This window comes from Kribbella jiaozuonensis, assembly GCF_005233875.1.
Taxonomy (GTDB): domain Bacteria; phylum Actinomycetota; class Actinomycetes; order Propionibacteriales; family Kribbellaceae; genus Kribbella; species Kribbella jiaozuonensis.
Window position 1 is genome coordinate 113,805 of record NZ_SZPZ01000003.1, and the last position, 54,178, is coordinate 167,982.

At 68.2% G+C, this 54,178-nt stretch carries 61 protein-coding genes and 2 tRNA genes (2 of these 63 only partly in view); 27 read left to right on the plus strand and 36 right to left on the minus strand.

Translation table 11 applies throughout. The annotated features are described in order from the left end of the window. A protein-coding gene (locus FDA38_RS20145; RefSeq protein WP_137255652.1) for a phosphoribosyltransferase crosses the window boundary here: on the minus strand, window positions 1-626 show its 5' portion. Its footprint begins 31 nt before the window's first position; 626 of the gene's 657 nt are visible here — the first part of the coding sequence; its start codon is at window positions 624-626; its stop codon lies off the left edge, out of view. A gap of 57 nt (window positions 627-683) precedes the next feature. Between FDA38_RS20145 and FDA38_RS20150 the strand changes: the two genes are divergently transcribed. Continuing rightward, window positions 684-1,559, plus strand: coding sequence for an LLM class flavin-dependent oxidoreductase (locus tag FDA38_RS20150; RefSeq protein ID WP_170989812.1), 876 nt, complete (start codon window positions 684-686; stop codon window positions 1,557-1,559). A 39-nt stretch (window positions 1,560-1,598) separates the two neighbouring features. Here the strand turns inward: FDA38_RS20150 and FDA38_RS20155 are convergent. Beyond that, window positions 1,599-1,688, minus strand: a tRNA-Ser gene (locus tag FDA38_RS20155). 278 nt (window positions 1,689-1,966) lie between these two features. Here FDA38_RS20155 and FDA38_RS20160 point away from each other — a divergent pair. The 4 genes from FDA38_RS20160 (at window position 1,967) to FDA38_RS20175 (ending at window position 6,049) form a co-directional block, all read left to right on the plus strand. Further along, window positions 1,967-3,556, plus strand: coding sequence for an LCP family glycopolymer transferase (locus FDA38_RS20160; protein ID WP_137255654.1), 1,590 nt, complete (start codon window positions 1,967-1,969; stop codon window positions 3,554-3,556). Between the two features lie 76 nt (window positions 3,557-3,632). Then, window positions 3,633-4,592, plus strand: a complete 960-nt coding sequence (locus tag FDA38_RS20165; protein ID WP_137255655.1) for a hypothetical protein — start codon at window positions 3,633-3,635, stop codon at window positions 4,590-4,592. Window positions 4,593-4,626: 34 nt separating this feature from the next. Then, a complete protein-coding gene (locus FDA38_RS20170; RefSeq protein ID WP_137255656.1) occupies window positions 4,627-5,085 on the plus strand; it encodes an intracellular growth attenuator family protein in 459 nt (152 codons plus the stop codon). A gap of 4 nt (window positions 5,086-5,089) precedes the next feature. Continuing rightward, complete coding sequence (locus FDA38_RS20175; RefSeq protein WP_137255657.1) at window positions 5,090-6,049, plus strand: acetylxylan esterase; 960 nt, start codon at window positions 5,090-5,092, stop codon at window positions 6,047-6,049. Here the strand turns inward: FDA38_RS20175 and FDA38_RS20180 are convergent. Together FDA38_RS20180 and FDA38_RS20185 are read right to left on the minus strand one after the other, a co-directional pair. After that, window positions 6,029-6,505, minus strand: coding sequence for a hypothetical protein (locus FDA38_RS20180; RefSeq protein ID WP_137255658.1), 477 nt, complete (start codon window positions 6,503-6,505; stop codon window positions 6,029-6,031). The genes FDA38_RS20175 and FDA38_RS20180 overlap by 21 nt on opposite strands. Before the next feature lie 39 nt (window positions 6,506-6,544). Beyond that, window positions 6,545-7,135 (minus strand): class I SAM-dependent methyltransferase, encoded by a 591-nt coding sequence (locus tag FDA38_RS20185; RefSeq protein ID WP_137255659.1) that lies wholly within the window; start codon window positions 7,133-7,135, stop codon window positions 6,545-6,547. A 52-nt stretch (window positions 7,136-7,187) separates the two neighbouring features. On the opposite strand from FDA38_RS20185, the gene FDA38_RS20190 reads away from it, so the two are divergent. Together FDA38_RS20190 and FDA38_RS20195 are read left to right on the plus strand one after the other, a co-directional pair. After that, window positions 7,188-10,349: a BTAD domain-containing putative transcriptional regulator gene (locus FDA38_RS20190; RefSeq protein ID WP_170989813.1), complete on the plus strand. Its 3,162-nt coding sequence runs from the start codon at window positions 7,188-7,190 to the stop codon at window positions 10,347-10,349. An 86-nt stretch (window positions 10,350-10,435) separates the two neighbouring features. Then, window positions 10,436-11,839, plus strand: a complete 1,404-nt coding sequence (locus tag FDA38_RS20195) for an FAD-binding oxidoreductase (RefSeq protein WP_137255661.1) — start codon at window positions 10,436-10,438, stop codon at window positions 11,837-11,839. Between the two features lie 3 nt (window positions 11,840-11,842). Here the strand turns inward: FDA38_RS20195 and FDA38_RS20200 are convergent, their stop codons facing one another. The 4 genes from FDA38_RS20200 to FDA38_RS20215 form a co-directional block, all read right to left on the minus strand. Continuing rightward, entirely contained in the window at window positions 11,843-12,439 is a 597-nt protein-coding gene (locus FDA38_RS20200) for an alpha/beta hydrolase (protein WP_137255662.1), read from the minus strand. After that, complete coding sequence (locus FDA38_RS20205) at window positions 12,385-13,017, minus strand: alpha/beta hydrolase family protein (RefSeq protein ID WP_137255663.1); 633 nt, start codon at window positions 13,015-13,017, stop codon at window positions 12,385-12,387. Before FDA38_RS20205 ends, FDA38_RS20200 begins: the two co-directional genes overlap by 55 nt. A 105-nt stretch (window positions 13,018-13,122) precedes the next feature. Next, entirely contained in the window at window positions 13,123-13,350 is a 228-nt protein-coding gene (locus tag FDA38_RS20210) for a hypothetical protein (protein WP_137255664.1), read from the minus strand. Between the two features lie 24 nt (window positions 13,351-13,374). After that, on the minus strand, window positions 13,375-13,797 hold the full coding sequence (locus FDA38_RS20215) for a MarR family winged helix-turn-helix transcriptional regulator (protein WP_137255665.1): 423 nt from the start codon (window positions 13,795-13,797) through the stop codon (window positions 13,375-13,377). Window positions 13,798-13,873: 76 nt separating this feature from the next. On the opposite strand from FDA38_RS20215, the gene FDA38_RS20220 reads away from it, so the two are divergent. Then, a complete protein-coding gene (locus FDA38_RS20220) occupies window positions 13,874-14,698 on the plus strand; it encodes an NAD(P)H-binding protein (protein ID WP_137255666.1) in 825 nt (274 codons plus the stop codon). Between the two features lie 47 nt (window positions 14,699-14,745). Here the strand turns inward: FDA38_RS20220 and FDA38_RS20225 are convergent, their stop codons facing one another. Further along, window positions 14,746-15,612 (minus strand): HIRAN domain-containing protein, encoded by an 867-nt coding sequence (locus tag FDA38_RS20225; protein ID WP_137255667.1) that lies wholly within the window; start codon window positions 15,610-15,612, stop codon window positions 14,746-14,748. A gap of 233 nt (window positions 15,613-15,845) precedes the next feature. Between FDA38_RS20225 and ilvA the strand changes: the two genes are divergently transcribed. Continuing rightward, the gene (gene ilvA / locus FDA38_RS20230) at window positions 15,846-17,120 is read left to right on the plus strand and encodes a threonine ammonia-lyase IlvA (protein ID WP_137255668.1); all 1,275 of its coding nucleotides are present in this window, start codon (window positions 15,846-15,848) and stop codon (window positions 17,118-17,120) included. Here the strand turns inward: ilvA and FDA38_RS20235 are convergent. The 6 genes from FDA38_RS20235 to FDA38_RS20260 all read right to left on the minus strand — a co-directional run bounded on the left by FDA38_RS20235 (window position 17,117) and on the right by FDA38_RS20260 (window position 22,624). Continuing rightward, entirely contained in the window at window positions 17,117-17,359 is a 243-nt protein-coding gene (locus FDA38_RS20235; protein WP_137255669.1) for a hypothetical protein, read from the minus strand. The two genes, ilvA and FDA38_RS20235, sit on opposite strands and share 4 nt — an antisense overlap. Before the next feature lie 66 nt (window positions 17,360-17,425). Further along, a complete protein-coding gene (locus FDA38_RS20240; protein ID WP_137255670.1) occupies window positions 17,426-17,662 on the minus strand; it encodes a helix-turn-helix domain-containing protein in 237 nt (78 codons plus the stop codon). A 5-nt stretch (window positions 17,663-17,667) separates the two neighbouring features. After that, window positions 17,668-19,089: a rhamnulokinase gene (locus FDA38_RS20245; RefSeq protein ID WP_137255671.1), complete on the minus strand. Its 1,422-nt coding sequence runs from the start codon at window positions 19,087-19,089 to the stop codon at window positions 17,668-17,670. A gap of 8 nt (window positions 19,090-19,097) precedes the next feature. Next, window positions 19,098-21,131: a bifunctional aldolase/short-chain dehydrogenase gene (locus FDA38_RS20250; RefSeq protein ID WP_137255672.1), complete on the minus strand. Its 2,034-nt coding sequence runs from the start codon at window positions 21,129-21,131 to the stop codon at window positions 19,098-19,100. Continuing rightward, entirely contained in the window at window positions 21,132-22,295 is a 1,164-nt protein-coding gene (gene rhaI, locus FDA38_RS20255) for an L-rhamnose isomerase (protein WP_137255673.1), read from the minus strand. Then, on the minus strand, window positions 22,292-22,624 hold the full coding sequence (locus FDA38_RS20260; protein WP_137255674.1) for an L-rhamnose mutarotase: 333 nt from the start codon (window positions 22,622-22,624) through the stop codon (window positions 22,292-22,294). Before FDA38_RS20260 ends, rhaI begins: the two co-directional genes overlap by 4 nt. Before the next feature lie 197 nt (window positions 22,625-22,821). On the opposite strand from FDA38_RS20260, the gene FDA38_RS20265 reads away from it, so the two are divergent. Next, complete coding sequence (locus tag FDA38_RS20265; protein WP_233714816.1) at window positions 22,822-23,898, plus strand: LacI family DNA-binding transcriptional regulator; 1,077 nt, start codon at window positions 22,822-22,824, stop codon at window positions 23,896-23,898. Between the two features lie 53 nt (window positions 23,899-23,951). After that, window positions 23,952-24,995 (plus strand): lysylphosphatidylglycerol synthase transmembrane domain-containing protein, encoded by a 1,044-nt coding sequence (locus FDA38_RS20270; protein ID WP_137255675.1) that lies wholly within the window; start codon window positions 23,952-23,954, stop codon window positions 24,993-24,995. On the opposite strand, the gene FDA38_RS20275 is transcribed toward FDA38_RS20270, so the two are convergent. Beyond that, window positions 24,992-25,627, minus strand: a complete 636-nt coding sequence (locus FDA38_RS20275) for a TetR/AcrR family transcriptional regulator (RefSeq protein WP_137255676.1) — start codon at window positions 25,625-25,627, stop codon at window positions 24,992-24,994. The genes FDA38_RS20270 and FDA38_RS20275 overlap by 4 nt on opposite strands. A gap of 77 nt (window positions 25,628-25,704) precedes the next feature. Here FDA38_RS20275 and FDA38_RS20280 point away from each other — a divergent pair, with 77 nt between their 5' ends. Beyond that, complete coding sequence (locus FDA38_RS20280) at window positions 25,705-26,508, plus strand: alpha/beta fold hydrolase (protein WP_137255677.1); 804 nt, start codon at window positions 25,705-25,707, stop codon at window positions 26,506-26,508. A 40-nt stretch (window positions 26,509-26,548) separates the two neighbouring features. Continuing rightward, the gene (locus FDA38_RS20285) at window positions 26,549-27,100 is read left to right on the plus strand and encodes a DUF4240 domain-containing protein (RefSeq protein WP_137255678.1); all 552 of its coding nucleotides are present in this window, start codon (window positions 26,549-26,551) and stop codon (window positions 27,098-27,100) included. On the opposite strand, the gene FDA38_RS20290 is transcribed toward FDA38_RS20285, so the two are convergent. Genes FDA38_RS20290 through FDA38_RS20300 form a run of 3 tightly spaced genes read right to left on the minus strand, consistent with a single transcriptional unit; the run spans window position 27,097 to window position 29,342 of the window. After that, complete coding sequence (locus FDA38_RS20290) at window positions 27,097-27,762, minus strand: hypothetical protein (RefSeq protein WP_137255679.1); 666 nt, start codon at window positions 27,760-27,762, stop codon at window positions 27,097-27,099. The genes FDA38_RS20285 and FDA38_RS20290 overlap by 4 nt on opposite strands. Before the next feature lie 3 nt (window positions 27,763-27,765). After that, entirely contained in the window at window positions 27,766-28,992 is a 1,227-nt protein-coding gene (locus tag FDA38_RS20295; RefSeq protein WP_137255680.1) for an RNA polymerase sigma factor, read from the minus strand. Beyond that, window positions 28,989-29,342, minus strand: a complete 354-nt coding sequence (locus tag FDA38_RS20300; RefSeq protein WP_233714929.1) for a YciI family protein — start codon at window positions 29,340-29,342, stop codon at window positions 28,989-28,991. Before FDA38_RS20300 ends, FDA38_RS20295 begins: the two co-directional genes overlap by 4 nt. A 180-nt stretch (window positions 29,343-29,522) precedes the next feature. Here FDA38_RS20300 and FDA38_RS20305 point away from each other — a divergent pair, with 180 nt between their 5' ends. The 3 genes from FDA38_RS20305 (at window position 29,523) to FDA38_RS20310 (ending at window position 31,614) form a co-directional block, all read left to right on the plus strand. Further along, window positions 29,523-30,917 carry an MFS transporter gene (locus FDA38_RS20305; protein ID WP_137255682.1) on the plus strand — a complete coding sequence of 465 codons (1,395 nt, stop codon included), beginning with the start codon at window positions 29,523-29,525 and terminating at the stop codon, window positions 30,915-30,917. A gap of 96 nt (window positions 30,918-31,013) precedes the next feature. Then, window positions 31,014-31,169, plus strand: coding sequence for a DUF6131 family protein (locus tag FDA38_RS42280; RefSeq protein WP_166679556.1), 156 nt, complete (start codon window positions 31,014-31,016; stop codon window positions 31,167-31,169). Between the two features lie 82 nt (window positions 31,170-31,251). Continuing rightward, window positions 31,252-31,614, plus strand: a complete 363-nt coding sequence (locus tag FDA38_RS20310; protein WP_137255683.1) for a YciI family protein — start codon at window positions 31,252-31,254, stop codon at window positions 31,612-31,614. Here FDA38_RS20310 and FDA38_RS20315 read toward each other — a convergent pair. Both FDA38_RS20315 and FDA38_RS20320 read right to left on the minus strand, forming a co-directional pair. Further along, a complete protein-coding gene (locus FDA38_RS20315) occupies window positions 31,585-32,352 on the minus strand; it encodes an enoyl-CoA hydratase/isomerase family protein (protein WP_202877769.1) in 768 nt (255 codons plus the stop codon). The genes FDA38_RS20310 and FDA38_RS20315 overlap by 30 nt on opposite strands. A 45-nt stretch (window positions 32,353-32,397) precedes the next feature. Beyond that, window positions 32,398-32,919, minus strand: coding sequence for an ester cyclase (locus FDA38_RS20320; RefSeq protein WP_137255685.1), 522 nt, complete (start codon window positions 32,917-32,919; stop codon window positions 32,398-32,400). A gap of 55 nt (window positions 32,920-32,974) precedes the next feature. On the opposite strand from FDA38_RS20320, the gene FDA38_RS20325 reads away from it, so the two are divergent. Together FDA38_RS20325 and FDA38_RS20330 are read left to right on the plus strand one after the other, a co-directional pair. Continuing rightward, entirely contained in the window at window positions 32,975-33,622 is a 648-nt protein-coding gene (locus tag FDA38_RS20325) for a TetR/AcrR family transcriptional regulator (protein ID WP_137255686.1), read from the plus strand. Window positions 33,623-33,837: 215 nt separating this feature from the next. Then, entirely contained in the window at window positions 33,838-34,761 is a 924-nt protein-coding gene (locus FDA38_RS20330; RefSeq protein WP_137255687.1) for an SH3 domain-containing protein, read from the plus strand. Window positions 34,762-34,821: 60 nt separating this feature from the next. Here FDA38_RS20330 and FDA38_RS43130 read toward each other — a convergent pair whose 3' ends face one another. Continuing rightward, window positions 34,822-34,953 carry a BBE domain-containing protein gene (locus tag FDA38_RS43130; RefSeq protein WP_233714817.1) on the minus strand — a complete coding sequence of 44 codons (132 nt, stop codon included), beginning with the start codon at window positions 34,951-34,953 and terminating at the stop codon, window positions 34,822-34,824. Window positions 34,954-35,000: 47 nt separating this feature from the next. Then, the gene (locus FDA38_RS20335; protein WP_233714818.1) at window positions 35,001-36,089 is read right to left on the minus strand and encodes an FAD-binding oxidoreductase; all 1,089 of its coding nucleotides are present in this window, start codon (window positions 36,087-36,089) and stop codon (window positions 35,001-35,003) included. Between the two features lie 155 nt (window positions 36,090-36,244). Between FDA38_RS20335 and FDA38_RS20340 the strand changes: the two genes are divergently transcribed. After that, complete coding sequence (locus FDA38_RS20340) at window positions 36,245-36,580, plus strand: phosphotransferase (protein WP_137255688.1); 336 nt, start codon at window positions 36,245-36,247, stop codon at window positions 36,578-36,580. Here FDA38_RS20340 and sigJ read toward each other — a convergent pair. Then, entirely contained in the window at window positions 36,561-37,439 is an 879-nt protein-coding gene (sigJ, locus tag FDA38_RS20345) for an RNA polymerase sigma factor SigJ (RefSeq protein ID WP_137255689.1), read from the minus strand. The genes FDA38_RS20340 and sigJ overlap by 20 nt on opposite strands. Window positions 37,440-37,524: 85 nt before the next feature. Between sigJ and FDA38_RS20350 the strand changes: the two genes are divergently transcribed. The 4 genes from FDA38_RS20350 (at window position 37,525) to FDA38_RS20365 (ending at window position 41,209) form a co-directional block, all read left to right on the plus strand. Next, on the plus strand, window positions 37,525-38,295 hold the full coding sequence (locus FDA38_RS20350; RefSeq protein ID WP_137255690.1) for a glycoside hydrolase family 16 protein: 771 nt from the start codon (window positions 37,525-37,527) through the stop codon (window positions 38,293-38,295). A gap of 148 nt (window positions 38,296-38,443) precedes the next feature. Then, the gene (gene trpD, locus FDA38_RS20355) at window positions 38,444-39,490 is read left to right on the plus strand and encodes an anthranilate phosphoribosyltransferase (protein WP_137255691.1); all 1,047 of its coding nucleotides are present in this window, start codon (window positions 38,444-38,446) and stop codon (window positions 39,488-39,490) included. Beyond that, complete coding sequence (locus FDA38_RS20360) at window positions 39,490-40,404, plus strand: sigma-70 family RNA polymerase sigma factor (RefSeq protein ID WP_137255692.1); 915 nt, start codon at window positions 39,490-39,492, stop codon at window positions 40,402-40,404. The genes trpD and FDA38_RS20360 overlap by 1 nt, the downstream gene beginning before the upstream one ends. Before the next feature lie 55 nt (window positions 40,405-40,459). Next, on the plus strand, window positions 40,460-41,209 hold the full coding sequence (locus tag FDA38_RS20365) for a YybH family protein (RefSeq protein ID WP_137255693.1): 750 nt from the start codon (window positions 40,460-40,462) through the stop codon (window positions 41,207-41,209). Here FDA38_RS20365 and FDA38_RS20370 read toward each other — a convergent pair. Both FDA38_RS20370 and FDA38_RS20375 read right to left on the minus strand, forming a co-directional pair. Next, window positions 41,194-41,955 carry an alpha/beta fold hydrolase gene (locus FDA38_RS20370; protein WP_137255694.1) on the minus strand — a complete coding sequence of 254 codons (762 nt, stop codon included), beginning with the start codon at window positions 41,953-41,955 and terminating at the stop codon, window positions 41,194-41,196. The two genes, FDA38_RS20365 and FDA38_RS20370, sit on opposite strands and share 16 nt — an antisense overlap. After that, entirely contained in the window at window positions 41,946-42,935 is a 990-nt protein-coding gene (locus FDA38_RS20375) for an acyltransferase domain-containing protein (protein ID WP_137255695.1), read from the minus strand. The genes FDA38_RS20370 and FDA38_RS20375 overlap by 10 nt, the downstream gene beginning before the upstream one ends. Window positions 42,936-43,059: 124 nt before the next feature. Here FDA38_RS20375 and FDA38_RS20380 point away from each other — a divergent pair, with 124 nt between their 5' ends. Continuing rightward, a complete protein-coding gene (locus tag FDA38_RS20380) occupies window positions 43,060-43,788 on the plus strand; it encodes a DinB family protein (protein WP_137255696.1) in 729 nt (242 codons plus the stop codon). Window positions 43,789-43,797: 9 nt separating this feature from the next. Here FDA38_RS20380 and FDA38_RS20385 read toward each other — a convergent pair whose 3' ends face one another. From FDA38_RS20385 to FDA38_RS20415, 7 genes are all read right to left on the minus strand, one after another. Next, on the minus strand, window positions 43,798-44,748 hold the full coding sequence (locus FDA38_RS20385) for a GNAT family N-acetyltransferase (protein WP_137255697.1): 951 nt from the start codon (window positions 44,746-44,748) through the stop codon (window positions 43,798-43,800). A 2-nt stretch (window positions 44,749-44,750) separates the two neighbouring features. Continuing rightward, a complete protein-coding gene (locus tag FDA38_RS20390) occupies window positions 44,751-45,416 on the minus strand; it encodes a dihydrofolate reductase family protein (RefSeq protein WP_137255698.1) in 666 nt (221 codons plus the stop codon). Continuing rightward, entirely contained in the window at window positions 45,416-45,922 is a 507-nt protein-coding gene (locus FDA38_RS20395) for an SRPBCC family protein (protein WP_137255699.1), read from the minus strand. Before FDA38_RS20395 ends, FDA38_RS20390 begins: the two co-directional genes overlap by 1 nt. 3 nt (window positions 45,923-45,925) lie before the next feature. Then, window positions 45,926-46,267 (minus strand): ArsR/SmtB family transcription factor, encoded by a 342-nt coding sequence (locus tag FDA38_RS20400; protein WP_137255700.1) that lies wholly within the window; start codon window positions 46,265-46,267, stop codon window positions 45,926-45,928. A gap of 69 nt (window positions 46,268-46,336) precedes the next feature. Beyond that, complete coding sequence (locus FDA38_RS20405) at window positions 46,337-47,098, minus strand: class I SAM-dependent methyltransferase (protein ID WP_137255701.1); 762 nt, start codon at window positions 47,096-47,098, stop codon at window positions 46,337-46,339. Window positions 47,099-47,147: 49 nt separating this feature from the next. Further along, window positions 47,148-47,711 carry a dihydrofolate reductase family protein gene (locus FDA38_RS20410; RefSeq protein ID WP_137255702.1) on the minus strand — a complete coding sequence of 188 codons (564 nt, stop codon included), beginning with the start codon at window positions 47,709-47,711 and terminating at the stop codon, window positions 47,148-47,150. Window positions 47,712-47,818: 107 nt separating this feature from the next. Further along, a tRNA-Ser gene (locus tag FDA38_RS20415) sits at window positions 47,819-47,907 on the minus strand. A gap of 249 nt (window positions 47,908-48,156) precedes the next feature. On the opposite strand from FDA38_RS20415, the gene FDA38_RS20420 reads away from it, so the two are divergent. The 3 genes from FDA38_RS20420 to FDA38_RS20430 all read left to right on the plus strand — a co-directional run bounded on the left by FDA38_RS20420 (window position 48,157) and on the right by FDA38_RS20430 (window position 51,534). Beyond that, window positions 48,157-49,395 (plus strand): MFS transporter, encoded by a 1,239-nt coding sequence (locus FDA38_RS20420; RefSeq protein ID WP_137255703.1) that lies wholly within the window; start codon window positions 48,157-48,159, stop codon window positions 49,393-49,395. 74 nt (window positions 49,396-49,469) lie between these two features. Next, entirely contained in the window at window positions 49,470-50,687 is a 1,218-nt protein-coding gene (locus FDA38_RS20425) for an MFS transporter (RefSeq protein ID WP_137255704.1), read from the plus strand. A gap of 247 nt (window positions 50,688-50,934) precedes the next feature. Then, window positions 50,935-51,534, plus strand: coding sequence for a gamma carbonic anhydrase family protein (locus FDA38_RS20430; protein WP_137255705.1), 600 nt, complete (start codon window positions 50,935-50,937; stop codon window positions 51,532-51,534). A 9-nt stretch (window positions 51,535-51,543) separates the two neighbouring features. Here the strand turns inward: FDA38_RS20430 and FDA38_RS20435 are convergent, their stop codons facing one another. From FDA38_RS20435 to FDA38_RS20445, 3 genes are all read right to left on the minus strand, one after another. Continuing rightward, the gene (locus tag FDA38_RS20435; protein WP_170989814.1) at window positions 51,544-52,227 is read right to left on the minus strand and encodes a sucrase ferredoxin; all 684 of its coding nucleotides are present in this window, start codon (window positions 52,225-52,227) and stop codon (window positions 51,544-51,546) included. Window positions 52,228-52,844: 617 nt separating this feature from the next. Continuing rightward, window positions 52,845-54,137, minus strand: coding sequence for a cupin domain-containing protein (locus FDA38_RS20440; RefSeq protein ID WP_137256680.1), 1,293 nt, complete (start codon window positions 54,135-54,137; stop codon window positions 52,845-52,847). Between the two features lie 5 nt (window positions 54,138-54,142). After that, window positions 54,143-54,178: the end of a BatC protein gene (locus tag FDA38_RS20445; RefSeq protein ID WP_137255707.1), read on the minus strand. Its footprint extends 552 nt past the window's final position; the window shows 36 of its 588 coding nt (coding positions 553-588); its start codon lies off the right edge, out of view — the gene reads right to left on this strand; the stop codon is at window positions 54,143-54,145.

Sequence of the window (54,178 nt, forward strand, 5' to 3'; positions counted from 1 at the left end):
GCCAGCACCCGCTGCACCTCGTCATCACTCACCGACGAGAAGTCCTGGTACGCCTGCCCGACCGCGTTGAAGTACCGCGGGATCCACACGCACACGACCTGATCCGCGATCCGCGCCAGCCGCCGGCAGCTCTCCACACCACCCACGGGTACGGCGACGATCACGCGCGCCGGCCGCTGACGCCGTACCGCTTCCACCGCTGCTCGCATCGTCGAACCGGTCGCCAGCCCGTCGTCGACCAGGATCACCACCCGATCCCGTACGTCGATCGGCGGCCGGTCCCCGCGGTACGCCGCCTCGCGCCGGCGCAACTCGCGGACCTCGCGCCGCCGTACCTCGTCCATCGCGGCCGCGTCGACCTCGCGCGCGATCTGCTCGTTGCGCACGACATGCAGTTCCTCGCCGACCCCGGCGATCGCACCCATCGCCAGCTCCGGCTGCCCCGGAAACCCCAGCTTCCGCACGATCAGCACATCGAGCTCCGCCCCCAGGGCCTCCGCGATCGGCCCGGCTACCGGGACGCCGCCGCGCGCCAGCCCGAGCACCAGGACTGAACCGGTGACCTGCCCGAGCTCCTCGGCAAGCACCTCACCGGCAGCCGCCCGATCAAAATACGGCCTCCTCATCCCGCCATGATCCAACTACGTTGACCCCATGCGAATCCCTGAGATCGGACCATGGGCATGAAGATCGGTGTGATGCTCCCGCTGGGTGCAGGAGACGGGCCCGGCGGCGGTATGCCGGGGTGGAAGGACGTGCGGGCGGTCGCAGAGGCGGCTGAGGCGGGTGGGCTGGATTCTGTCTGGATCGCGGACCATTTCCTGTACCGCGACCCGGAAGGGCAGATCTACGGTATGCACGAGTCGTGGACCCTGCTGACCGCGGTCGCGGCGGTCACCTCCCGGGTCGAACTCGGGAACATGGTCCTCTGCGCATCGTTCCGGGACCCAGGCCTGACGGCGAAGATGGCGGCGACGCTCGACGAGGTCTCCGGCGGCCGGCTCATCCTCGGCGTCGGCGCGGGTTGGCACGACCCGGAGTACGAAGCCTTCGGCCTGCCGACCGACCACCGGGTCGGCCGCTTCGAGGAATGGCTGGAGATCGTCGCCCGGATGGTCCGCGGCGAGACGGTCAGCTACGAAGGCACCTATTACAAGACGCAGGACGCGAACCTCGACCCGGCCCCGCCCCACCGCATCCCGATCCTGATCGCCGGCCACCGCCCCCGGATGATGCGGCTGACCGCGCAATGGGCCGACCTGTGGAACACCGCCTGGTACGGCGCCGCGGACGCCAAGGTCGAGGAACGTCTGGAGACGCTCCGCGAGGCGATCGAGACCGCCGGCAAGCCCGCCGGCGCGGTGGCCCCGACCGTCGGCGTCGTCGTCCGCGACCCGGACCAGCCACCCGTCGCCGATCCCGATCCGCGCGCGATCGAAGTACAGGATCTACCTGCGGCGCTGGCGGCGTACGAGAAGCTGGGCGTCGAGCACCTGATCATCTCGCCCGAGCCGATCAGCCCCCGCACGGTCGAACGCATCGCCGAAGCGAGGAGCTAACAGCAGAGGGCCGCCCCATCGGGCGGCCCTCAGATGCTGCGGAGGCGGCGGGATTTGAACCCGCGAGAGGGGATTACCCTCAACCCGCTTAGCAGGCGGGCGCCATCGACCGGACTAGGCGACGCCTCCTCCGACGGTCCACTCACGGAGCGGACGCGACGACGGCCAAGAGTATCTGCTCGACGGGTCCGGCGGCAAAGCGGGTGGGTGGCAACTCCCCGGACACTCTGAGTGGTTGAGGCGGCACGTTGGGGCAGTAGCCCACGGCCCCTGTACTGTGGCGACATCGACGGGGGTCGCCAGCATCACGCGTCAACCAACTTGGTGTGGTGGGCGTCTGAAGTACCGTGGGCCGCTGCGCGCGGCCGACGGAGGGGTCGCCACGTCGTCGATCAGGGAACGGAGCCATGTCGCGGAGTACTCGCGCAGCCGGTCGGAGGGCAGCGCCTCGTGCCAGCCGGTCCCGGCACCGTTCGCACCGGGCCAGGACGACGTCGAAGGCGATCGGTCTGACCCTGCTCAGCGCCCTGGTGCCAGGCTCCGGCCTGTTGATGGGCGGCCGGAAGAAGCTCGGCGCATTTGTCCTGACGATCAGCGTCGGCCTGCTGCTGATCGCGGCGTACGTCGGTCTGACGCAGCGCGACTCGGTCCTGGCGCTCGCGGTCTCGCCGCGGCAGCTGCTGATCGCGACCGGTGCCGTCGTACTGCTCGGGGTGCTCTGGATCTGGGTTGTCGTCGCGTCGCACAAGCTGCTGCGCCCGGTGAGCATGACCTACACAGGCCGGCTGGCGGGCTCGATGTTCGTCGGGTTGCTGTGTTTCGGGATCGCCGTACCGACGACCGTCGCCGCGCAGACCGTGATGGCGCAGCGCGACCTGGTCGGCAGCGTGTTCCAGTCCGAGGGCAACTCCAAGAGCGCGACCCGGCCGAAGGTGACCAACGCGAGCGACCCGTGGGCCAAGACCCCGCGGCTGAACCTGCTGCTGCTCGGCGCCGACGACGGCGTGGGCCGGACCGGTGTCCGCACCGACACGGTGATCGTCGCCTCGATCGACACCAAGACCGGTAACACCGCGCTGATCTCGCTGAGCCGGAACTGGATGCGGATGCCGTTCCCGGAGGACTCGCCGCTGCACAAGGTGTACCCGGACGGGTTCTGGGATCCGAACAAGGGCAACGTCGAGCAGCCGGAGTACTACCTCGACGCGATGTACGACAACATCCCGAAGGCGCATCCGGGGATCCTCGGCCAGACCGACAACGAGGGCGCGGACGTGGTCAAGCTGGCCGCGAGCGCCGCGCTGGGTCTGGACATCGACTACTACATGCAGGTCAACCTGGCCGGGTTCCGGCAGATCATCGACGCCGTCGGCGGGATCACGGTGAACGTGAACTACCGGGTCCCGATCGGCGGCGACTACGGCGAGGGTCCGGGGTCGAACACCGAGAAGAAGCCGAGCGGCTACATCGAGCCGGGTCCGAACCAGAAGCTCGACGGGTACCACGCGCTGTGGTTCGCCCGCGGCCGGTACGGCCTGAGCGACCCGTCGCGGCAGGAGCGGCAGCGCTGCACCATCCACGCGCTGGTCAACAGCGTGAACCCGGCGACACTGGTGACGAAGTACCAGCAGATCGCCTCGGCCGGCAAGCAGCTGCTGCGCACCGACATCCCGCAGGAGATCCTGCCCGCGTTCATCCAGCTCGGCCTCAAGGTCAAGAACGCCAAGGTCAGCAACATCGACCTCGACAAGAACAAGAACTTCCCGACCGGCAAGAACCCGGACTACACCGCGATGCAGGAGATCATCCAGAAGGCGCTCGCCGCGCAGACCAACCCGGTCGCGTCGACGCCGACGGTGAAGCCGACCAAGAAGCCGACGAGCGGGACGACGACGAAGAAGCCGACCGCGCCGAAGACGACGGTGACTCCGGGCGCGGCCGAGAACCTGAACGACGCCTGCGCCTACAACCCCAGCCAGACCGGCAACGGAAACTGAGACAAATTCGGTTGGTTGAACCCCAGCGACGGAATCATTACAACTCAATGAAACCAAGTCACACCTGGGGGTGACTGTGAGGCGTTCGCTGGCGGTTGTGGCCGGAGCCGCGGTTCTGGTCTGTGCGGGCTGTAGCGCCGAGCCGGAGAAGGGCTCCGCGCCCTCGGCCGGCGGTACGACGAAGACGAGCGCACCGCTCGCCTCGACAGCACCTAAGCCGACGCCGACTGCCGTCGCGCTGTCGGTTCCGATGTACCAGCGCGCGCTGACCAACGTCGAGAAGACGCTCAAGCCGTCGGTCGCCCGGGTGATGAACGCGCAGACCATCGCCGCCTTCGACGCGTCCCGGGCCGTCCTCGCCAAAGCAGTCGTCATCGAACGCGGCGAGCTGGCCAAGATCACGCCGCCGACGGGTCTGGTGGCCGCGCATCCCGCCGTACTCGATGCCTTCGATGCGTACGCCGGTGACGTGAGCACCGAGCTGAGCCGGGCCGGGGGTACGAAGACCGGCTGCGGTTTCCCGAAGGCGCTGGATGTCCGGCTGTACGAGGCGAAGAGCGGGCTGCGGTTCGCGTACGCCGAGCTCGCGCAGAGCGTGCAGAAGTCGATCGGTAGGGGTGTGAAGTTCGGTGCGGTGTCGGTGCCGCCGAAGCTGGCCCAGCCGGCCGTGATCGCCGGCCGGGGCGAGAACGGGGACGTGTTCCAGCGCTCCGGTCCACGCGGATCGGGGTCGCTCGAGATCAAGAACGCCGGGGACGACGTGGTGATCGTCATCGCCGGCAGCAACCCGCGGCAGCCGCAGGCCTCGATCTACGTCCGGGCCGACAAGACCGCGACGCTGAACGGGATCCGCAGCCAGGACTACTGGGTCTACTTCAAGTCCGGGACGAGCTGGGACGCGAAGAACCACCGGTTCACCGAGAACTGCTCGTACCAGAAGTTCGACGACATCTTCGACGGCTCGTACAACTGGACGATCAGCCTGGCCAAGACCCCGCTCGGCAACGCGTCGTCGTCGGAGACGGAATCCTTCTGACATGGTCACCCTGGACGGATGAGATCCTGTGTCGATGCGTACGACGTACCGGATGCGGTCGGGACGGTTCCTCGGGATCCTGGCCGCCGGGCTGATCATTCTCGGGGTAGCCGCAGTGCTGTGGGCACTGGGGCTGCCGTCGGTTGCCGTGTCGGTGTTCGTCTCGCTCGGCGGGGTGATCACGCTGGCCGGCCTGTGGATCCTGGCCCGGCCGCCGAAGGTCGCGCGGCTGCGGGACGGCGACATCGAGGTACGCGGTCTGCGGACGCCGTGGACGGATATCACCGAGGTCGGGCGGGTGGAGACCACGCACGGCGAGGCGATCGTGCTGCGGACCAAGCAGCCCGACCACCCGATCCTGCTGCCGCTGTCCTGGCTCGCGCCGAAGCAGGTGCCGGTGCTGGAGGCCACGCTGCGGGACAGGCTGAACGCGGCGCACGGGTACACGATCTGGGACGGGACTGTGCCGGAGGACACCGGCAGCGCAGAATGATCCGGTGCTTTCCTTCGAACTGTCGTACGACGAGCTACTGACCTACCAGGGCACGAACCCGCGGCCCGCGGACTTCGACGAGTTCTGGGACAAGGCGCTGCTGTCCCTGGACGAGGTCCCTGCCGACGCGGAGTTCGTGGACGCGACCGACTTCCCGCTGACCACGGCGACCGCGCAGCACCTGTACTTCACCGGGACCGGTGGGTATCGGGTGCACGCGAAGGTACTGCGGCCTGCCGAGCCGACCGGGCCGGCGGTGCTGCTGTTCCACGGGTACGGCGGGGAGCAGCCGAAGTGGGTCGAGCTGCTGCCGTATGCAGCGCGCGGGTTCACGGTCGCGGCGCTGGATGTGCGGGAGCAGGTCGGCTTCCGTACGTCGTCCCAGGAGAGCAACAGCTTCTCGCTGCAGCACCATCTGGTGCACGGGTTGGACGCGGGGCCGGATGGGCTGCTGTACAAGCACATCTTCCTGGACACGCGGCGGTTGGCCGATCTCATCGGTGGCTTGCCGGAGGTGGATGCGTCGCGGATCGCGACCACGGGGTGGAGCCAGGGCGGTGGGTTGTCGTTGGTGGCGGCGGCGCTGACGCCGTCGATCAAGTACACGGCGAGCGTGTATCCGTTCCTGTGCGACTACCAGCGCACGTGGGACCTGAACCTCGAGACCGGGCCGTACGACGAGATCGTCACGTGGTTCCGCAAGCGCGACCCGAGGCACCTACGGCAGGACGAGGTGTTCACGACGCTGGGCTACATCGACGTACAGAACCTCGCCCCTCGCATCCAGGCCGAGGTGACTCTCTTCGTCGGCCTGGAGGACCAGGTCTGTCCGCCGTCCACCCAGTTCGCCGTCTACAACAAGCTCAAGTCGGCCAAGGAGACCCGCCTCTACCCCGACTTCGGCCACGACGACCTGCCCGGCGCCCACGACGACATCTACCAACTAATAGGCACCAAACTCTGAGCCGTAGAGCTCCAGGGTGATTCTCGGGTCGTCGAGGTTGTTGATGGCTTGGATAAGGATGTCGGCTTCCGGGCCGTTACGGTCGACCATCATCACGAGACGGTTGGTGGAGTAATCGACACAGCCGCTGATGCCGCTGGTGCCGGTCCACGTGGGCTGGTGTTCGAGCAGTCGGGAGGAGAGTTCACTCAGCTCCTCACCGGAGTACTGGACCTGGACGAACAGGACCCGCAGCCAGGTCGGGCTCGTGACCAGCAGCAGAAGGCGTGCCTTCTGGAGGGCTTCCTCGGTTGTCATCTGCACCGTCAGCGTGGCTGTCTCGAAATCCCACAGCATCTCGCCGTCATACGCCCGCAGGGGCGACAGCAACCCACGAATCCGGCCCCGCTCCTCCGAATACCGCGCATCCCCCGTGATATCCAACGGCAACCACCCACCACCAACCTTCTTCTCCACAAGCACAGGCTAAGCAGCAGCTACAGCAGGAACCAGTGGTCAGCAGTCGGGGCGGGTCCAGAGGATTGAGTAGCGGAAGAGTAGGTGGCGGCGGTAGGTGGCGCCGGGGAGGAGTTCGGTGGTCAGGGCCTGGATTTCGGGGTAGGTGACGGGTGGGGGCCAGACGACTGGGGAGGGGTGTTCCCAGTGGGTCTTGGTTGCGCGGTGGGCCAGGTTTGCGGCTACGCCGGCGGCCTCGCGTGGGAGGTCACGGGGCAGGGTCGGGCGGGCTAGGCCTACGACGGCGAGGACGCCGCCCGGACGGACCAGCGAGCGCATCCGGAGCAACCCCGTGCGGGCGTCGACGTGGTGGAGGGTGGCGACGGAGGCGACGACGTCGTACGACGACAGCTCGAGGGGATAGTCCAGGAAGTCGCCGTGAACGTACGAGATGTCGTCGTCGTACCCGCGGGCCAACTCGAGGCTCGGAGTATCCAGGTCGATGCCGGTGACGTCCGGTACGGCGTCGCGCAGCGACCGGGTCAGCATGCCCTCGCCGCAGCCGATGTCGAGCGCGCGCGTCGCGCCAGGTGGGACGGACTGGAGGATGCGGGAGTGGTAGTGGATGTTGTGGTTCCACCGCTGGCTCATCCGACCATCCTCGTCGAAGGTGGGGCCTACGATCGTGGGGGGAGGGCTGAAGGTGCGGATCCAACTGCTGGGTGGTTTCGCTGTCGATCGCGGGGGCCGATCCGTCGATCCGAAAGTGTGGCGGCTGCGGAAGGCGCGGACGCTGGTCAAGCTGCTCGCGTTGGCGCGCGACCAGCGGCTGCACCGCGACGTACTGCTCGAGGCGTTGTGGCCGGACCGGCCTCCGACGTCAGCGGTCAACAATCTGCACCAAGCCCTGCACGTGGCACGTCGGGCGCTCGCGGGTGACGAGTCGAGCAACGGACTGCTGGAGTTGCGCGACGACTTCGTGGTGCTGCTGGCGGACGGCGTCGTGGACGTCGACGTACGGACGTTCGAACGGCTGGCCGCGCTGGGCCGCAGCAGCGGTGACCTCGACGACCTCCGCGCCGCAGTCGCCGCGTACACAGGCGATCTCCTGCCCGAGGACAGATTCGAGGACTGGGCCGTTCGCCCGCGCGAGGAACTCCGCGACAGCTTCGGCAATCTCCTCGTCGACTTCGCGGACGCGGCCGCCGCGGATCACCACGAGGCAGAGGCACTCGACGCCCTGACCCGCGCACTCGCCATCGACCCGCTGCACGAGCACGGCGTCCGAAGCCTGATGCGACAACTCGCGGCAACAGGCCGTTCGTCCGAAGCGTTGGCGCAGTACGAACGGCTGAGAAGCGACCTACGTACGGCGTACGGCACCGACCCCGACCCAGATACCCAGCGCCTGTACCAGGAACTGCTCACCGGCACCGTCAAAGTCGACAGCCAGCCAAGGCACAACCTTGCACCCGCGTTGACCAGCTTCGTGGGCCGCGAGCGCGAGATCGCGGACGTCCATCGCCTGATGGAACAAGGCCGCCTCGTCACCCTCACCGGCGTCGGCGGCGCCGGCAAGACCCGCCTGGCCGAAGAAGCCGCCCGCCGCCTGGTCGACTCGTACGCCGACGGCGTCTGGATCGCTGACCTCGTACCGGTCGCCGACCCACACCTCGTAGCCGACTCCGTCGCCGCCGCCCTCGGCCTCGACCCTGCAGCCGGATCGGATTCGACCCGCACCCTCATCACCCGCCTGGCACCCCGCAATCTCCTTCTCGTACTGGACAACTGCGAACACCTCCTCGCCGCCTGCGCCGGCCTGGCAAGCGCAGTACGGCGAAGTTGCCCCGGCGTCAGCCTGCTAGCCACCAGCCGCGAACCACTCCATGCCCCCGGCGAGGTCACCTTCCGCGTGCCCTCACTCGAACTCCCCGAGCCAACCGACGAACTCGACCGACTCCGCACGCTGTCGTCAGTACGACTCTTCGTCGACCGCGCCCAAGACGTTCGCCCCGGCTTCGTACTGGACGCAACCAACGCAGCCGCCATCGTCGAGATCTGCCGCTGCCTCGACGGCATCCCACTCGCCCTCGAACTCGCGGCCGCCCGCGCCTCACACCTCGAGGCCGCCGAGATCGCCGCACGGCTGGGCGAGGCACTCTCGCTGCTCGGCCGCCCCGGCGAGGTCACCCGACACGCGACCCTGCGCGCAACCCTCGAATGGAGCCACGCCTTGCTGTCCGACGACGAGCAGGTGCTGCTCCGCCGGCTCGCGGTCTTCTCCGGCAGCTTCTCGCTCCGATCCGCCGAGCAGGTCTGCGCCGACGACCGCCTGCCCAGCTCAGACGTCCTAGACCTCCTCGGTCGGCTCGTCGACAAGTCGCTGCTGCTCGTCGACCACGACGGCCCGCGCTCGCGATACCGGCTCCTGGAGACGATCCGCCAGTTCGCGCACGAACGTCTGGCCGCGGCGCACGAGGCCGCACCGATGGAGGCCGCGCACTGCAGGTTCTTCCTGGAACTCGCAGCCACCGAAGATCCCGAGCGAGCCGGCGTCGTCGTCGAACGCCCTCAGCTGCTCGACGCCGACCACGACAACCTCCGCGCCGCACTCAACTGGGCACTCCGCCACGATCATGAGCGAGCCTTGCTGCTCGGCCTCAGCCTCTCGCCGTACTGGCTGGCGCGCGGTCATTTCTCCGAAGGTGCGGGCTGGCTCGAACGCGTTCTCGACGTCGCGGTCGAGCCGTCCCGCGAGCGAGCCCGCGCGATCTTCGCGCTCGCGATCCTGCTCGCCCGAAGCGGGCTGGCCGACCGGCTCCCACGACTCGGCGACGAAGCAGTCGCGGTCTCCTACCAATCCGGCGACCAGATCGACCTCGTGACCACCCGGGTACTGCGTGGCACGCTCCTGCTCGGAAGCGGCGACCTCGACGAGATCGAACAGACCGCCGTCGACTCGCTCGCGCAAGCCGACGCCCTCGGCGCAGACCCACTGGCCGCTGCCGCACAAGGTCTCGGCGCAATGGCCGCACTCTTCCGCGAGAACGCCGAACTCGCCCAGGAACGCTTCGAAGAATGCCTGCGACGGCTGGCGCAGATCGACCCGAACACGACCAGGTTCTTCCCCGCTGTCACGATGTGCCTGCCGCTCGTACCGATCGACGGCTGGTGGATCCCGGTGTTCGAGGAGACCTTCCTGATCGGCCGCCGGGTCGGCGCCGTACAAGGCACCGGGTACGCCTTGTCGGGCCTGGCCGACGCCCATCGCCTGACCAGAAACCTCGACGCCGCACAGGACGCCGTACGGCGGTCGGTCGATGCCTTCACCGGGATCGAGGACGCGTCCGGCCTCGGCCATGCGCTGAACCATCTCGGCTGTATCGAGCGCGACCAAGGGCTGTTCGGGGCGGCCGAGAAGCACCTGCGCGACGCACTCCAGCTCCGCGAACAGCTAGGAGATCGCCGCGGTGAGAGCCTGACTCTCGCCAATCTCGGTCTGCTCGCCGCGGCGTCCGGCGATCCCGGGACGGGTCGGCGCCTCACGCGTGCCGCCCTCGATCGCGGCGAGGCGGTCGACGATGCGCCCGCGGCCGGCGGGGCTCTGCTCAACCTGGCAGTCGTCGAGTTGTTCGCCGGCGAACGCCGTACCGCGCGGATCCTGGCCGAGCAGGCGGTCGAAGCCTTTCAGCCGCAGGGATATCTCCGACTCGAGGCCTGGACGCGGCTCCTTGCGGCCGAACTGGCGGTCGCGGACGGTGACACCGAGGTGCTGGAAAGGCACGGACCGGCGGCGTTGGAGATCTTCACCCGCCTCGGATGCCGCATCGGCGGGCCTCGCGCAGCCCTGCTCATGGAACGCTAAGTCACGCTAAGCCATTGCGAAGACCTCCTTCCTAATGTCGTTGTCAGTCCGGGAAACGTCCTGGGCCGAACGAATCAGGAGTGGAAATGACAACGACGCAAGCGCGGCAGGACACGCTCGGGGAGGCCACCCTCGGTGAACTTGCCGAAGGACTGCGTGGCGAGCTGATCCGCCCGGCCGACCCGTCGTACGACGACGCGCGGTCGATCTGGAACGCCGCGCATGACAAGAGACCGGCACTGATCGTCCGGTGCAAGGGGGTGGCCGACGTCATCCGGGCCGTGGAGTTCGCCCGGAGCGAGGGGTTGACGTTGGCCGTCCGGGGCGGCGGTCACAGCATCCCCGGATTCTCGACCACCGACGGCGGCATCGTCATCGACCTGTCGCCGATGAACTCGGTCCGGATCGATCCGGACCGGCGTCAGATCGTGGCGCAGGGCGGCTGCACCTGGGGCGATGTCGACGCCGAGGCGCAGGCCTTCGGGCTCGCCGTCACCGGCGGCCTGGTGTCGTCGACCGGCGTCGCGGGCTTCACGCTCGGAGGCGGGATCGGCTGGCTCGTCCGCAAGGCCGGCCTGGCGTGTGACAACCTCATCGGGGCTGATGTTGTCACCGCCGACGGCCGGTACCTGCACACGAGCGAGACCGAGAACCCCGAACTGCTGTGGGCATTGCGGGGCGGCGGCGGCAACTTCGGTGTCGTCACCTCGTTCGAGTTCAAGGCGTACGAGGTCGGTCCGACCGTCTTCGCGGGCCTGGTCTTCTACCCGGGCGATCGGGCAGCCGACGTACTGCGTGGGTTCGGTGCGGCGGCCGCGTCGGCGCCGGACGAGTTGTCCTTGGCAATCAACCTCACCACCGCACCGCCGTTGCCGTTCCTGCCGGAAGAGGTGCATGGCAAGCCGATCGTCGCCGTACTCGGGATGTGGTCCGGGCAGCCGGACGCGGGCGACGCCGCGACCCGGCCGTTCCGCGAACTCGCACCAGTGGTCGCGGATCTGTTCGGGCCGATGCCGTACAACGCGATGCAGACGCTGCTCGATCCGCTGTTCCCGCGCGGCCTGCGGAACTACTTCCGTTCGGCGTTCTTCGGCGACCTCGGTCCCACAACCGTCGACGCGCTCGTCGCCGCGCATTCCGCAGTACCGAACGGTCTGTCGGAGCTGCACGTCCACCACCTGGGTGGCGCGATGGGCCGGGTGCCGGCCGACGCCACGGCGTTCGGCACGCGGGACCGCGAGTACATCCTCAACGTTGTCGCTCGAAGCGAGGACGGGTCGGGGTACGACGAGGTCGTCGAGTGGGCTCGTGCGGCGGGGAGTTCGCTCGGGCCGAGTGCGGCGTCGTACGTGAACTTCACCGGTGAGACCAACGAGGACATCGTGCGGGCGTCGTACCCGGCGGCGACCTACGAGCGGCTCGTGCGGGTCAAGAACACCTACGACCCGACGAACCTGTTCCACCTCAACCAGAACATCAAGCCGAGCTAGGAATCAACGGGTGCAGGACGTCGGCGCGGCGCGTCCGGCGAAGCGGTCAGCGGTCCAGGCCAGGATGTCGGGCATGGCGCCGTCGTCGATGCCCTGCACCCACGGGTAGGTGTCGTGCTCGAGACCGGGGTACGTCTTGTAGGTGAGGCGGGTCCCGAGTCGGCACTCTGCCGCGGCGATCTGATTGGTGACACCAACGGGTACGACGGTGTCGGCCTCGCCCTGCAGCAACAGGACCGGTCCGCCCAGCCGCTGGTTCCCGGCGGAGTTGACCCGCAGGTACGTCCGGAAGGCGGGGTCGGTCGAGTACGCCGGGGTCACCAACTGCGGCCCGCTCAGATCGGCGTACGCCGTGAACGCCGCGTTGAGGCAGCCGATCGCGGTGATGCCGATCCGCGAATACGCCTCGGGGCTGAGCAACCTCTCGGGCTGGATCCGGGCGTCACCGAAATGGGCGCCCTGGGCAATCATCGCCGCGAAGGCGCCGTACCCCGGAGTCGCGACGACGTGATCGGCGACCTCGGACAGGTTCGCGACCGGCGAGGTCAGGACCGCTCGCCGACGCCCATCGCCGCACCGCCACCCTGCGAGTGACCCCACAGAACCCATCGCGACGACAGGTCCGACCGCACCCGACGCGCAGCCTGCTGGGCGTAGATGACATCGTTGGCCTCGGCCGTCTTGTTGACGAGCTCAGGCCGGCCGTCGGTACCGAGGCCCGCGTAATCCGGCGCGACGACCGCATAGCCACTGTTGACGAAGTCCATCATCTGGTTGCCGTGGTAAAGGTCCTTCATCAACGACGGCGCACAGGGCCCGCCGATTCCGCTCGAGCCGTGTGCGTCCACGACGACGGGCCAGCCACCGGCCGGCGCCTTGCCCTTCGGCACCAGGACAACGGCAGTCGCAGCCACATCGCGGCCGGCCGAGGTCCGCGAGTGGTACATGATCCGGGTCGCCGGTCCGGCGGTGTAGTCGGTCGTCTCCTGCTTGCGAATCACCGACCCCGGTAGTGCCCACGGCAACGAGGCGGGCGGGTCGTAGAACGACGTCCGCGGTACGGCGTTCTGATGTTGCAGGTCCAGCTGGCATTGCACGTCGCAATCGGCCGCCTGCGCCGGCGCGGCCAGACCGGTCACCGCCGTAGCCGCGGCGATCAGGGTGATGAGGTGTCGCACGTCGATCTCCAAGAATGCTTGGACCCACCCCCAACGGGTTGGCCACCGCACTCCAGGACACAGCCGGCCTCCGCGCTTGTGACGTGCCGGCTCGTGATCTACCTCTCAGCGCTTGATGGCAGCCTCGATGGCGGCCAGCAGGACGCCGTCGTCGTCAGCCCGCCAACTGTGGGACTCCGGGCAGATCCACTGATCCGGCTCGGCCGGTACGACGCAGCCGAACAGGCGGACCTTGCCGGCCGCGGCCGCCTCCCGGGCAACCCGGGTCGGGAGGCCGTAGAGAATCGGCACTCCTTGCTGCCCACAGACCGGGCACTCCGGTGCGTTCGCCATACACCACAGCGTACGCCGTCGCGCTCACGCGAGGTCTGATACCAGCACCTGCTGGATCTTCGTCAGGGCCTTGATCAGTTGGGCGCGTTCGGTCTTGGTGAGGGTCGCCGTGATGCGGTCCTCGAGCGCCTGGCGTTCGGCCTCGATCGGCTTCTGCAGGGCCCGGCCGGCCGGAGTCAGCCAGAGCCGGACGAGGCGGTTGTCGTGCGGGTCGGGTCGCCGTTCGAGCCAGCCGGACTCGGCCATCCGGGTGGCGAGTTTGGTCACGGCGGGCGTCGTGACGTTGACCGCGGCGGCGATCTCGCCCGGCGTACGCCCGTCCTCCGCCCACAACGCGGCCAGCAGATGATCCTGCCCGAGCCGCAGACCATGGCGCTGTACGGCGGCGTCCGCCGCGGCGCGCAGCAGCTTGGACGTCTTGCTGTGCAACTCCAGGAACTCGGGCATCGACACACTCCTTGACGACCAGATCGTTTACCGGTTAACGTTTTCGAGGAATCGTTAACCGGTAAAGGAGTTTGCCATGCTACTCATCACCGGCGCCACCGGACACATCGGCCGCAGGCTCGTCGACGAGCTCAACGACCGCGGCGCCGACTTCCGCGCCCTGGTCCGCACGCCGCGCGAGGATCTGCCCGCCGAGCAACAGCTCGGCGACCTCGACGGACCGCTCGACCTCCACGGCGTCGACAAGGTGTTCCTGCTCGTCCCGGGCACGGGGCTCGACCACACCGTCAACGTCGTCGCCGCGGCCCGCGAGGCCGGCGTACGCCACCTCATCTACGTCTCGTCGTACGCCGTGCTCGGCGAGCCGATCCCCGCGATGGGGCACTGGCATCACGAGCGCGAACAGCTCATCCGCAACTCGGGGATCCCGGCAACGTTCCTCCGGCCGACCGGCTTCATGACGAACGCGGTCGACTGGCTGCCGACGATCCGCGCCGGCGGCTACGTGCTCGACCCGATCGGCCCGGGCCGCTCCGCACCCATCGACCCGGCAGACATTGCGGCCGTCGCTGCGACCGTACTGACCGAGGACGGGCACGAGAAGCAGGAGTACACACTGACAGGTCCGGAGGCGTTCACGCTCGCCGAGCAGGTCTCGATCCTCGGCGACGCGATCGGCCGCAGCCTCGACGTACGCCCGATCGAGACCCCCGAAGAGGCCGTCCGCTTCCGCTACCCGAACGGCGCGCCGCCGGACCTGGCAGCGGCGATCGTCGAGGGGCTGAAGCTCATGCGCGCCGACACGGTCGGCCTACGCACGGACACGGTACGCCGCCTCACCAGGCGCGAACCACGGACGTTCGCGGCCTGGTGCGACGACAACCTGCAGTTGTTCAAGTAGCTCCGCAGTACCGGCCTGGTGAGGCATGGTCAGTACTGCGCAGCCGCCTAGTTGGCTTCCTTCGTTGCCCAGTAGTGCCATTGCGGGGACGCGACTGGGGAGCGGGCCAAACCGTCCGGCCAGGTAGCCGGCAGGTCGTGACTCCGCGCCGCGTAGAGGATCACCTCCGATGCGGTGCGATCGCCGCGGACGGCGACCCGTGCGGCGGTCTCGGCACGCATGTCGGCGAGGTAGTGGATCGCGGGCAGGAACTCGGCGCTCAGCCGTGGACTGAGCCGGCCGACGGGTTCGTCGTCGAGCCGGATCTCCACCACGATCCGGTGCCGGTCCTGGATACCGTCCTCCTCCTCGATCGCGTGCATGGTGGCGTACACCCAGCACTCGCCTTCCGCCCGGAAGAACGGCGCGAGTACGTCGGGATGCACCTCGCTACCCGGTACGACGATGCCGCTGCCGGGCGGTAGCAGGTGAAAACTGCCCGGCGGGGGCAGGTTCACCGGTACGAGCATGTGCGGCTGCCCGAGGGCGACCGCGACACTGGCGTGGAACTCGGTGCCCTGGGCGCCTTTACCGTCCCAGTCCGCCGGCTCCCACTCACTGACCCACAGGTGACAGGGAACCTGCGGTTGCAGGCCTTGCGCCACCAGTTCTGACAGCACCGGGTGGTACCGGTGCGCGTCGTCCCTCGGCAGATAGCCGACAACCTTGCCCTGCACCCGGACGGCGATCGACCGCGGGTCGAAACGGTTGTGCGGTTCCGGGACGAGGTCCGCCTCGGTGTCCAGATCTGCGCCACGCGCTGGGATGGGGTCCGGGAACAGGCTTCGGATCGCCTGCTCGTGCGGGGCCTCCCGCACTACTTCCTGACCGCACCACAGAGCGTCTCCCCACAGACTGAACGGAATCAGCTCCATTCTGTGCCCTCCAGTCCTCACTGACCGGCTTTACTCGGCTCATCTGTTCCAGGGGCCTGGTCGTTACACCGAGTGAGCGTATGAAAACTAGACTGCCCAGTGAAGAGCCGTTTCACGCATGGTGCAAGAGTCTGATGCGCAAAGGGTATGCGCCGGTCCGGACTGTGGACGCGGATCGTCTTGTGCAGCGAGCGAATCGGCGAAGATCGTGCAAATGCACGGGAAGGAACGTCATGCACGGCAGTAGTTCAGTCGCTCGATCCAGCACCGTTGATGCGGCAGCGATCGAGGCCGCGGTCGACCGTTTGGACGGTGTCGCCGTGCGCACACCGTTGCAACGCAACCTCCGCCTCTCGGAGCGCACCGGCGCGCAGGTCTGGCTGAAGCGGGAGGACCTGCAGATCGGCCGTTCGTACAAGCTGCGCGGCGCGTACAACCTGATCGCCCAGCTCGACGACTCCGCCAAGGCGGCCGGCGTCGTCTGCGCCAGTGCTGGCAACCATGGTCAGGGCCTGGCGTATTCGTGCCACATCCTCGGTGTCCAGGGCAAGGTGTACGTACCGCGGACCACGCCGCGGCAGAAGCGGGACCGGATCGCGGCCCTCGGCGGCAAGCAGATCCAGGTGATCGTCACCGGCGACACGTACGACGACGCCGCGGCCGCTGCCCTTGCCGAAGGTCAGGCGACCGGGGCAACGATGGTGCCGGCCTTCGACGATCCGAGAACCGTTGCAGGACAGGGGACCGTGGCCGTCGAGTTGATCGATCAGCTCGGCCAGGCTCCCGACGTACTCGTGGTTCCGGTCGGCGGCGGCGGGCTCGTTGCAGGGGTTGCAACGTGGATCGCCGAGCGGCATCCCGGCGTACGCATCGTCGGGGTCGAGCCGGGCGGCGCGGCGAGTATGGCGGCAGCGTTGGAGGCCGGCGAGCCGGTGAGGTTGCCGCACCTGGACAGCTTCGTCGACGGCGCCGCCGTACGGCAGGTCGGTGCGGTGACCCTGCCCCTGGTGCAGCAGGCCGGCGTGGAGCTGATGTCAGTGCCCGAGGGGCTGGTGTGCTCGGAGATGCTCGAGCTCTACCAAACCGACGGGTTGATCGCGGAGCCCGCCGGCGCTTTGTCGACAAGTGCCCTGGGCAACGGTCTCGACGTACGTCCGGGTGAGACTGTCGTCTGCCTGCTGTCCGGCGGCAACAACGACGTCAGCCGGTACGGCGAGATCCTCGAGCGCTCGTTGGTGTACGAGGGCTTGAAGCACTACTTCCTGGTGACGTTCCCGCAGGAGCCCGGCGCGCTGCGGACGTTCCTCGACGGCGCGCTCGGGCCGGACGACGACATCGCGCTGTTCGAGTACGTGAAGCGCAACAACCGCGAGACCGGCGTCGCGCTGGTCGGTATCGAGATCAGCAACCGCGACGACCTCCCCGGCCTCCTGGCCCGGATGGAGGCCGCCCCGCTGGACATCGAGCGCATCAACCCGAACTCCCCCGAGTTCAGGTACCTGATCTAGTGCTTGGTGTGTTTCGAACGTCGCGGGTCGTGCGGGTGAGTCCCGTCGTCCCAGTCCGTCTCGGGCCACAGGTTCTGTGTCCTTGGCTGTGGCTCGTGAAGGTCGGTCCGGTCGGCTGACGGCGGCCGCACCTCGGCCCGGCGTTTGGATCTCTTCGACACCGCCCCGGCGATCAGGGCGACCACGATCACCAGCGCGGCGACCGCGACGACGATCCAGACGATGGTGGTTCCGTTCATCGCTCCTCCTCGGCTCGATGATCAGAACCCCCGGTACCCGGGCCGGGCGCGGGTTAACGCCGTACCTCAGACCAGACCGCGGCGGGCTGCCCAGACGATCGCCTCGATCGCGGTGCTGAAGCCGAGGCGGTCGCAGATCAAGCGGGTACGGCGGCGTACGGTCCGCTCGGACAGATCGAGCCGACGCGCGACCGCGTCGACCGGCAGCCCGGTCGCGAGCAGACGGAGTAGTTGCAGATCGTCGTGGCTGATCTCGCGCGGCGGCACCCGCCGCGTTCGAAGTTCCTGGGGGAGCACGGTCATACGAATCACCTGGTTCCGAACATCCGGGACTCGGCGGCGTCCCAGTCGGCCGGTTTGCCCTGCGGGGTGTAGGTCCGCAGGCGATGGGTGGAGCGGACCAGCGCACGCATGGCGGCCAGGTCCGGCAGGGGCTCGCCCAGTGCGCGAGCTTGAACGAGTACGTTGCCGAGCGCGGATGCCTCGACCGGGCCGGCAAGGACGGGCAGGCCGCACGCGTCGGCGGTGAGCTGGCAGAGCAGTTCGTTCTGTGAACCGCCGCCGATGACGTGCAGTACGTCGACCTCGCGGTCGGCGATCGACTGCGCGGATCGCATCGTACGTCGGTAGGCCAGCGCGAGGCTCTCCAGGATGCAGCGAACCGTGGAGCTTTTGTCGCTTGGCGGTTCCTGCCCGGTCGCGCGGCAGTGCTCCTCGATCCGCGCCGGCATGTTGCCGGGGGCAAGGAATTCGGGAGCGTCCGGATCGATCAGGGTGGCGAACGGCGGTGCGCCGGCCGCGTCTCGCAGGAGCCCGTCCAGGTCGTCGTCGGCCCAGATCCGCTGGCACTCCTGGAGGATCCACAGCCCCATGACGTTCCGGAGGAACCGGATCCGCCCGTCGACACCACCTTCGTTGGTGAAGTTGGCCTCGCGCGCTTCGTCGGTCAGGACGGGCGCATCCAACTCGAGCCCGACGAGCGACCAGGTCCCGGAGGAGATGTACGCGAACCGGTCGTCGGACGCCGGCACCGCAACCACAGAAGAAGCCGTGTCGTGCGACCCGACTGCAATCACCGGGATCCCGTCCGGCAGCCCGGTCTCGTCCGGCAGCACATTCCCGACCACATCCCCCGGCTCCCGCAACTGCGGAAAGACCCGGCGCGGAAGCCCCACCCGCGCGATCAACTCATCACTCCACTCGCGCGAGCGGACGTCGAAGAGCTGCGTCGTCGAGGCGTTGGTCCGCTCCACCCCGATCTCGCCCGTCAGCCAATAACCGAGCAGGTCGGGAATCATCAGCAGACTGGCTGCACCCTCCAGCTCCTCAGCGGCCAGCTGGTAGATCGTGTTGAACGGGAGCTGCTGCAGGCCGGTGACGGCGTACAGGTCGGCGGCAGGCACCTTCGCCAACACACGCTCCATCACGCCGTCGGTGCGGGAGTCCCGGTAGTGGACGGGGTTGCGGAGTAGGCGGCCATCGGCGTCGAGTAGGCCGTAGTCGACGGCCCACGAATCGATCCCGATCCCGTCGAGTGCACCCGCCGTACGCAGGCCGTCGAGTGTCGAGCGGTAGAGGTGGAGGATGTCCCAGTGGAGGCGCCCGTGGACGCGCACCGGACCGTTCCAGAAGCGGTGGATCTCGCGCAGCTCCAGGACGTGTGCGCCGACCTCGCCCAGCATCACCCGACCGCTCGACGCGCCCAGATCCACCGCCGCGACACGCTTCATGGCAGCGCCTACCGCAGGAAGGCGGCTGCCACGCCGGCGTCGACAGGCACGTGCAGACCGGTCGTGTGGGTGAGGTCGCCACCGGTCAATGCGAACACCGCGGCAGCGACGTTCTCCGGCAGCACCTCACGCTTCAGCAGCGTCCGCTGCGCATAGAACGCACCGAGCTCCGACTCGGGTACGCCGTACACCGCCGCCCGCTGCGCACCCCAACCGCCGGCGAAGATCCCGGACCCGCGGACCACGCCGTCGGGATTCACGCCGTTGACCCGGATCCCGTGCTCGCCGAGCTCGGCGGCAAGAAGCCGGACCTGATGTGCCTGGTCCGCCTTGGCAGCGCCGTACGCGACGTTGTTCGGGCCGGCGAAGACCGAGTTCTTGCTGGAGATGTAGATGATGTCGCCGCCCATCCCCTGGTCGATCAGCACCTTCGCGGCCGCCCGCGACACCAGGAACGAACCCTTCGCCATCACGTCGTGCTGCAGGTCCCAGTCCCGTTCCGTTGTCTCCAGCAACGACTTCGAGATGGAAAGGCCGGCATTGTTGACGATCAGGTCCACCCCGCCGAACGCCAGTACGGCGTCCCGCAGCGCAGCCTCGACCGCGTCCGCCGACGACACATCGGCGCCTACGGCAACGGCCACGTCGGACGAACCGATCTCCTTCGCGACCGCCTCGCCCGCCGCCAGGTCCAGGTCCGCAACGACAACGCACGCGCCTTCCGCGGCCAGCCGCTGCGCGATCGCCTTGCCGATCCCGGACCCGCCACCGGTCACGAGCGCAACCCGGGTGGCGAGCGGCTTCGGCTTCGGCATCCGCTGCAGCTTGGCCTCTTCCAGCGCCCAGTACTCGATCCGGAACTTCTCCCGCTCATCGATCGGCGCGTACGTCGACACCGACTCGGCGCCGCGCATCACGTTGATCGCGTTCACGTAGAACTCGCCGGCCACCCGCGCGGTCTGCTTGTCCTTCCCGAAGCTGAACATCCCCACGCCCGGCACCAGCACGATCGCCGGATCCGCACCCCGCATCGCCGGGCTGTCGGCGTCGGCATGCCGGTTGTAGTACGCCGCATAATCCTCGCGATAAGCCGCGTGCAACTCCCGCAGCCGAGCAACCGCGTCCTCCACCGAGGCCGTCGCGGGCAGGTCAAGGACGAGCGGACGGACCTTCGTCCGCAGGAAGTGGTCCGGACACGAGGTGCCGAGCGCAGCCAGCTCTGCCAGCCGCTCCCGCGCGGTGAATTCCAGGACGGCGTCTGAGTCGTTGTAGTGCCCGACCTGCGGCTTGTCCGTCGACGCCAGTCCCCGGATCACCGGGGCGAGCGCGGCGGCCCTGGCCCTGCGCTCTTCCACCGGGAGAGCCTCGAAGCCGTTGACCACCGCGCCGAAGGGTTCCGCCTTGCCGCGGTCGGCGAGGAACTGCTCGGCGGTCCTGATGATGTCGAGGGAGTTCGCCTCGCACTCCTCCGACGTACTGCCCCAGGCGGTGATGCCGTGGCCGCCCAGGATGCAGCCGATTGCCTGCGGGTTCTCGCGCTTGACCGCAGCGATGTCGAGACCGAGCTGGAAACCGGGCCGCCGCCACGGGACCCACACCACCCGGTCGCCGAAGCACTCGGCGGTCAGTTTCTCGCCATCCGCGGCGGTCGCCAGCGCGATCCCGGAGTCCGGGTGCAGGTGGTCGACATGAGGGGCGTCGACCAGCCCGTGCATCGCGGTGTCGATCGACGGCGCCGCGCCGCCCTTGCCGTGCAGGCAGTAGTCGAACGCGGCGACCATCTCGTCCTCGCGGTCGACACCCGGATAGGTGTCGATCAGAGCGTTCAGCCGGTCGAGCCTGAGCACGGCCAAGCCTGCCGGGGTGAGCGTGCCCAGATCCCCGCCGGATCCCTTGACCCACAGCAAGTCCACGGGGTTCTGCGTGACCGGATCGGTCGCCGTACCCTTCGCCGACGTGTTCCCGCCGGCGTAGTTCGTGTTGCGTGGATCGGCACCCAGACGGTTGCTACGCGCAACGAGCTCGGCTGCAGTGTCGCTCACTTATGCTCCCCATCCAGCTTGCTCGCCGCCGACGCGGTCCTTGGTGATCTGCTCGAAGTAGCCGCTGCGCTTGTACGCCGCGACCGGGTCGGCGTCCAGGCCCTGCGACTCGCGGAGTTCCGCGAGCAGTGGCCGGACGTCCGTGTTGTAGGCATCCATCAGCGCCGCGTTCGCGCCCAGCACGTCACCTTCCCGCTGGGCCTTCCGCAGTACGTCGCGGTCGACCAGCAGCGCCTTCGCCGTCGCCTCCTGGACGTTCATCACCGAGCGGATGATCGCGGGGATCTTCTCCTCGATGTTGTGGCACTGGTCGAGCATGAACGCGATCCCGCGCTCCGGGTCGAGCGCGTCGCCGCGGACGATCTCGTTCATGATCCGGAACAGCTGGAACGGGTCGGCCGCCCCGACCATCAGGTCGTCGTCGGCGTAGAACCTGCTGTTGAAGTCGAACGCGCCGAGCTTCTTCGTCCGCAGCAGGAACGCGACGATGAACTCGATGTTCGTCCCCGGCGCGTGGTGCCCGGTGTCGATACAGACCGTTGCCTTCGGCCCCAGTTCGAGGCAGTGCGCGTACGACGTACCCCAGTCCGGCACGTCCGTGGTGTAGAACGCCGGCTCGAAGAGCTTGTACTCGAGCAGCATCCGCTGGTCGTCGCCGAGCCGGTCGTACACCTCCTTCAACGCGGTCGCGAGCCGGTCCTGGCGATCCTGGATGTCGTCCTGGCCGGGGTAGTTCGTGCCGTCGGAGAACCACAGCTTGAGATCGCGGGACCCGGTCGCGTCCATGATGTCGACGCATTCGAGCAGGTGATCGGTCGCCTTCCGGCGTACTGCGGGATCCGGGTTCGTGACGCTGCCGAGCTTATAGTCGTCGTCCTGGAACACGTTGCTGTTGATCGCCCCGAGCCGGACGCCCTGCTCCTTCGCGTACGCCGCGAGCGCCGCGTAGTCGTCGACCTTGTCCCAGGGGATGTGCAGCGCGACGCTCGGCGCGACGCCGGTGTACCTGTGGACGACGGCCGCGTCGGCGATCTTCTCCTCCGGCGAGCGCGGTACGCCGGGCTGGGCGAACACCTTGAACCGGGTGCCGGAGTTGCCGAACGCCCACGAGGGCAACTCGATCTCCTGGCGGCTCAGCGCGGCCTTCACGGCATCGGTCGTCATGACTCAGTCCCCTTCAGGTGGAAGATCTCGGGCAGCAGCAGGAACGACTCGTCCGGCGGCCGGCCGTCGATCCCCGTGAAGAATTCGGTCATCTCCGACTGCCAGCGTGTGTTGACCTCCGTCGCCGCCATCGCCTTCTGGGCGGCGTCCAGATCCTCGGCCTCGACGTACCCGATCAGCAGCCCGTCGTCGCGGAGGAACAGCGAGTAGTTGTGCCATCCGGAGTCCCGCAGCGCGGCCTGCATCTCGGGCCAGACGTTCCGGTGCCGGTCGACGTACTCGGCCAACCGGTCCGGCCGGACCTGCAGGCAGAAGCAGTAACGATTCACGGCGTCACCTGTATCTGAGCGGGCGGGAAGGCTATGAAAGGTTTCAACAGCGTCCCATGACGCTAAGCGTGGTGCCCCGTGGCCGTCAAGTGCCTGCCCACCTTTTGCGGCCGATCCCGGACTGCCGTCGCGGAGAATCTGCAGGAAGCGGGTATTCTTCGGCAGCTAACACGTTTCAAGTGCGCAGGGAGGTTCTCGTGTCGGTCGATGATGCGGAAGCCCTGCCTGAGCGGACCAGGCGGCGGCGTACGCCGAAGCCGCATGCCGCCGGCGTGAAAGCAGTGGCCGCCGCGGCCGGCGTCTCGCTGGGGACCGTCTCGAACGTGCTGAACCGGCCCGAGGTGGTCAGCCCGCTGACCCGCGCGAAGGTCGAAGCGGCGATGGCCTCGCTCGGCTTCGTCCGGAACGAGTCGGCGCGGCAACTGCGCGCGGGCTCCAGCCGGATCCTCGCCTACCTCATGCTCGACGCCGGCAACCCGTTCTTCACCGACGTCGCGAAGGGCGTCGAGGAGGCTGCTCAAGCGGCCGGGTTGTCCGTGTTCCTCTGCACCAGCAGCGAGGACGCAGACCGCGAGGCGGCGTACCTCGATCTGCTCGAACAGCAACGCGTGCAGGGCATCCTGATCACGCCCATCGATCAGAACTCGTCCCGCCTGCGCAAATTGCCCTCCCGCGGTACGCCGGTCGTCGTCGTCGACCGCGCTCTCGACGAGGCCGAGCACTGCTCGGTCGCGGTGAACGACATCCTCGGCGGCGAGCTCGCGATCTCGCATCTGCTCGAGCTCGGTCACGAACGGATCGCGTACGTCGGCGGTCCGAACACGATCGGCCAGGTCGTCGACCGGCGCGAGGGCGCTCGCCGCGCGCTGCGGACGGCCGGGAAGCCCGCGGCGGACCTGATCGAGCTGACCACCGGCGCGCTCACCGTCGCCGAAGGCAGGGGCGCAGGGCAACGACTCGCGGGCCTCCCGGCGGACCGGCGACCGACCGCCGCCTTCTGTGCGAACGACTTGCTGGCGTTGGGGTTGCTGCAGCAGTGCGTGAGTCTCGGACTGCGCGTTCCGGAGGATCTCGCGATCGTCGGGTACGACGACATCGAGTTCGCCGAGGCAGCCGCCGTACCGCTGACGTCGGTGCGCCAGCCGCGGCAACTGCTGGGCCGGACCGCTGCCGAGTTGTTGCTGGACGAGTCCTCGAACCCGGACCACGAGCACCAGCGCGTCACGTTCACGCCCGAGTTGGTGGTCCGCACGTCGACCCGGGGCACTGTCTGAGCCGCGCTATGGTGGCCTAGCGAGGGTGGGTCGTCGTCTGGGCGAGGTGAGTCATGCGCGTCGCTGGCGGGGGTTTGGTGCGGCGGTGGGGCGGCCGCGCTGTCGGCCTGGCGATCACCGGGGTCGGCCTGTACATCGTCGCGCCGAGCATCCTGTCGCTCTTCGGAGCCTGGCCACGCCTCGCGGACGTCAATCCCTGGTGGTTCCCGGTCCTGGTGGTGCTGGAGGCTTGCAGTTTCGCCGGACTGTGGTGGCTGGCCAGGCTGTCACTGGATCAGCACACCGACGACCAGGTCATCGCGGGGTGGGGGACCATCGCGACGGCCCAACTGGCCGGGAACGCGGCCAGCAAGGTCCTCCCCGGCGGCGCCGCCACCGGCAGCGTCCTTCAAGCCAGGCTCTTGATCCAAGCCGGGCAGCCGGCCGCGGTCGTCGCCTCCGCCTTGACTGCGATCGGATTGATCACCACCGGCGTGCTGTTGCTGCTGCCTGTGCTGACCGTCCCCGCAGTCCTGATCGGCCCGCCGCCCGCCCGGCAACTGGAGCTCGGCCTGCTGATCTCGCTGATCATGGCGGTGCTCATCGTCGGTCTGGGACTGGCTGCGCTCACCTGGCCGCGGTTCGTGGTGGTCGTCGGTCGCGGGGCCGGGCACGTCATTCACCTGGTCAAGCGCAGCGTGACGGCCGACAGTTGCGCGGCACAGTTGGTCACGCAGCGGGAGCGGGTCGCCGCCGCGTTCGAGGGCCGCTGGTGGTCCGCAGCCTTGGCCGCGGCGGCGAACCGGATGTTCGACTACGCCGCACTCGTGGCCGCGTTGGCGGCGCTCGACGTACACGCTCGTCCTTCGATGGTGCTGCTTGCCTATGTCGTGGCCCAGGCGCTCGCGATGATCCCGATCACGCCAGGGGGTCTCGGCTTCGTCGACGCCGGTCTGACTGCGCTGCTCGTGCTGATCGGGATCAGTCCGGACGCCGCACTCATCGGGACGCTGCTGTATCGGCTCGCGTCATTCTGGCTACCGATACCGGTGGGCCTGCTGGCCTGGGCGGGCTGGCGGATCCATCTGCACATCACCCGGCCGGCTGGGGATGGCTAGACGCCGTACGCAGCCAGGAACACCTCGGCGGCCTGGTCGGCAAGCTTGTCGAGCTCGCCGGGCTTCGGACGCTGGCGGGTGCCCGCGAACATCGCGCGGTTCATCGGCTTGTACATGACCAGGCCGGCGAACTGGTACGCCGCGAGCGTCGGGTCTTCGAGCTCTTTCAGCAGGCCGCGGTCGCTCAGTCTCGTCAGCGCCTGGCCGAGTGCGTCCAGGGACTGCTCGAAGCCGCGGTTGAACCAGGCGCCGCACACCTCCGGGAAGCGGTCCGCTTCGGCGATCACCAGCCGGCGGAGCTGCAGCACACTGTCGGCGGTGAGGCTCTGGAGCAGGCGATGGGCCAGCGCGCGCAGGGCTTCCCGGGCGTCGGCGGCTCCGTCGAGGGTGTCGACGTACGCCTGCAGTAGGCCGTCCAGCAACTGGTCGCTGGTGCCGAGGACGATCTCGGCGAACAGGCGCTCCTTGTTCTCGAACTGCTTGTAGACGGTCTGTTTGGAGACGCCGGCGTTCGCGGCGACCTCGTCCATGCTCGCGCCGAGGTACCCGTGCTGGAGGAAGGCCGTGGTCGCGGCGGCCAGGATCGCGCGGCGTTTGCGGGGCGTCCGTCCTTCGATCTCTACCTGCTCCATGCCGAAATCATACTAGACAGTCCAGTTCTCTCGCGAGTACTGTACGGTCTAGTTCCCTGCGAATCGAGGAGAAGACCATGAGCACCGTGACATCTGCCGACGGCACGAGGATCGCCTTCGACGCGTACGGCGAAGGCCGGCCGCTGATCCTGATCGACGGAGCCACCGCGCACCGCGCCGTCAACCCCGCGAATGCGGAGGTCGGGCAGTTGCTGAGCGACGAGTTCCGCACGTACGTGTACGACCGGCGCGGCCGCGGCGAGAGCACCGACACCGCGCCGTACGCGATCGAGCGCGAGATCGAGGACATCGCCGCCCTGATCGAGGACGCAGGTCAACCGGCCATCCTGTTCGGCTGGTCCTCCGGCGCCCTCCTGGCTCTGGACGCCGCGGCCGCCGGTCTCCCGATCGCCGGGCTCGTTCTGTTTGAGCCCCCGGTCGTGGTCGACGACGTCCGCCCGCCGCTCCCGTCCGACTACGTCGAGCAACTCGACGCCTTCGTCGCCGAGGGCCGCCGCGACAAAGCCGCCGAACTCTTCATGACCGCCGCCGCCGGACTCCCCGCCGAAGCCGTCGCCGGCATGAAGCAGTCCCCCTACTGGGCCCCCGTCGAAGAGATCGCCCACACCATCGCCTACGACGGCCGCATCATGGGCACCACCATGTCCGGCAACCCCCTCCCCGCCGACCGCTGGTCCACGGTGAAACTCCCCGTCCTCGTCCTCCACGGCGACAAAACCTGGCCCGCCCTCTCCTCCGGCGCCCAAGCCGTAGCCACCCACCTCCCCACCGCCACCCTGACCGCCATCCCCGGCGAAAACCACAGCACCGACCCCACCACCCTGGCTCCGGTACTGCGGACCTTCGCCGACGGCCTCTGACCCCTCCCGTTGGACCCTGGGTGGGTGAGATGGTTTGGGGGTGGACAGGGATGGGTTCTGGGGTCTTGTCGAGGATGCTCGGGCCTCGGTGGATGACACCGTGGCTGATCCGGACGGGGTTGCGGACGCGTTGACCAAGGTGCTGGGTGCGGCGGAGGCCGAGGAGATCGCGGGGTTCGGGGTCGAGTTCGCGCGGTTGCAGGTCGAGTCGTACCGGTGGGACCTGTGGGCGGCGGCGTACCTGATCAACTCCGGTGCTTCGGAGGACGGCTTCGATTCGTTCCGTGGGTGGTTGATCGCCCAGGGACGTGAGGTCTGGGACGCCGCGCTGGCGGGGCCGGACTCGCTCGCCGACGTGGTCGACGAGGACCGGCCGGAGGGGTTCGAAGGGTTCGACGGCGAAGGGATGCTGCACGTCGGCAGTCACGCGTACAAGAACGTGACCGGCGACGAAGCGGCGTACTGGAAGGCTGTTGACGCCGACGCGCCGGACACGCCGGACCTGCCGGCCGGCCAGGAGATCGACTTCGACGACGAAGAGGATCTGGAAGCTCACCTGCCTCGGCTGGCGGCGCTCTACCTCGACCGCTAAGCCGGCTCGCCGCTCAGGCGTTCGATGGCGGTGCGGAGGCGACGGCGCCAACCGGAGCGGCCGGCTTCCTCGTCGGCGGCGGCCAGGCTGATCAGATGCTGCGCCATCTCGAAGCCCTCGGCCGTCTGCGGTTCCACATCGGTCAATGCCGGCTGCGGCTCGTCATGGTCGTACCCGAGCGACTGGTTCCGCCACCCGAACCCGTCCGGCACCAGCAGCTCCGGTACGAGCGTCTCGTGGCTGAGCGACATCAGCTCCTTGTCGCCGTTCCCGATGCTGAAGATCGTCGTACCGCGTCGGCGGACGTCGCTGACGCGCTCGAGCAACGTGTCGGCCGGATTCTCCTCCGCGACCACCAGCAACGACTCGCCACGACCAGCGTCCTGGAGCCGGTCCAGACCGATCGCCAGGTGCGGCGGTGCGCCCGGCGGCGGTGCCCAGCGGACCAGTGAAGGCCGTGCGTCCTCGATGCCGGCCCGGTGCAGCTCGTCGTCCAGATGCGCGGTCAGGTGCCACGGCTCCTCGTCGACCGGTCCGAACAGCATGAGCCCACTACGTCTCGTCGTGAACCGCCGCAGTGCATAGCCGAACTCGGTCGTCCGGCTCCCCAGCTCAGTACCGCTCAGCATCTCCCGGAGGAGCGAGGCTCTGGTCAGATCCACACCTCAGGCTAACCGGTCCGCCTTCGACTGTAGGTAGTTCCGTTCCGGCACACTCGTCGTACGACGGGCCGCCAGCAGGTAGCTCTCCCGTGCAGCCGCGGCGTCACCGGACATCTCCAGCAGATGCGCGCGGACAGCCTCCAGCCGGTGGTTCATCCGGTCGTCCGCCTCGAGTGGCTCGAGCACAGCGAGCCCTTCCTTCGGCCCGACCGCCATAGCGACAGCAACGGCGTGGTTGAGCTTCACCATCGGGTTGTCGACCAGCTGCTCGAGTACGTCGTACAGCGCGACGATCTGCCGCCAGTCCGTGTCATCAGCGTGCTCAGCGGTGTCATGCACCGCAGCGATCGCAGCCTGCACCTGGTACGGCCCGAGCTGCGACCGGGACAGCGCATCGGTCACCAACGCCTCTCCCTCGACGATGGTCGCCTTGTTCCACTTCGATCGGTCCTGCTCGGCCAGCGGCACCAGCGACCCTTCCGGACCGGTCCGCGCCGGCCGACGCGCGTCGGTCAGCAGCATCAGCGCCAGCAGCCCCGCCACCTCACCGTCGTCCGGCAGCAGCTTCCGTACGCCGCGCACCAGCCGGATCGCTTCGGTGGTGAGCTCCGCGCTGTGCAACGACGTACCGGACGACGCGGTGTAGCCCTCGTTGAAGATCAGATACAGCACATGCAGTACTGCGCCCATCCGCTCGTCCCGCTCCGCCTCCGGCGGCATCTCGAACGAACTGCCGGCCTGCTTGATGCTCCGCTTGGCCCGGCTGATCCGCTGTGCCATCGTTGCCTCGGGCACCAAAAACGCGGCCGCGATCTGCGCGGTGGTGAGACCGCCGACCGCACGCAACGTCAGTGCGATCTGCGACGCCGGCGACAGCGCCGGGTGGCAGCACAGGAACAACAGCGTCAGCGTGTCGTCCCGGCCACCCGGATCGTCAATCTCGGGGCCTGAGGCAACAAACTCCTCCGGCGCGGAGAGCTGGGCCGCGTTCTCCTCGCGCCGTCGCCGCGCCGACTCGCTGCGGAGCAGATCGGTCAGCCGCCGCGACCCGACCCGGATCAGCCAGCCACGCGGGTTGTCCGGCACGCCCTCGCCCGGCCACTGTTGCGTGGCCGCGAGCAGAGCCTCCTGGACCGCCTCTTCAGCCAGATCGAAGTGCCCGTAGTGCCGGACCAGCGCACTCAGCACCTGCGGCGCCTGCTCCCGGAGGAGGAGCTCGAAGTCGCTCACATTTCCAGCCCAGACGCATCCATCACCGGCCGCACCTCCACGGCGACGTACTCCGCGTCCGGCATCCGGGCCGCGTACCCGATCGCCTGGTCGATGTCGTCGCACTCCACCAGGTAGAACCCGGCCAGGTGCTCCTTGGCCTCGGCATACGGCCCGTCCGTCGTGGTCGTGGTGTCGTCGCGCACCTGCACGGTCCGCGTGGTGATCGGGTCGGCCAGCCCGGCCGCACTGACCAGGAGGCCCTGCTCGGTCAGCTCCCGCGTCAGCGTCTCGTGTGCGGTGCTCAGCCCCTCGCGTTGCTCGGCCGACAGGCTCGCCCAGCTCTCGGGGTTGCTGTAGATCAGCAGCATGTACTTCACAGGCACCATCCTGTCCCTCGCGGAGGCCCCTGTGACCCCCTGTCACCCGGTACGTCGAAACAAGCCGTCCCAACTTCGACAGATCCGGAATGTCGAACTCCACCCGATCGGCGCCGACGTCTCCACCGAGTGACGCTCAGCCGGGGCGTCCCGGTGTACTGGAGATTTCCGATGGTTTCGCATTCGAAGCGCTGGCTGGCGCTGGCACTGCTCTGTCTGACCGGGTTCATGATCATTCTGGACGCGTCGATCGTGCTGGTCGCCGTGCCGTCGATCGAGCGCGAGCTGACGTTCTCGACCGGCGGGGTGCAGTGGGTGCCCAGCGGGTACGCACTGATGTTCGGCGGCCTCCTGCTGCTCGGCGGGCGGATCTCCGACCTGCTGGGGCGTCGGCGCGTCTTCATGACCGGACTGCTGTTGTTCGCCGGGTCCTCGCTGCTGTGCGGGTTCGCGTGGAGCGGTGACGCGCTGGTGCTCGCGCGGGGCCTGCAGGGCGCGGCGGCCGCCGTACTGGCACCGAGTGCGTTGTCGATCGTGATGACGACGTTCCCGTCCGGTGCGGATCGCAACAAGGCGCTCGGCATCTGGGGCGCGACCAGCGGAGTCGGAGGTACGGCGGGGTCGCTGATCGGCGGACCGGTGACCGACGGACTCGGCTGGCAGTGGATCTTCTTCATCAACGTGCCGGTCTGCCTGCTGGTCGTCGTACTCGCACCGATGCTGCTGATGGACAGCCGTGGACCAGGACGCCGCGGTTTCGACGTCGCCGGTGCGGCCACAGTAACCGCAGCACTCATCGTCCTTGTGTACGCCGTCATCGAGGCCCCTGAGTCGTCGGCGCTCCAGACCGTGCTGCTCGTCGTCCTCTCGGCCGGACTGTTCGCCGCATTCGTCCTGGTGGAGAAGCGATCCGCCGCACCGCTCGTACCGCTGCGGATCTTCCACTCCCGCGCATTGGTCGGTGGCAACCTCATCACGATCGCCTGGGGCCTGGCCGCGTTCGGACTCAACTTCGTCTACACGCAGTACGCCCAGCTGGCACTCGGCCTGACCGCGGTCCGCTACGGCCTCATGTCCGCCGTACTCGCGGCTGCCGCAGTCGTCGGGTCAATGATCGGCCAGCACCTCGTCACGCGAGTCGGACCGCGGGCGGTCGCGTTCGTCTCGCTAGTCATCGCCGGAGCCGGTACAACGCTGATGACTCAGCTCACCGTCAACTCCGGGTACTTCGAGCTCGCCTTTTGGGGTCTGACGATCTTCGGCGCCGGACTGGGTGCCGGAACGGTCGCAGGCTCCATCGCCTCGCTCAGCGACGTACCCGGCGAGGACTCCGGCGTCGCATCCGGTCTGCAGAACGCCAGCTTCCAGATCGGCGGTGCGATCGGCGTCGCAGCCGTCTCCGCGGTGGCTACAGCCAGTACGGCGGGAACCACGCCGGCGGACCTGACCCACGGGTACCGGATCGCGTTCGCGACGGTGTGGATCTTCATCGCGATCGGTCTGGCCGGCTGCGGCCTGCTGCTCACCCGGAACCGTTCACGCCGGCTCGAAGCAGTCGCGTCATGACATCAAACGGTTGTTGGAGGTTCGGGGCCGGAACTGTGGGCACCTGGTTCGTGTGGCTGCCAGCGACCGCCCGGCGGCTCTTGCGAAGGAGGCTTCATGCTCATCCTCGGTTTGATCCTGCTGATTCTAGGATTCTTGCTGAGTATCCCGATCCTGTGGACCATCGGCATTGTGCTGCTGGTGGTCGGAGCGGTGCTCTTCCTGCTCGGATCGACGGGCCGTGCCGTCGGCGGACGCCGACACTGGTACTGATCCACCCCTGACCCTGCAGAACAGGACCCCGCGGACCACGAGTCCGCGGGGTTCTGTCCGTCCCCGTCGCTACGGTGAACCCATGAAGTACGTCGTGATGATCTTCCGCAATCTCGACCGCACTTGGACCGAAGAGGACCAGCGGGGCGTCGTCCGGTTGACGCGGCTCAAGCGGGACCTGGCCGAGTCCGGCGAGCTGGTCAGCTCGGAGGGCCTGCTGCCGCCCGAGGAGGGCCGGATCGTGCAGATCCGCGCCGGCGCGCAGGTCGTCACCGACGGGCCGTTCGGTGAGGCGAAGGAGCAGCTCGCCGGATATTTCCTGGTCGATGCCGTCGACGACGACCGCGCGCAGGCGATCGCAGCTCTGGTCTCGGCTGCGGCCGGCGACCGGGTCGAGCTCCGCGGCACGCTGATCTCAGCGGGGATGCCAGACGAACTCGGGTGACCGCTTCTGCGTGAAGGCGTCGATCCCTTCCGCGAGTTCACCGGACGCGATTGTCTCGCGATACCGCCGTACCGCTGCCTCATCGGCGTTTTCGCCTGCCAGCAAGGCGTTCACCGACTCCTTGGCCGAGCGGATCGTCAGCTGCGACCGCGACACCAACGTCTCCGCGAACACCTCGGCCGCCACCATCGGATCGTCGGCCACGCGATCGACCAGGCCCTTCAGCTCGGCCTCGTCCGCGGTCAGCAGTTCCCCGCTGAAGAGCAGGTACTTCGTGGTCGCGGGGCCGACCAGATCGAGCAGGACCTTGATCGCGGCCGGCGGGTAGACGACACCGATCCGCGCCGGCGTGACCCCGAAACTCGCATCGCGCGCGGCGAACCGGAAATCGCAGTTCACCGCGATCTCCAGACCGCCGCCGATGCAGTGTCCGCGGACCACCGCGATCGTCGGCTTCGGAAACTCCCGCAACGCCGCCTGCGCCCGCAGGTTGAACGCCCGCAACTCGGCCATCGGATCGGCCGGATCGTTACCGGAGATCAGCTCCCGGATGTCCGCACCGGCCGAGAAGCTGGGCCCTTCACCGGTGACGAGGAGGACCTTGACCTCGTCGTCACCCGCCAGCTCTGCCAGGAGCTCAGGCAGCGCCGCCCACATCGCCCGGGTCAGCGCGTTCCGCTTCGCGACCCGGTCGATCACCAGCCGGGCGACCGCGCCACGCTCGATCCGAAAGTCCACGCGGGCAGTCAACCAGCAACCGCCGTACGCCCGCCGCGCTATGGATCACATCGCTCGTTTGGCGCGGGACTTCGCGCGGGCCATCCGGAACAGGTACGCCGGGGTCGGCGGCACCCAACCGAGTTGCTGCGCCTGACCGAGGTCGTCGCGGTTGGCCCAGTGGTCGACGACCAGGCCGTCCTCGATCCGGAACCAGTGCGACTGCGTGACCGCGAACGTCTTGCCGGTCGGCGGGAACGCGGTGTCGACCTCGCCGTCGGGTGTGTAGACAACGAACGGCGCCACGTGACGCCCGCTCATCGTGGTGTTCACCGCCACCAAGTTGCCATCAGCAACGACATGGTGGATCTCGTAGGCCAGCCCCTCGAACGCGGTCCGCAGCCAGCGCGCGGTGGCGTGGAACCCCTCCGGTCCTCCCACCCGGCACTCCGGCGGCTCGACCTTGCCCTCGCGGTTCACCGCGTGCGGATGGATCAGCTCGTCGAAGTCGGACCGCTCCCCGTCGGCCATGATCAGGATGCTGCGGACGGCGAGGTCCCCCGCCGACACGCCTGCTGTCGTACTCATCGTGTTCCCCCTAATTCGATACAGTGTGACTGTACTCAAAAGCATGGGATGAGAAGTGGCTGACGTCAAGAGGAATTACGACGCGTCGACGCGGCGCGAACGCGCCCAGCAGCGACGCCGTGACGTCGTGGTCGCGGCACAGGAGCTGTTCGAGGCGGACGGGTTCCAGGCGACGACGATCAGTGCGGTCGCGCGGCGGGCCGGGGTATCCGCGGAGAGCATCTACAAGGGATTCGGCACCAAGGCCGCACTGGCCAAGGCCGTGTTCGACTTCGTGATCGCCGGCGACGACGAGCCGGTGCCGATCGCGGAACGCCCCGAGGCGCTCGCGCTCCAACAGGAGCCCGATGTACGGCGGAAGCTCCAGCTGTACGTCGTCGGGCTGGTCGAGCGGCAGCAGCGGTCGGCGCGCGTACAGATCCTGATCCGCGACGGCCGGCACGGCGACGAGACGCTGCGGGAGACCTGGCAGACCCTGCTCGACGAGCGCCTGGTCGGGATGACGATGTTCGGCCGCCACCTGCTCGAGACCGGCGACCTGCGCCCCGGGATCACGCTCGAAGAGGTCGCGGACGTGCTATGGACGTACATCTCGGTCGAGCTCTACGAGCTGCTCGTGCTGCTCCGCGGCTGGAGCGCCGAGCGGTACGGCGACCACGTCGCGGCCGCGATCACGACGGCGATTTGTCGACCAAGCGTTTGATCTCGGAACGGTCACATCCGGATAGCGGCCGAATCACGGTCGGAGCGAGCCTGTGGATGTTCGTAATGCGTTAAGAGTGGGGGCCGATTCGAACCCGCGCGGCGAAGTGTGCTTGACTCCCCGGGTCGATAACGTTTTGGTCTCGGCAGATTGGGTTCGGCACAGTGTCAGAAGGACGGCATAGACAGGCGCGGCACCGGCAACAGCGCAAGAAGGTGATCCAGCCAGGTCTCGCGAAGGTTGTGATCCCCGGCGCGGCAGTGGCCCTGGTGGCCACCGGCTCGGCAGCCGCACTCCCCGCCCAGCACGTGAAGTTCGACCCGTCGATCGCCAGCTCGTCCCTGCAACTGTCGCGCGACACCACGATCAGCCGGGACGCCCTGCGTCCGCCGATCAGCGCCACGTCGACGACGCCCAGCGCGGCTCCCAAGCCGAAGGCGTCGCCGACCGCGAAGCATCTGAAGAAGCAGGCGCCGATCCCGACGCCGACGTCGGTCAAGACCCGCGCGGCCGCCGAGGCCAACGCCGCACCGCCGAAGATCAGCGGCACGAAGTACACCACCACCGACGTGAACCTCTGGTCGCTCCCGCTGACCGGCACCCTGCTGGACGTGCTGCCGAAGGGCACCAAGGTCTCGGTCACCGGCAAGACCGACGGCATCTGGGCCGAGGTCGTCAGCGACGGCAAGTCCCGCTGGGTCAAGGCGCAGTACCTGTCCGCGACCAAGCCGGCCGCAACCGTCGCCGGCGGGATCTCCCAGGCGGCCTGCAAGTCCGGCTCCGCCATGGAGGAAGGCCTGACCCAGGACGCGATCCGGGTGCACCGGGCGATCTGTGCGATGTTCCCGGACATCACCTCGTACGGCGGGCTCCGGTCCGGCGACAGCGGTTCGGAGCACTCGAGCGGCCGTGCGGTGGACATCATGATCAACAGCTCGTCGGAAGGCCAGGAGATCGCGGACTGGCTGAAGGCGAACTACAAGAAGCTCGGCGTCAGCCAGCTGATCTGGGAGCAGCACATCTGGACGGTCCAGCGCAGCAGCGAAGGCTGGCGCGCGATGGAGGACCGCGGTGGCGCGACCGCGAACCACATGGACCACGTGCACGTGTCCGTGTACGGGAACTCCGGCACGGTCTGAATATCTGAGGCGCCCTGAGCGATCCGGTCCCTTGACCCTCCTGGGGACCGGATCGCTTTTCTACGGCCGGATGTTCGCGTTCAGGTGGAAGAAGTTCGTCGGGTCGTAGGCACGCTTGACCTCGCGCAGCCGGTGCAGATCCTTGGCGTCGTACGCCGTGTCCGCGCGGCCCGGGTCGCCGAGGAAGTTCACGAACGTGCGGCCGGAGCTGGGCAGACCGGCGACCTCGCGGTCGACGATCAGCGAATACGACGCCTGCCGGTGACCGACCGGTCCCGCGCCGGGCCTGGGTTGGCCATCGCGCCACCCCAGTGCCGGACCTCGACGGTGGCGTCCTCGAGCTCGGTGACGATGTCGATCACCTCGTCCGTCAGGGTGTCCAGGAAGTCCAGGTGTCGCGCGGGTGTGCCGCCCATCGCGGCATCGGCGTACTCGATCGTCTGCAGTTCGCCGGCGAGGCGCTGGCCGGCGGTGGCGAAGAGCGGCTTGAGCAGGTGTTCGGCGACGTCGGCGGCACCGGCGTACATGACCTTGATCGCGACGGCGCGCTGCTCGGTGCCGGGGATGCGGGTCAGGACGACCGCGGTGCTCAGCTCGTTGGGGATCGTGGCGGTCCAGTCGCGGTACGTGCGCAGGATCGCGGCGGCGCGGTCGATGCCGTAGTACACGATGCCGGCGTGCACCTGGCGGACCGGGTAGAGGCGGAACTCGAGCGACGTGACGATGCCGAAGTTGCCGGTGCCGCCGCGGATCGCCCAGAACAGGTCTGCGTGGTGTTCGGCGCTCGCGGTGACCGTACGTCCGTCGGCGGTGACGACCTCGGCGCGGATCACGCTGTCGGCCGCGAACCCGTACTTGCGGGCCAGCCAGCCCACTCCGCCGCCGAGCGTGTACCCGGTGACGCCGACGTCGCGGTGCGAGCCGGACAAGGGCGCCAGCCCGAACTGCCTCGCCGCGTCCAGTACGGCGCCCCAGCGAGCGCCCGGCGCGACCTTGGCGATCCGTCGCTCGGGGTCGATCAGCACTGACGTCATCGGCGTCGTCTTCAGCAAGATCCCGCCGTCCGCCGGCACACGCGTCCCGTGCCCGGTCGCCTGCACAGCGATCGGTACGCCGTAGTCGCGGGCCGTCCGGACCGCTGCCTGTACGTCGGTCCGGCTGAAGGCCTCGGCGACCAGCAGCGGGCGTGAGTCCACTGACGGGATCACAGAGCGCCGCTGCTCGTCGTACTCGACCTCTCCGGGCAGCCGGACCGCACCGTTGAACCCAGCCCCCAACAGCCCCGCGACAACGTCACTGGCAACCGCTGCAATCGCCTGCGTAGACATCGATCCCACTCCCTCGCCGTATCAGCTCCTGCCCATACGTCGAAGAAGGGACCCCGTTATCGACACACTTTCCGGATGACCCACACAATCTCGGTCTCAGGCTCCACGCTGACCAAGCACTACACCTCCAGGTCCCGCAACGAGCCCGACCGCGAGTGGACCGCCCTCACCCTCCTGTCCGCGGCAGCCACCTCACCAACTACCTCTGGGACGGCGCCCGCATCCGCATCATCGACTTCGAGGACGCCGGCCTGGGCGACCGCACCGTCAAACTGGCCAACCTCGTCGAGCACCTGTCCGGCCGCGAGACCGACTGGACCCCACTGGTACGACGGTTCGCCCCAGACCCGGAGCGGTTCCGGGCAGCGCGCTGCCTCTGGGCCGGGTTCTGGCTGACGCTGATCGGGCCGGGCGGACCCAGTGCCCACCGCAATCCGCCTGGTACCGCGGAAGCGCAGGCGGAGCGGGTGCTCAGGCTGGTAGCGGGATGACCTCGAGCCGCTCCAGGTCCGCCAGGATGTCGATCTGAGTGATCTTGCCGTCATTCACAACAACGGCCATGACCCCCACCAGCCGGTCGTTGACCACAGTGATGACCCCGGGCACACCATTGACCAGCGCCACCCGGTTGTACGGCGCCATCCGGCTGAACAGGAGCGCCTGCTCGACAACAGCCTTCGCACCACGCACCAGCTTCGACACAGCCGGCCCGGCGAAGTCGGCACTCGCCGCACCGGCGTCTGCACGCAGCAGGACGTCCGGGTCGAGCAGCTCGAGCAACGGCTCGAACTCACCGCTGCGCGACGCCGCCAGGAACGCCTCGACAACCTTCTTCTGCCGGGTCATGTCCCCGTCGCCGGCAGGAGCACCCTGCACCCGCCGCCGAGCCCGACTGGCCAGCTGACGCGTCGCAGCGGGCGACTTGTCCACAATCGTCGCGATCTCGTCGAACCCGACCCCGAACATGTCGTGCAGTACGAACGCCAACCGCTCCGCCGGCGACAGCGTCTCCAGCACGACGAGCAGCGCCAGCCCGATCGCATCCGCGTGGACAGCCTCTTCCTCGGGCCCCAGCTCGGTGATGATCGGGTCCGGGACGAATGTGTCCAGTGAGTCCTCTCGCCGCGACTTCCGGCTGCGCAGCAGATCCAGACACACCCGTGAGACCACAGTGGTCAGCCAGCCGGCCAGATTGCCGACATCACTCACGTCGCTCCGGCTCAGCCGGAGCCAAGCCTCCTGTACGGCGTCCTCCGCCTCGGCCACCGATCCGAGCATCCGGTACGCGACCGCCCGCAGGTGCGCACGGTTCTGTTCGAACTGCCGCGCCAGCTGTTCGTGGTCGTCCACCGGTGCCTTCTCCTGTCGCATCACTTCCCTGACGAATGGGACCACCATGATGTGACAACGCCCCCGATCCGATCATGATGGGGTCATGAGTCAGGTACGTGGTGACTTGGTGTTCGAGGACGACTTCGATGCGTCGTCGCTCGACCTGGCCGTCTGGTCACCGCACTACCTACCGCAGTGGAGTTCGCGCGCCGCCTCCGCAGCGACATACCAGCTGGGCGACTCGTGCCTGACGCTCAGCATCCCGGTCGACCAAGGCCTGTGGTGCGAGGGCGATCACAAACCCGACCTCCGCGTCTCGGGCATCCAGTCGGGCAACTACTCGGGCCCGGTGGGCAGCGCGGTCGGGCAGCAGCCGTACCGCGAGGGACTGGTCGTCCGCGAGGAGCAGGAGCCGTTCTGGGGCTGGACCCCGAACGGCGGGTACGTCGAACTCCGCGCCCGCGCCGAGCTGAGTCCACGGTCGATGGTGTCGCTCTGGATGGTCGGACTGGAGGAGCAGCCGGAGCAGTGCGGCGAGATCTGCGTGATGGAGGTGTTCGGGGATGCTCCCGCCGACATCGGCATGGGTTTGAAGACGATCCGCGACCCCGCCGTACCGCAGGACTTCGAGGCGGTCCGGCTTCCGATCGACCTGCGTGAGTTCCACACGTACGCGGTCGAGTGGACCGGTGGTGAGGCGACGTTCTTCGTGGACGGCGCTGCGATCCGCAGCTGTCAGGGCGCGCCGACGTACCCGCTGCAGCTGATGCTGGCCGTGTTCGACTTCCCGGAGCGGTCCGGTGCGGAGCATGTGCCGACGTTCACCGTCGACTCCATCCGTGGATGGAACGTTGCGGAGGCTTTGGTGGCCTGACTAAGGTCAGTGTCATGTTCCAGCGCGCAGGTATGTGGTGGGCCGTCGACTGACGGCCTGACTCCGCGCGTACCCACCCGGCCGTCTCCTGCGAGGCGGCCGTTGTGATGTCTCCTCGTGGGCGGCCCAGCACCCTCGAGGACACCCGATGGCGACAACACTCCGGACCTGGTCCGGCCTGATCTCCGCACTCCTGGCCGGCTCTGACCTGTCGGCGGCGGACACCGGCTGGGCGATGGACCAACTGGTGCTGGGCGACGCCTCTCCGGCCCAGATCTCCGGGTTCCTGATCGCCCTACGTGCAAAGGGCGAGACACCCGACGAGCTGACCGGTCTGGCCGAGGTACTGCGCTCGCACGCGACGCCGGTGCGGATCCGCGGGCCGTTCGTGGACATCGTGGGTACGGGCGGCGACCGGACCGGTGCGGCGAATATCTCCACCATGGCCGCAGTCGTCGCGGCCGCTACCGGAGTCACCGTGGTCAAACACGGTGGACGTGCTGCTTCCTCGTCGGCTGGTGGCTCCGGTGATCTGGTGGAGTACCTGGAGATTCCGCTCGATCTCTCGGCGTCCGAAGCCGCACAGGTGGCGGCTGAGGTCGGTCTGACCTATCTGTTCGCTCCACGCTTCAACCCGGCTTTGCGTCAGGTTGCCGTCGTACGGCGGGAGCTGGCTGTGCCTACTGCCTTCAACGTGCTGGCGCCGTTGCTGAACCCGGCTGACCCTGCACACCAGCTGGTCGGGGTCGCCAACGCGCAGATGCTGCCAGTGCTGGCCGGTGCGCTCGCCAAGCAGGGTAAGTCGGCGCTGGTGGCGCGTGGTGACGACGGTCTCGACAAGCTGACTACTACTGGCTATTCACGCTTGTGGATCGTGCACGGCGGCTCTGCGACGGAGACGGTGTTCGACCCACGGTCGCTCGGGCTCCGTCCGTCGACGCTGGCCGACCTGCAAGGTGGTGACCCGGCGTTCAACGCGACGGCGCTGCACGCTCTTGTCCACGGAGCACCGGGCCCGCTGCGGGACGTCGTACTGCTGAACGCCGCAGCCGCCGTCGCCACGCTCTCCCTCGACGAAGCTCCGCTAGCCGAGCTCGTGGCGGATGCGCTGGACCGCTGCCGGCACGCCATCGACACCGGCCGAGCCGCTCAGGTACTGGATGCCTGGACCAGCCGGTCGCTAGCGTGCCAGTAATGCAAGAACTCCTGGATGCTGCGCGAGCCGGTGACGAGCACGCCTTCGCACAGCTGGTCGATCCGTGGCGCGGTGAGCTGCACGCTCACTGCTACCGCATGCTCGGCTCCGACGCCGACGCGGAGGACGCGGTCCAGGAGACGCTGGTGCGTGCATGGAAAGGTCTGTCCGGGTACGAGGACCGCGGCTCGATCCGCCCGTGGCTCTACAAGATCGCCACCAACCGCTGCCTCACGCAGATCGGCCGCCGCTCCCTGGAGGAGCTCGAGCCTTACCCGGAGAGCCGTCTCTCGTGGACCACCTCGCTGAGCCCCGAGGCCGAGCTGCTAGCGCTGGAGTCCGTGGAGCTCGCGTTCGTCGCGTCGCTGCAGCACCTGTCTGCGTTGCAACGTGCAGTGCTGCTACTACGCGACGTACTGGCGTTCAGTGCCCGTGAGGTGGCCGAGGTGCTAGAGACATCGGTTGCTGCAGTCAACAGTGCGCTGCAGCGAGCGCGGGCGGTGGTGAGCGCAGTACCGAGTCAGCAGCAGGCTCTGCACGCTCTGGGTGAGTCAGGCGAGCGGGACCTGGTACGGCGGTACATGGCCGCGTGGGAGGCCCGTGACGTCGACACGATCGTGGCGATGCTGGCCGACGACGCGAAGTACTCGATGCCGCCGCTGCCGGACGTCTTTGTGGGACATGCGGCTATCCGGACGTTCCTGCTCGACGGACCGCTGCAGAGCGAGTGGCGGTTCCTGCCGGCCAGGGCGAACGGGCACCTCGCGTTCGGGACGTACCTGCTCGACGGCGACCGGTACGTGCCGGGCGGACTCGATGTCGTCGTACTGCGGGGCTCTGTGATCGTCGAGGTGGTGTCGTATCTGGAGGCGGATTTCCCGTCGTTCGGACTGCCGTCGTCGCTGCCGCGATGAGTTTGCGGAGTCGGCCGGGTTGTAGGGGGTGAAAGCAGCCTTCCCGAGGAGAGACATGACTGACGAGCAGGAGATCCGCACACTGATCCAGCGCTGGGTCGAGGCGGTACACACTGGCGACCTGGACACGGTGCTCGCGGACCACGCGCTGGACATCGTGATGTTCGACGTGCCACCGCCGTACGACGGCGTGCGCGGGCTGGAGGCGTACCGCGAGACGTGGCCGGGGTTCTTCGAGTGGCAGAAGTCCGGGGCGTCGTTCGCGCTGGAGTCGCTGGAGGTGACGGCCGGCGCAGATGTGGCGTTTGCCTTTGGCCTGTTGCGATGTGGGATGCCCGACGACAACCCAGAGCTACGCCTGCGCCTTACCATCGGTCTGCAGAAGGTCAGCGGCCGCTGGACCGTCACGCACGAGCACCACTCGTTCCCACACGACGACGCGCCCGCCTCCGAGATCGTCGCAGTACTTGACCGGTGGAGCGCGGACACGGCAACCGGCGACCTGGACGCGCTGATGGAGCCGATCGCCGACGACGTCGTCTCGTACGAGATCGACGGGAACTACACCGGCAAGTCAGCGGTCCGCGAAGTCTGCGCCGCCGGACTGGCCTCCAGCCCGGGCCCGATCACCTTCACCATCCCCGACCCCACGATCGAGTCGGCCGGCAACCTGGCCGTCGCCTGGTCCGTCGACCACATCACCGCCGACAACACCGAGACCACCTCCCGCGCCACCCGGGTCTTCCGCAGGACCAACAGCGGCTGGCAACTGATCCACCAGCACCTGTCCTACCCGGCGACGTAGTTGCTGATGGCATCGATTATCGGTTGGGGGTTGCGAAGGCTCGGGTAGTGATCGGCGCCGGGGAGCCAGGTGAATTGGGAGCCGGGGATGCGGGCGGCGGCTGCGCCGGCTGAGGCGATGGCGATCGGGCGGTCCTTGTCGCCGACCATCACGGCGGTCGGCGCGTGGATCTCGTTGAGCCGGTCGTACACGGGAAGCTCGGGCTTGAGGTACATGCCCTGTTCGAACCAGGCCGGGGCGGCAGCACGAAGCTGGTCGACCACAGCGTCGTCCGTGACGGTTGGCGCCCACACCGGCAGGCCGAACTCCACCAGGCCGTCCACGTCCCGGTTGGCGATCAGCTCGTCGTACTGCGCGTCCAGGTCCGGCTCCTCGAGTACCGGGAAGCCGCGGACGCTCGGGCAGAGCAGCACCAGGGCGTGCACCCGGTCCGGATGCGTGAGCGCAAAGCTGATCGCAGTACCGCCGCCCATCGAGCAACCGACCAGCACGACCCGTTGCAGGTCCAGCTGCTCCAGGACGGCCACCAGGTCGTCCACCAGCGAGAACTCCTCGGTCGGCAGCGGTGAGCGCCCGTAGCCGCGTACGTCGTACCGGACGATGCGACGTCCGCTGAGCCCGTCCACCACCGGGTCCCAGACCCGGGAGTCCCCGGTGCCGGGATGCAGGAAGACGATCGGTACGCCGTCCCCGGCCAGATGCTCGGTCCACAGGGCGTCTTGTCCAACCGGAATCCTTAGCTCCATCCCCTCAGCATGCCCGTGCGCCCGTACCAGTGCCGCCCGGCACGCAGGTGCGACACGAACGCACGCTGCAGGGAGGTGTCCTGAGGGATGGCGGCCAGGTCCAGCGCGCCCTCGGGCACGGGCAGTTGCAGACCGAGGCGCATCAGCTCGCGGTCGCCCTCGGTCGGGTCCTCCGGTGGCAGCAGCGGCAGCAGGTCGAAGCGCTGCTGGAAGCGGATGATGTTGGAGTCCGGCCGCAGGTACTCGGCCAGCTGGGGGTCCAGCAGCCAGGAGTGGCAGACGAACGCGTGGACGGGTTCCTCCGGGTACCAGCGCTTGAAGGACTCGACCGCAGTGGCAACGGATGCCTCCGACTCCTGTACGTCGAGTGGTCCGCTCGGTGGGATGTGGATCATCAGCAGATGTCCCGAGACTCCATCGCCCAGGCCCAGCTGGGCGCGGGTGAAGTCGTGGCGGCCGATCTCGTAGTCCGCGCCGCGGAATCGCAGCGGTGGACCCCAGAGCGGCATCAGTCCGACACCCGCACGACCGAAGACCTGCCGGTGCGTCGCCATGACTCCACCCAGCGCGGAGACAGTCGCTCTGCTCACCGAATCCGGCACGCCGCGTTCCGCGTGGAGCTCCAGCAAGCGCGGCAGATTGGCCAGCAAGGCCCAGGCGTTCGCGAACAACCCGACCGGTGACGCGTCCTGGGGTACTGCGGGCCAGCCGCGGAAGCCGGTCGACGGCAGCGCGAGCCCCATGTCCCGTTCGACCTCACCGGCCAGTGCGGATGCGATCGTCCACCACTCCGGGTCGTTGTCCGGGTCGGGGCGCGCTGCCAGCATCTGCTCCCGGTCAGGTGCCGACACCCCGCAGTACTCGATCAACGCCTCGGCGTCCTCCGGCACCTGTAGCCCGTCGCCTACTGCCAAGCCCTGGAACCGCGCTCGAGCCTGCTCGGAGAAGCCCACTCGTTCGGCTGCACTCAGAACGTCCACAACCAGTTCCCTCCGCCGCGTCGTCAGTTCCTCGACCCCACCACGGGCCGGAGGTCTCGCGCACGACTTTTGTGTCCTAGCTCACGGATACGCTCTGCCCAACATCGAGAACCTGGGAGATGGCATGACGAAGTTCGGTCGGTCCGACGACCTCAAAGGCGCGGAGTTCCTCGAGGCGGACCTGAGCGGGGCTCGGTTCGTCGAGTCCGATCTGTCCGGCACGGTGATGCGCGGCATCGACATCCAGGACGGCGACATCGACGCGCCGTGGCTGGGCACGGACGACGCCCGTCTGACGATCAACGGCGTCGACGTCGTGCCGTTCATCGACGCGGAGCTCAACAAGCGGTTCCCCGGTCGGGAGAACCGGCGCGCGGAAGATCCGGACGCGCTGCGCGCCGCCTGGGCGCAGGTCGAGCAGGCGTGGGCGACGGCCCGCGAACGCGCCGAGGCGATGCCCGCCGGCACCGTCGACATCTCGGTGGACGGCGAGTGGTCGTTCGCGCAGACGGAGCGACACCTCGTCCACGCCACCGACACCTGGCTGGGCCGCTCGATCCTGGAGCGCGACGACCCGTACCACCCGCTCGGGCTGAAGTACCTCGGCACCGACGCCCCCGACGCGACGACCCCGCCGTACGCCGAGGTCCTCGAGGCCCGCGCCGGCCGCGTCGCGATGGTCCGCGACCTCATCGCCGCAACCACCCCGACCGAGCTCGACGAGCCCCGGAAGAACCCACACAACCCCGACCACCCCGAGACCGTCCGCCACTGCCTCCACGTAATCATCGAAGAGGAATGGGAACACCTCCGCTTCGCCACCCGAGACCTCGACACCATCGAGTCCCGCTGAGCCGGGGCTTCAACGGGCGGTCGGCACCGGTAGTTGGAAGACCGACCAGCCGTCCACGGGCAGGAAGCCGAGTGCTGCGTTGACGGCGCGCATGTGCGTGTTGTCCTCGGCGTTCCAGGCGTCGATGAAGCGCAGCTGCGGCTCGTTCGCCTGTGTGTACGCGTGATTGGCTGACTTCACGGCCAGCCCGAGGCGCCGGCCTCGATGGGCCGGCTCGACGATCGTGGTCCGCTGCCGCGCATGGGTGTCGTCGGCGGACTCGAACGAAAGCTTGGTCCGGGCAACGATCTGCCCGGACGCGTCCTGCCGGGCGGCGGTCGAGTAGGAGCGGTATCCGCGGCGCAGTTCGTCCGCCTCCTGGCGGCGTACCCGCGCAGCGTCGTACACCTGCTGCTCGACCGCCAGGTCGCCGGTGGGGGCGTCGAGCATCAGGCGAGTCTGCAGCGCGGCGACATCGTCGACGATCTCGTCGGGCGCCACGTCGCGCCACTGCACCAACGAGTACCCGTCGGCGAGTGTCGCCTCATGGTCAGCGAGCTGGCACCGAGACCTGATGCTGGTCGCGCCGGGCCGGTGACCGCGGCTGGTGAGGTAGCGGTACCCGGCCTCGTCGCGCTCGGCCCCGCCAGGCAGCGTCCGAACCGTCTCGACCTCGATCAGACTCCGCTGATGCTGTCGGGCGACCTTGTAGACCTCCTCCAACAGCCCGGTGCCGATCCCACGACGCCGGTGCTGCGGGTGCACGATCAGGTCCAGATACATCAAGTTCTCCGACTGCGGCAGCTGGTACGACGCAGCCCCGACCACCCGACCGCCGTCCCACGCCAGCAGCGCATGTTCGGTCGCCTGCCGGCGTGGCGTGGGGAAGTCGGGTACGTCGTACCGCGTGACCGCGACCGTGAGGTCGTACATCTGGCCCATCGCGACCGGGTCCGCCGGATCCAGCTGCCTGATTGTCATGCCTAGCGCTGTCGAACCGTGTAGGTCAGATGTGTCGCCCGCGGGCCCGGCTCCGCGCGGACCGGCTCCAGCGCCACGCGATCCGAGTCCACCCCCTCGAAGAGGCGGATCCCGGTGCCGAACAGTACGGGCGAGAGCGCGATCGTGAACTCGTCGATCAGACCGGCGTTCACATACTCGAGGATCGTCGTACCGCCGCCTGCGATCCGGACGTCCCGGTCCCCGGCGGCCTCGCGGGCCTGGTCGAGCGCCTTCTCGATGCCGTCGTTGACGAAGTGGAACGTCGTACCGCCCGGCCGCTCCCAGGGATCACGCTTCTCGTGCGTCACGACGTACACCGGGGTGTGGAACGGCGCCTCCTCCGGCCACGCCAACGCGCCGCCGTCGAACATCCGCTTGCCCATCACGCTCACGCCGGTGCGCTCGTACGTCGCCCGGGCGATGTCGTTGTCGAGTCCTTCCTCGCCGCCCTCGCCGAGCTTCAGGTTCTCCCGGAAGAACCGCTGCGGGAAGATCCAGGCCTGCAGCTCCGACCACTTCGCCATCCAGCGCTGGACCCTCGGGTCGCTCTGGCCGCCGGGCGAGAACACCACGTCGAGGGGTACGTCGTCCGGCGCCACGAACCCGTCGAGCGACATCGACACACTGAAGAACACCTTCCCGGCCATCAGTCCTCCACTCCGTTCCGTACAAGCTCGCCGACGTAGTCAGCCAGGCTGCTCAGCGTCTGCTGACCGCCCTCGATCGCGTGGTACTTCTCGACCGCCTCGTCACGCACTTCCTTGCTGGGGAACACCGTGTGCATCTCGATCCGGGTCGCCTCCCCATCGGCTTCGAACGTCAGCACCGAGTCGAAAGCGTTGGGGTCATCGCGGGACTCACCGTGCAGCAGCACGATCCGCTCCGGCGGGTCGATCTCGATCCAGGTGATCCACTCGGTGTAGTCCGTCCCGTCCGGTCCGTGCATCAGGAAGTCCCACTCCCCGCCGGCGCGGAACTCGAACGATCGCGTGGTCGTGGTGAAACCCTCCGGTCCCCACCACCGCGACAGGTGCCGGACCTCGGTGAACGCCTCGAACACCAGCTCTCGCGGGGCATCGATGACCCGGGAGATGACGATCTCCCGGTCGGCCGTCGCGGACTGCGCCGGCGTTCCCTGTCCTGTCGTGCTCATCAACTAGTCCTCCTGCCTTGCCTGCTTGAGGTCCTGCACGTATGCATCCAGCCGGTCGAAGCTCTCGTTCCAGAACCGCTCGAACCCGCCGGCCCACTCGTGGACGGGCCGCAGCCCGCGGGCGTCCAGGCCGTACAGACGCTGTTTGCCTGCCTTCCGGTCCCGCACCAGCCCGACCTCGCGAAGCACCCGCAGGTGTTTCGACGCCCCCGGCTGGGTCATCCCCAGCTCCTGCGCCAACTCGGTCACCGGCCGCTCACCACCCCGCAGCAGCACCAGAATCTCCCGGCGCTGCGGCTCGGCGATCGCGTTGAACACGTCCGAGGTCGTCGCTGCTCGTGCCATGACCGCAATCATATGCCTATATCGGCATGCGTCAAGGCGCTGCTTGTTATGGCCTGTGTGGACGTCAGGTCAGCGGTGGCGGCGGGCGAGGTGGGCGGTGATCTGGGCGTCGATCTCCACTGTCTCCGGGAGCACCTCGAGCGTCCGCCGGAAGACCTCGTCCCGGTCCTCCGGCGGCAGCAGCACGTACGCCGAGACCGTCGACAGCTGTCCGATGTAGTCGACGCCCTTCATCATCAGACGTCGTTCGATCACCGCCTGCCGGACATCGCCGAACCACTCGGACTGCTCGAGCTCCGTCCCCGGCCATTGCATCGGCAGCTCCTCAGGCGTCCCGTCAGGCGACGGGACCCCGTCGTCCTCCAGGTACGGCGCCCGCGCCGCCCAGGCCGCCTCCTTGAGCGCCGGGTCAGCCAACTGAATCGGCACCCCGAACGAGGCAAACACCCCACCCGGTCGCACGAGCGCTGCCATCCGCTCCCACCGACCTTCAGGGTCGGTCCAATGCAGCGCGGCAGCCGAGTACACCAGGTCGTACGACGTATCCAGCGGCAGATCCTCGAACGCCGCCTGCACGGTCGTCACGTTCGCCGGCAGCCGTTTCCGCAATTCCGCCAGCATGGCCGCGTCCGGCTCGGTCGCCGTGATCGCGATCCCGCCCTGCGCGAACAGCCGGGTCGCCTTCCCCGTCCCCGCCCCGATCTCGAGCGCAGTCCGAACCGGCTCCCCGGCGTACGCCATCACCAGCTCGAGCAGCTCCACCGGATACCCGGTCCGGAACCGCTCGTAAGCCTCGGCCACCGACCCAAAACTCAACGCCCGCTCAACCATGCCAGCATCCTGGCATCGCCCCCGGCGTAACCGCCTGCCGTTTTCGCCGTCAGCGCTTCGTCTCGTACCTGTTCAGGGTCACGCCGCCCGGGAACGTGCGCGTCTCGACCAGGTTCAGGTTCACCCAGCTGTCCAATGCGGTGAAGAACGGCGCGCCGCCGCCCAGCAGCACCGGATGGGTGACAATCTCGAACTCGTCGACCAGCCCGGCCCGCATGGCCGCAGCCGCGAGCGTGGCGCCACCGACCCGCATCGGCCCGCCGTCCTCGGCCTTGAGCCGGGCGATCTCCGGCACAGCGTCGCCGGTGAACAAGCGAGCGTTCCAGTCGACCTTGTCGATCGTCGAGGAGAACACGACCTTCGGCGTATCCCGCCAGTTCCGCGCGAACTCGATCTGCGCCGGCGTGGCGCCCGGCTGCTGGTCACCAGTCGGCCAGTACGAACTCATCGTCTCCCACAGCCGACGCCCGTACAGGAACACCCCGATCGCCAACTCCCGCTCGAGCCAAAACTCGAACAACTCGTCATTCGGCTCACTCCAACCGAGGTCGTCACCAGGCGCGGCGATATAGCCATCCAGGGACAAGTTCATGCCGTAGACCAGTTTCCGCATGGAGCCGAGCCTTCCCTCATTGCGACAGCCCTCACCGGCCGCCCGTCACCCCTACAACGAACGCCCCACCCCGGATCCGACAGCTCCCCACAGAAATCCTCACCAGGCGGAGGGTGTGGGATTCGAACCCACGATGACGGTCACCCGCCATACCGGTTTTCAAGACCAGCGCACTCGGCCACTATGCGAACCCTCCCGGCGGTTGCCGCCGAGGGTCGAGGATAGCTGAATCGGTGTGCGGGGGCGGGAGGTGGCCGGTATGGTCTGGGCAGCGGCGGATCGACCGCCAAGGGTATGGACGGAGGTGAGAGCAATGTCTTGGTCGTTCACGGACATGGCACACACCGTCCGGTCGGCGCACTGAAACCTGCGCTGACTGGACCAACCGCCGGGCTGCACGTCAGCAGCCGGCGTCCCGTTGATTCGTCATGCCCTCAGGAGTCTTATGCGTTCGCTTGGCGCTGTTGCGTTTCCGGGTGAGCTCGGGTCTGATTTTCGGAAGATCTGGCCGGCCTCGATCATCTCCAATCTCGGCGACGGTGCTATGGCTGCCGCCGGGCCGTTGCTCGTTGCCTCGATCACCCGCGAGCCCGCGGCGGTGGGGGCAGCTGCGTTCATTCAGCAGCTGCCGTGGTTGCTGTTCGCGTTGTTCAGCGGCGTACTCGTCGATCGGCTCGATCGTCGGCTGATGATTGTTGCTGCCGACACCTTTCGGGCGATCGTCCTGGTTGCACTCGGCATCGCCGTACTGCTCGATACGTCGCCTCTCTGGGCGATCTACGTCGCCTTGTTCCTTCTCGGTACGGCGGAAACCCTTGCAGATAACGCGTCCGGCGCATTGCTCGTCAGCGCCGTGCCGAAGGAGCATCTGGGTAAAGCCAATGCACGGCTGTTCGCCAGTGCGACCGTTCTGCAACAGCTCGGTGGGCCGCCGCTGGGCGCACTGTTGTTTGCGGCGGGCGCCGGCATCCCACTGGTCTTCGACGCGGTCACCTTCGCCGCAGCGGCGGCCCTGATCGCGCGCGTCGCCGTACGTCCGCCACTGCCCGACCACTCCACGCGTGCAGCCATCTGGCGTGAGGTCCACGAGGGAGTGCGGTGGCTATGGCGGCACACCGGCGTACGGACGCTCGCGCTGTCGATCCTGGTCATGAACATCACCTTCTGCGCGGCCTTCGCGACCTGGGTGCTGTTCGCCCGCGAGCGGCTCGGTCTGACCGAGACACAGTTCGGTCTGCTCATCTCTGTCGGCGCAGTCGGCGGCGTGCTCGGCATGCCGACGTACCACTTCCTGGAGCCGCGCGTCGGCTCCGTGACCTTGCTCCGCGCCGGCCTGGTGATCGAAACGACGGTCCATCTCGTCCTGGCGCTCACGAGGGACCCATGGGTCGCCGGCGCGACCATGGCCGTTTTCGGCGTCCACGCCGTGGTGTGGGGCATCGTCTCGACTACAACGCGTCAACTCGTCACCCCGGATGCCCTGATGGGCAGGGTCAACAGCGTGTACCTGCTGGCCTCGGTCGGCGGTGCTGCGATCGGTTCGGCGCTCGGCGGGCTGCTCGCGCAGCGGTTCGGACTGGCTGCTCCGTTCGCGATCGCTTTCGTCGCGATGGTGGTCATGACAGCAGTGGCCTGGCGTCCGCTCCGGCACGTCTCTGTACGGCGGGTGCCTGCAGCAGACTGAAATCGGATGGTACGGCTGGAGAGCGCTTGCTAGAGTTCGCCAGCCGCCGAGATGACCGATAGGAGCGCTTCGCTATGCCCGCAGCCACGTCACTCGGCCTCCCGAACGTACGCGGTCGGGTACCGCTGCTGGCCGGTCTGGCGATCGACTCGTTCGGCGGCGGCTGCGCGGGACCGCTCCTGCTGCTGTTCTTCAACAAGGTCGCCGGCATTCAGCTCGGCACGGCCGGATTGATGCTGACCATCGCAACGCTGTTCTCGATCGCCGCGCCGGCCGCAGTGGGAGTGGTGATCGACCGGGTCGGGCCGCGCAACATCGTCGTGGCCGCGCAGTTCGGCCAGGGGCTGGCGTTCACCGGCTTCTTCTTCGGGCGGTCGGTCTGGGTCCTGTTCCTGTGTTCGCTGGTGATGACGACCGGACAGCGCGTGTTCTGGTCGGCGATCTTCAGTCTGCTCGCGGATGTCGCCGACGAGGGCGAGCGGGACAAGTGGTTCGGGCTGGGCGGCATGATGCAAGCCGGCGGCCTTGCGCTCGGTGCACTGGTGGCCGGCTGGCTGCTGGCCATCGGCGGCGACGCACCGTTCCTGGTCGCGATGGCGGTTAACGCAGTGACGTTCTACGTCGCCGGACTGCTCCTGCTGCGACTGCATCCGTCGCACCACGAGCGGACCAACCAGGACACCGGGCCGGCGCCGCTCCTCCGCAAGGACAGGACGTTCCTGGTACTGATCGGTGCGAACACGTTGCTGGCGCTCTGCACGATGATGCTCGGCGTCGGCGTACCGGTGTATGTCACGGAGGCGCTGACTGTGCCGAAGTGGCTGGTCGGCGTGCTGATTGCGGCGACAGCTGTCGTACTGGCGACCGGTCAGACGCTGGTGGTGCGCCATACCGAGCGGCGTCGTCGTACGAACGTCATGGTGGTCGCTGGGATCACCTATGCGGTGTGGGCGGTGCTGATGGCGCTGCAGGTGCACATCCCGGCGGGGTGGGTCGTGCCGGTGCTGGTGCTGGCGACAGCTTGCTATGCGTTTGCCGACGTACTACATGCGGCGACCAACAACGCCCTGTCGGCGGCGGTCTCGCCGGTGATCGGGCGGGGGAAGTACCTGTCGTACTGGCAGTACTCGTTCGCGTTCTCGAGCGTGCTGGCGCCGGGGTTCTTCGCGCAGCTGTTCGAGGTTCAGCACGAGCTGCCGTGGGTGGTGCTGGCCGGGCTGGCGCTGGTGGCGAGTCTGACGATCTACGTGCTGGCTCGGGTCGCGCCGCGGCTGAGTTCCGCGCGGATCTGACCGGTCCGACCTGGCCGTTTCCTGATCTGTCAGGATGCGTTGCGCTGCGTCGAACATCTGTTCTAATGTTGGCTCAGTTCGCGGTTCTCCACCCGGATTGTCCGATGGACCGAGTCTCCCACCACCGATGTGGACGGACCGGAGGACACCGCCGCCCGGGGTTGTGAGGACCCGGGCTGTGGAGAGTCCGCAGACAACACTGGTACAGCTTGAGCGAGGTGGTCACGCAACGAAAGGACAGCGACAGATGCTGCTCGAACACCGCGGCCGACGACCGGTCGTGCCCGAATCCGCGTACGTCGCACCATCGGCCGTGCTCTGCGGCGCCGTCGTCCTCGGCGAAGGCAGCAGGGTCCTGCACGGTGCTGTGCTGACGGCGGAGAACGGCGAGATCAGACTCGGCGAGAACAGTGTGGTGATGGAGAACGCCCTGGTGCGCGGCCGGGCCGACCATCCCGCCCTGATCGGCGACGCGGTCCTGGTAGGTCCCCATGCACACGTCAACGGCGCCACGGTCGAGAATGAAGTCTTCATCGCCACGGGCGCCGCGTTGTTCCCCGGTTCCGTCGCCGGCACAGGCGCAGAGCTGCGGATCAACAGCGTGCTGCACGTCAACTCGCGCCTGGAGCCAGGCACGATCCTCCCGATCGGCTGGATCGCTGCCGGCAACCCGGCCCAACTCTTCTCCCCGGACCGGCACGAAGAGCTGTGGCAGACCCAACGCGAGCTGGACTTTCCGGGCACTGTGTACGGCGTTCCTCGAAGCACACCTATGCGCGAAATCATGGCCCGCCAGTCTGCGTTCTTTGGCGCGCATCTCGAGGACCGCCCAATCGACCCAACCTGAGCGAGGGGTTCAGCTGGTGGTGAGGGTGTGGAGCTCGAAGCGGCGGATCTGGGCGGGCGAGGAACCTGCACAGGTCAGTCGGGCGTCGACGGTGTCGAGGTGAGCTGACACCTCGACGGAGATCGAACCGGTGGTGGATGCGAGGAGGATTCGCCAACGGTGGTCGGGGAGTTGCTGGACGGATTGCGGTTGGAGGTTGTCGACGGTTGGTGCGTGGCCGGCTTGGCGGGCGAAGTGTTGGGCGGCTTGGACGGGTGGGGTGAAGGCACCTGATCCGCGGAGGAGATCAGGTACGACGAGACCCTTGTCGTACTGCCGGGCGAGTTCGACCGCGCGCGTTGGTGGGACGTGGCCGTAGAAGAGTCCGTGCGGAAGTACGACGACGTTTGCCGCGAAGCGGTCGCCGCCGATGTGGCTGCACTCCCACGTGCGCTCGCGGTAGGCGGAGGCGAGTGCTGCGGCGACCGGACGCCCGCGCACGGCGCAGCATGCGTCGTGACGGCCGTGGGTGCAGACGAGGTAGACAGGCTCGTTGCTGACGCTGCCCGGATCCTTGCCCGCAAGCACGTCGAGCAGATGCTCGTCGGTCGGCAGCGTCCCCCACCGGATCTCTTCACGCCCTGGCCGGCAGTCCACCAATCCCCAACGCCGACTCCGCGCCCGATCCACCCGCCCATACCGCCGAACCAACACCGGCCGAATCCCCAACTCCCGACACGTCCGCGCAACCACATCCCCAAGCCCCACACCCGCCTCGGCCCCACGGCCTCCGAGGCTTGTTAGCGCCGGACCCACGGCCCCACCGACTCCGGCGCTTGTTAGCGCCTGCCCCTCGGCCACACCGGCTCCGGCGCCCATTCGCGCGCGGCCCTCTACCCCACCGCCTCCGGGGCCTGTTGGTGCGCGGCCCTCGGCGCCACCGGCTCCGAGGCTTGGTAGCGCCTGACCCTCGGCGCCACTGCCTCCGGCGCCTGTTGGCGCCTGCCCCTTTGTCCCACCGGCCCCGGCGCCCGTTGGCGCGCGGCCTTCGGCCCCGCCGGCTCCGGCGTTCGTTGGCGTGCGGTGCTCTGCCCCGCCGCCGGGGCCTGTTGGCGCGCGGCCCTCGGCGCCAGCGGCTCCGAGGGAGGTGAGGGCCTGGCGGGGCCAGGGGGCTTGGGATTCGATGAGGAGCCAGCGTTGGGCGGGTGGGGCGGTGGCGATCAGGGAGTCGTGCCGGAGGTCGGCTTGGGCTGCGCAGCCTGTTTCCGGTCGGTAGCGAGCGTCCCCGTAGTCCACGGCACCTCACAATTCCACACCGGCTCGATGGGACCTCAGTTGTCGGTTGCGACTACGACCGCTTCCGTGAGGAGGCGGCGGACCAGGACCAGTTGGTCGGCGTCGTCCAAGCCGGGGAGATCGCCTACCTTGCAGTCGGTACCGGAGGTTAGTTCGGCGAGGGCTGGGGCGGTGGCCGGCGGGAAGGTGATCGTGCGGTCAGGGAGTTGGAGGACGACCAGGTCGCCGGGGACGAGGCGGCAGCGGAGACCGGGGCGTAGGCGGACTGTGGTGCCTACGGACAGAGATGCGATCGACGCGGCGTGGGCCAGCGGTGGCAGCGGGGCGGGCCGGTTGCCGGACCAGGTGCGGCGCCGTAGTCGGGCGGCCAGGGCGTCTGGGGTTGTGGAGCGGATCTCCTGGGTGAAGAGCTCAGCCACGGCAGGGAGGAGTTCGGCGAGCTGCTCCGGGTCGCCGGGGTCGAAGCCGAGGGGCAAGGCGGTGCGCAGGGCGGGCTGGTTCGCGGCCAGCGCTGCCAGTTCCTGGACGAGCAGATAGCGCGTGAGCGTGTGTAGTCCGACTGTCAGATGTGCGCTGACCCCGCCCAGCGCCTTGGCGGAGTGCAGGAATCCACGCGGTACGTAGAGAGCGTCACCCGGGCGGAGGACCTCGTCGATCACCGGAGCCTTGTCACGCGCAGCCGCGGCGACGGCCGACGCGTGGTCTGTCCAGGGCTGGTTCCGCAGCGGATCGAGGTGGACTGGCTCGTGAACTGTCCAATGCTTCTCGCCGGCCACTTGCAGTACGAAGACGTCGTGTACGTCGTAGTGCGCCGAGAAGCCCCGCGACTCCGCAGGAGTGATGTACGCGTTGATCTGCACCGGATGCCCAGCGTCCGCAGACAGCTGGGTCGAGAAGTCGACAAGAGCCGGCCAGGTCCGATGAAGCGCCTGCAGTACGACGGTGTGCCCGCTGGCGAACAACGCGGCCACCTTGTCGTCCCGTACCTGGTCGGCGACCTCCGCACCCACACCAGCCGGACCGGTGAATTGACTGTCGCCCACGACCGCACCGTTCTTGGCGATGCGCAAGAACGGCGTCCGCAGACCACGCCGGGACAACAGCTCGTCCACGGCCTCGAGACTGAACAGATCGTCGTACGGCGCTGGCAGATCCGGACCGTGGGACAGCAATGCTCGCGCACCCCAGTAGGAGCTGGCGAACTCGTCCAGATCCCCCGCCACACAACGCCGGAGCGCCGGGCGCTCATCCCACAACTCACCCCGGCACGACCCACCAGCCACACCCGAGGGGTCCACGGAGTCGGATTCACGCCCGGCGCCCGGCATCACACTCACCAGCTCCCAGAGTTCCCGCCGCCGCCCGCGCC

Excerpts from the sequence above, each read along its gene's own strand:
- FDA38_RS20400 (WP_137255700.1), bottom strand. The coding sequence starts at position 46,267 with ATGGCACGAGCAGCGACGACCTCGGACGTGTTCAACGCGATCGCCGAG.
- FDA38_RS20410 (WP_137255702.1), bottom strand. The coding sequence starts at position 47,711 with ATGCGGAAACTGGTCTACGGCATGAACTTGTCCCTGGATGGCTATATC.
- FDA38_RS20335 (WP_233714818.1), bottom strand. The coding sequence starts at position 36,089 with ATGTCTACGCAGGCGATTGCAGCGGTTGCCAGTGACGTTGTCGCGGGG.
- ilvA (WP_137255668.1), top strand. The coding sequence starts at position 15,846 with ATGCACGGCAGTAGTTCAGTCGCTCGATCCAGCACCGTTGATGCGGCA.
- FDA38_RS20320 (WP_137255685.1), bottom strand. The coding sequence starts at position 32,919 with ATGAGTACGACAGCAGGCGTGTCGGCGGGGGACCTCGCCGTCCGCAGC.
- FDA38_RS20420 (WP_137255703.1), top strand. The coding sequence starts at position 48,157 with ATGCGTTCGCTTGGCGCTGTTGCGTTTCCGGGTGAGCTCGGGTCTGAT.
- FDA38_RS20225 (WP_137255667.1), bottom strand. The coding sequence starts at position 15,612 with ATGGAGCTGATTCCGTTCAGTCTGTGGGGAGACGCTCTGTGGTGCGGT.
- FDA38_RS20245 (WP_137255671.1), bottom strand. The coding sequence starts at position 19,089 with ATGAAGCGTGTCGCGGCGGTGGATCTGGGCGCGTCGAGCGGTCGGGTG.
- FDA38_RS20395 (WP_137255699.1), bottom strand. The coding sequence starts at position 45,922 with ATGAGCACGACAGGACAGGGAACGCCGGCGCAGTCCGCGACGGCCGAC.
- FDA38_RS20270 (WP_137255675.1), top strand. The coding sequence starts at position 23,952 with ATGCGCGTCGCTGGCGGGGGTTTGGTGCGGCGGTGGGGCGGCCGCGCT.
- trpD (WP_137255691.1), top strand. The coding sequence starts at position 38,444 with ATGGCGACAACACTCCGGACCTGGTCCGGCCTGATCTCCGCACTCCTG.
- FDA38_RS20185 (WP_137255659.1), bottom strand. The coding sequence starts at position 7,135 with ATGAGCCAGCGGTGGAACCACAACATCCACTACCACTCCCGCATCCTC.
- FDA38_RS20305 (WP_137255682.1), top strand. The coding sequence starts at position 29,523 with ATGGTTTCGCATTCGAAGCGCTGGCTGGCGCTGGCACTGCTCTGTCTG.
- FDA38_RS20220 (WP_137255666.1), top strand. The coding sequence starts at position 13,874 with ATGCTACTCATCACCGGCGCCACCGGACACATCGGCCGCAGGCTCGTC.
- rhaI (WP_137255673.1), bottom strand. The coding sequence starts at position 22,295 with ATGACGACCGATGCCGTGAAGGCCGCGCTGAGCCGCCAGGAGATCGAG.
- FDA38_RS20195 (WP_137255661.1), top strand. The coding sequence starts at position 10,436 with ATGACAACGACGCAAGCGCGGCAGGACACGCTCGGGGAGGCCACCCTC.
- FDA38_RS20390 (WP_137255698.1), bottom strand. The coding sequence starts at position 45,416 with ATGGCCGGGAAGGTGTTCTTCAGTGTGTCGATGTCGCTCGACGGGTTC.
- FDA38_RS20240 (WP_137255670.1), bottom strand. The coding sequence starts at position 17,662 with ATGACCGTGCTCCCCCAGGAACTTCGAACGCGGCGGGTGCCGCCGCGC.
- FDA38_RS20170 (WP_137255656.1), top strand. The coding sequence starts at position 4,627 with ATGCGTACGACGTACCGGATGCGGTCGGGACGGTTCCTCGGGATCCTG.
- FDA38_RS20280 (WP_137255677.1), top strand. The coding sequence starts at position 25,705 with ATGAGCACCGTGACATCTGCCGACGGCACGAGGATCGCCTTCGACGCG.
- FDA38_RS20380 (WP_137255696.1), top strand. The coding sequence starts at position 43,060 with ATGACGAAGTTCGGTCGGTCCGACGACCTCAAAGGCGCGGAGTTCCTC.
- FDA38_RS20405 (WP_137255701.1), bottom strand. The coding sequence starts at position 47,098 with ATGGTTGAGCGGGCGTTGAGTTTTGGGTCGGTGGCCGAGGCTTACGAG.
- FDA38_RS20160 (WP_137255654.1), top strand. The coding sequence starts at position 1,967 with ATGTCGCGGAGTACTCGCGCAGCCGGTCGGAGGGCAGCGCCTCGTGCC.
- FDA38_RS20350 (WP_137255690.1), top strand. The coding sequence starts at position 37,525 with ATGAGTCAGGTACGTGGTGACTTGGTGTTCGAGGACGACTTCGATGCG.
- FDA38_RS20310 (WP_137255683.1), top strand. The coding sequence starts at position 31,252 with ATGAAGTACGTCGTGATGATCTTCCGCAATCTCGACCGCACTTGGACC.
- FDA38_RS42280 (WP_166679556.1), top strand. The coding sequence starts at position 31,014 with ATGCTCATCCTCGGTTTGATCCTGCTGATTCTAGGATTCTTGCTGAGT.
- FDA38_RS20215 (WP_137255665.1), bottom strand. The coding sequence starts at position 13,797 with ATGCCCGAGTTCCTGGAGTTGCACAGCAAGACGTCCAAGCTGCTGCGC.
- FDA38_RS20365 (WP_137255693.1), top strand. The coding sequence starts at position 40,460 with ATGACTGACGAGCAGGAGATCCGCACACTGATCCAGCGCTGGGTCGAG.
- FDA38_RS20430 (WP_137255705.1), top strand. The coding sequence starts at position 50,935 with ATGCTGCTCGAACACCGCGGCCGACGACCGGTCGTGCCCGAATCCGCG.
- FDA38_RS20150 (WP_170989812.1), top strand. The coding sequence starts at position 684 with ATGAAGATCGGTGTGATGCTCCCGCTGGGTGCAGGAGACGGGCCCGGC.
- FDA38_RS20275 (WP_137255676.1), bottom strand. The coding sequence starts at position 25,627 with ATGGAGCAGGTAGAGATCGAAGGACGGACGCCCCGCAAACGCCGCGCG.
- FDA38_RS20235 (WP_137255669.1), bottom strand. The coding sequence starts at position 17,359 with ATGAACGGAACCACCATCGTCTGGATCGTCGTCGCGGTCGCCGCGCTG.
- FDA38_RS20385 (WP_137255697.1), bottom strand. The coding sequence starts at position 44,748 with ATGACAATCAGGCAGCTGGATCCGGCGGACCCGGTCGCGATGGGCCAG.
- FDA38_RS20425 (WP_137255704.1), top strand. The coding sequence starts at position 49,470 with ATGCCCGCAGCCACGTCACTCGGCCTCCCGAACGTACGCGGTCGGGTA.
- FDA38_RS20370 (WP_137255694.1), bottom strand. The coding sequence starts at position 41,955 with ATGGAGCTAAGGATTCCGGTTGGACAAGACGCCCTGTGGACCGAGCAT.
- FDA38_RS20440 (WP_137256680.1), bottom strand. The coding sequence starts at position 54,137 with ATGCCGGGCGCCGGGCGTGAATCCGACTCCGTGGACCCCTCGGGTGTG.
- FDA38_RS20360 (WP_137255692.1), top strand. The coding sequence starts at position 39,490 with ATGCAAGAACTCCTGGATGCTGCGCGAGCCGGTGACGAGCACGCCTTC.
- FDA38_RS20300 (WP_233714929.1), bottom strand. The coding sequence starts at position 29,342 with ATGCTGCTGATCTACAGCAACCCCGAGAGCTGGGCGAGCCTGTCGGCC.
- FDA38_RS20210 (WP_137255664.1), bottom strand. The coding sequence starts at position 13,350 with ATGGCGAACGCACCGGAGTGCCCGGTCTGTGGGCAGCAAGGAGTGCCG.